This is a genomic window from Pseudomonas sp. AF32 (assembly GCF_022342325.2).
GTDB lineage: Bacteria > Pseudomonadota > Gammaproteobacteria > Pseudomonadales > Pseudomonadaceae > Aquipseudomonas > Aquipseudomonas uvaldensis.
This window is the reverse complement of the sequence record NZ_RQJK02000006.1, coordinates 114778-172448: the sequence shown is the minus strand read 5'-3', so window position 1 is coordinate 172448 and position 57671 is coordinate 114778. Positions and strand designations below refer to the sequence as shown.

51 protein-coding genes (2 of these 51 only partly in view) are annotated in these 57671 nt (G+C 59.7%); 29 read left to right on the top strand and 22 right to left on the bottom strand.

All coding sequences use genetic code 11. The features are described from left to right. A protein-coding gene (locus EGM97_RS08235) for an ABC transporter transmembrane domain-containing protein (protein ID WP_238965185.1) crosses the window boundary here: on the top strand, positions 1-990 show its 3' portion. 780 nt of this gene lie to the left of the window's left edge; the window shows 990 of its 1770 coding nt (coding positions 781-1770); its start codon lies beyond the left edge, outside the window; the stop codon is at positions 988-990. 60 nt (positions 991-1050) lie between these two features. After that, positions 1051-2079, top strand: coding sequence for a Fic family protein (locus EGM97_RS08230; RefSeq protein WP_238965184.1), 1029 nt, complete (start codon positions 1051-1053; stop codon positions 2077-2079). A 23-nt stretch (positions 2080-2102) separates the two neighbouring features. Here the strand turns inward: EGM97_RS08230 and EGM97_RS08225 are convergent, their stop codons facing one another. Beyond that, complete coding sequence (locus EGM97_RS08225) at positions 2103-4031, bottom strand: transglycosylase SLT domain-containing protein (RefSeq protein ID WP_238965183.1); 1929 nt, start codon at positions 4029-4031, stop codon at positions 2103-2105. A 224-nt stretch (positions 4032-4255) separates the two neighbouring features. On the opposite strand from EGM97_RS08225, the gene EGM97_RS08220 reads away from it, so the two are divergent. Next, positions 4256-6175 carry an ATP-binding cassette domain-containing protein gene (locus tag EGM97_RS08220; RefSeq protein WP_238965182.1) on the top strand — a complete coding sequence of 640 codons (1920 nt, stop codon included), beginning with the start codon at positions 4256-4258 and terminating at the stop codon, positions 6173-6175. Between the two features lie 146 nt (positions 6176-6321). Here EGM97_RS08220 and EGM97_RS08215 read toward each other — a convergent pair whose 3' ends face one another. Continuing rightward, the gene (locus EGM97_RS08215) at positions 6322-6762 is read right to left on the bottom strand and encodes a universal stress protein (protein WP_053158708.1); all 441 of its coding nucleotides are present in this window, start codon (positions 6760-6762) and stop codon (positions 6322-6324) included. 102 nt (positions 6763-6864) lie between these two features. Here EGM97_RS08215 and EGM97_RS08210 point away from each other — a divergent pair, with 102 nt between their 5' ends. The 7 genes from EGM97_RS08210 to EGM97_RS08180 all read left to right on the top strand — a co-directional run bounded on the left by EGM97_RS08210 (position 6865) and on the right by EGM97_RS08180 (position 15322). Continuing rightward, the gene (locus EGM97_RS08210) at positions 6865-7302 is read left to right on the top strand and encodes a hypothetical protein (RefSeq protein WP_238965181.1); all 438 of its coding nucleotides are present in this window, start codon (positions 6865-6867) and stop codon (positions 7300-7302) included. Between the two features lie 500 nt (positions 7303-7802). Further along, positions 7803-9950, top strand: a complete 2148-nt coding sequence (gene fadB, locus EGM97_RS08205) for a fatty acid oxidation complex subunit alpha FadB (RefSeq protein WP_238965180.1) — start codon at positions 7803-7805, stop codon at positions 9948-9950. Positions 9951-9980: 30 nt separating this feature from the next. Then, positions 9981-11156 (top strand): acetyl-CoA C-acyltransferase FadA, encoded by a 1176-nt coding sequence (fadA, locus tag EGM97_RS08200; RefSeq protein ID WP_238965179.1) that lies wholly within the window; start codon positions 9981-9983, stop codon positions 11154-11156. 98 nt (positions 11157-11254) lie between these two features. Beyond that, the gene (locus EGM97_RS08195) at positions 11255-11491 is read left to right on the top strand and encodes a DUF1653 domain-containing protein (RefSeq protein WP_053158697.1); all 237 of its coding nucleotides are present in this window, start codon (positions 11255-11257) and stop codon (positions 11489-11491) included. Positions 11492-11606: 115 nt separating this feature from the next. Then, a complete protein-coding gene (topA, locus tag EGM97_RS08190; RefSeq protein ID WP_053158694.1) occupies positions 11607-14216 on the top strand; it encodes a type I DNA topoisomerase in 2610 nt (869 codons plus the stop codon). Between the two features lie 241 nt (positions 14217-14457). Continuing rightward, on the top strand, positions 14458-14982 hold the full coding sequence (locus EGM97_RS08185) for a DUF6586 family protein (RefSeq protein WP_238965178.1): 525 nt from the start codon (positions 14458-14460) through the stop codon (positions 14980-14982). A gap of 106 nt (positions 14983-15088) precedes the next feature. Further along, positions 15089-15322 (top strand): hypothetical protein, encoded by a 234-nt coding sequence (locus tag EGM97_RS08180; protein ID WP_053158690.1) that lies wholly within the window; start codon positions 15089-15091, stop codon positions 15320-15322. Positions 15323-15396: 74 nt separating this feature from the next. Here EGM97_RS08180 and sulA read toward each other — a convergent pair whose 3' ends face one another. Both sulA and lexA read right to left on the bottom strand, forming a co-directional pair. Next, positions 15397-15870, bottom strand: a complete 474-nt coding sequence (gene sulA / locus EGM97_RS08175) for an SOS-induced cell division inhibitor SulA (RefSeq protein WP_238965177.1) — start codon at positions 15868-15870, stop codon at positions 15397-15399. 11 nt (positions 15871-15881) lie between these two features. Beyond that, positions 15882-16490, bottom strand: coding sequence for a transcriptional repressor LexA (gene lexA / locus EGM97_RS08170; protein ID WP_053158679.1), 609 nt, complete (start codon positions 16488-16490; stop codon positions 15882-15884). Between the two features lie 241 nt (positions 16491-16731). On the opposite strand from lexA, the gene EGM97_RS08165 reads away from it, so the two are divergent. Continuing rightward, positions 16732-17439, top strand: a complete 708-nt coding sequence (locus EGM97_RS08165) for a TetR/AcrR family transcriptional regulator (protein ID WP_053158676.1) — start codon at positions 16732-16734, stop codon at positions 17437-17439. A 160-nt stretch (positions 17440-17599) separates the two neighbouring features. Then, a complete protein-coding gene (gene nagZ / locus EGM97_RS08160; protein WP_238965241.1) occupies positions 17600-18598 on the top strand; it encodes a beta-N-acetylhexosaminidase in 999 nt (332 codons plus the stop codon). A gap of 78 nt (positions 18599-18676) precedes the next feature. Here nagZ and EGM97_RS08155 read toward each other — a convergent pair whose 3' ends face one another. The 3 genes from EGM97_RS08155 to mfd are packed head-to-tail and all read right to left on the bottom strand — an operon-like array spanning position 18677 to position 25408. Next, entirely contained in the window at positions 18677-21370 is a 2694-nt protein-coding gene (locus EGM97_RS08155) for a DEAD/DEAH box helicase (RefSeq protein ID WP_238965176.1), read from the bottom strand. An 11-nt stretch (positions 21371-21381) separates the two neighbouring features. After that, complete coding sequence (locus EGM97_RS08150; protein WP_238965175.1) at positions 21382-21948, bottom strand: CsiV family protein; 567 nt, start codon at positions 21946-21948, stop codon at positions 21382-21384. Positions 21949-21958: 10 nt separating this feature from the next. Next, the gene (gene mfd, locus EGM97_RS08145; protein ID WP_238965174.1) at positions 21959-25408 is read right to left on the bottom strand and encodes a transcription-repair coupling factor; all 3450 of its coding nucleotides are present in this window, start codon (positions 25406-25408) and stop codon (positions 21959-21961) included. A 169-nt stretch (positions 25409-25577) separates the two neighbouring features. Between mfd and EGM97_RS08140 the strand changes: the two genes are divergently transcribed. Continuing rightward, positions 25578-27041: a glyceraldehyde-3-phosphate dehydrogenase gene (locus tag EGM97_RS08140; protein WP_053158662.1), complete on the top strand. Its 1464-nt coding sequence runs from the start codon at positions 25578-25580 to the stop codon at positions 27039-27041. 105 nt (positions 27042-27146) lie between these two features. Here the strand turns inward: EGM97_RS08140 and tcuC are convergent, their stop codons facing one another. Beyond that, positions 27147-28445 (bottom strand): MFS transporter, encoded by a 1299-nt coding sequence (tcuC, locus tag EGM97_RS08135; RefSeq protein ID WP_238965173.1) that lies wholly within the window; start codon positions 28443-28445, stop codon positions 27147-27149. A gap of 230 nt (positions 28446-28675) precedes the next feature. Here tcuC and EGM97_RS08130 point away from each other — a divergent pair, with 230 nt between their 5' ends. Both EGM97_RS08130 and sthA read left to right on the top strand, forming a co-directional pair. Next, positions 28676-29662, top strand: coding sequence for an FAD:protein FMN transferase (locus tag EGM97_RS08130; protein ID WP_238965240.1), 987 nt, complete (start codon positions 28676-28678; stop codon positions 29660-29662). A gap of 211 nt (positions 29663-29873) precedes the next feature. Continuing rightward, complete coding sequence (gene sthA, locus EGM97_RS08125; RefSeq protein ID WP_238965172.1) at positions 29874-31268, top strand: Si-specific NAD(P)(+) transhydrogenase; 1395 nt, start codon at positions 29874-29876, stop codon at positions 31266-31268. A 42-nt stretch (positions 31269-31310) separates the two neighbouring features. Here sthA and EGM97_RS08120 read toward each other — a convergent pair whose 3' ends face one another. Beyond that, the gene (locus EGM97_RS08120; RefSeq protein WP_238965171.1) at positions 31311-32033 is read right to left on the bottom strand and encodes a glycerophosphodiester phosphodiesterase; all 723 of its coding nucleotides are present in this window, start codon (positions 32031-32033) and stop codon (positions 31311-31313) included. Continuing rightward, positions 32030-32626, bottom strand: coding sequence for a PilZ domain-containing protein (locus EGM97_RS08115; protein ID WP_053158647.1), 597 nt, complete (start codon positions 32624-32626; stop codon positions 32030-32032). Before EGM97_RS08115 ends, EGM97_RS08120 begins: the two co-directional genes overlap by 4 nt. A 94-nt stretch (positions 32627-32720) precedes the next feature. Here EGM97_RS08115 and EGM97_RS08110 point away from each other — a divergent pair, with 94 nt between their 5' ends. The 3 genes from EGM97_RS08110 to EGM97_RS08100 all read left to right on the top strand — a co-directional run bounded on the left by EGM97_RS08110 (position 32721) and on the right by EGM97_RS08100 (position 35968). Further along, complete coding sequence (locus EGM97_RS08110) at positions 32721-33971, top strand: lipoprotein-releasing ABC transporter permease subunit (RefSeq protein ID WP_238965170.1); 1251 nt, start codon at positions 32721-32723, stop codon at positions 33969-33971. A gap of 7 nt (positions 33972-33978) precedes the next feature. Beyond that, entirely contained in the window at positions 33979-34662 is a 684-nt protein-coding gene (gene lolD / locus EGM97_RS08105) for a lipoprotein-releasing ABC transporter ATP-binding protein LolD (protein ID WP_172679671.1), read from the top strand. 61 nt (positions 34663-34723) lie between these two features. Next, positions 34724-35968, top strand: coding sequence for a lipoprotein-releasing ABC transporter permease subunit (locus tag EGM97_RS08100; protein ID WP_238965169.1), 1245 nt, complete (start codon positions 34724-34726; stop codon positions 35966-35968). Positions 35969-36027: 59 nt separating this feature from the next. Here the strand turns inward: EGM97_RS08100 and EGM97_RS08095 are convergent, their stop codons facing one another. Further along, on the bottom strand, positions 36028-37380 hold the full coding sequence (locus tag EGM97_RS08095; protein ID WP_238965168.1) for a heavy metal sensor histidine kinase: 1353 nt from the start codon (positions 37378-37380) through the stop codon (positions 36028-36030). Then, complete coding sequence (locus tag EGM97_RS08090; protein WP_238965167.1) at positions 37377-38057, bottom strand: heavy metal response regulator transcription factor; 681 nt, start codon at positions 38055-38057, stop codon at positions 37377-37379. The genes EGM97_RS08095 and EGM97_RS08090 overlap by 4 nt, the downstream gene beginning before the upstream one ends. A 155-nt stretch (positions 38058-38212) precedes the next feature. Between EGM97_RS08090 and copI the strand changes: the two genes are divergently transcribed. Then, entirely contained in the window at positions 38213-38767 is a 555-nt protein-coding gene (gene copI, locus EGM97_RS08085) for a copper-resistant cuproprotein CopI (RefSeq protein WP_238965239.1), read from the top strand. A 61-nt stretch (positions 38768-38828) separates the two neighbouring features. Next, positions 38829-39659 carry an NADPH-dependent 7-cyano-7-deazaguanine reductase QueF gene (gene queF, locus EGM97_RS08080; protein ID WP_238965166.1) on the top strand — a complete coding sequence of 277 codons (831 nt, stop codon included), beginning with the start codon at positions 38829-38831 and terminating at the stop codon, positions 39657-39659. A 135-nt stretch (positions 39660-39794) separates the two neighbouring features. On the opposite strand, the gene EGM97_RS08075 is transcribed toward queF, so the two are convergent. Both EGM97_RS08075 and EGM97_RS08070 read right to left on the bottom strand, forming a co-directional pair. Beyond that, positions 39795-40061: a DUF4404 family protein gene (locus EGM97_RS08075; RefSeq protein WP_238965238.1), complete on the bottom strand. Its 267-nt coding sequence runs from the start codon at positions 40059-40061 to the stop codon at positions 39795-39797. A gap of 106 nt (positions 40062-40167) precedes the next feature. After that, positions 40168-40788 (bottom strand): HAD superfamily inactivated hydrolase PcrP, encoded by a 621-nt coding sequence (locus tag EGM97_RS08070; protein ID WP_238965165.1) that lies wholly within the window; start codon positions 40786-40788, stop codon positions 40168-40170. Between the two features lie 202 nt (positions 40789-40990). On the opposite strand from EGM97_RS08070, the gene EGM97_RS08065 reads away from it, so the two are divergent. The 3 genes from EGM97_RS08065 to rssC all read left to right on the top strand — a co-directional run bounded on the left by EGM97_RS08065 (position 40991) and on the right by rssC (position 43678). Then, positions 40991-41680 carry an MlaA family lipoprotein gene (locus tag EGM97_RS08065; RefSeq protein ID WP_053158619.1) on the top strand — a complete coding sequence of 230 codons (690 nt, stop codon included), beginning with the start codon at positions 40991-40993 and terminating at the stop codon, positions 41678-41680. Positions 41681-42008: 328 nt separating this feature from the next. Then, positions 42009-43190, top strand: coding sequence for a two-component system response regulator RssB (gene rssB, locus EGM97_RS08060; protein WP_238965164.1), 1182 nt, complete (start codon positions 42009-42011; stop codon positions 43188-43190). After that, on the top strand, positions 43190-43678 hold the full coding sequence (rssC, locus tag EGM97_RS08055; protein ID WP_238965163.1) for an anti-sigma factor antagonist RssC: 489 nt from the start codon (positions 43190-43192) through the stop codon (positions 43676-43678). The genes rssB and rssC overlap by 1 nt, the downstream gene beginning before the upstream one ends. A 117-nt stretch (positions 43679-43795) precedes the next feature. Here the strand turns inward: rssC and tal are convergent, their stop codons facing one another. The 4 genes from tal to dusA form a co-directional block, all read right to left on the bottom strand. Beyond that, positions 43796-44722: a transaldolase gene (gene tal / locus EGM97_RS08050; protein ID WP_238965162.1), complete on the bottom strand. Its 927-nt coding sequence runs from the start codon at positions 44720-44722 to the stop codon at positions 43796-43798. A gap of 182 nt (positions 44723-44904) precedes the next feature. Continuing rightward, positions 44905-46893: a UvrD-helicase domain-containing protein gene (locus EGM97_RS08045; RefSeq protein WP_238965161.1), complete on the bottom strand. Its 1989-nt coding sequence runs from the start codon at positions 46891-46893 to the stop codon at positions 44905-44907. Further along, positions 46890-48626: a DEAD/DEAH box helicase gene (locus EGM97_RS08040; protein ID WP_238965160.1), complete on the bottom strand. Its 1737-nt coding sequence runs from the start codon at positions 48624-48626 to the stop codon at positions 46890-46892. Before EGM97_RS08040 ends, EGM97_RS08045 begins: the two co-directional genes overlap by 4 nt. Positions 48627-48788: 162 nt before the next feature. After that, on the bottom strand, positions 48789-49781 hold the full coding sequence (dusA, locus tag EGM97_RS08035) for a tRNA dihydrouridine(20/20a) synthase DusA (RefSeq protein WP_343075409.1): 993 nt from the start codon (positions 49779-49781) through the stop codon (positions 48789-48791). Between the two features lie 602 nt (positions 49782-50383). Between dusA and EGM97_RS08030 the strand changes: the two genes are divergently transcribed. Then, positions 50384-50800 carry a VOC family protein gene (locus EGM97_RS08030; protein WP_238965158.1) on the top strand — a complete coding sequence of 139 codons (417 nt, stop codon included), beginning with the start codon at positions 50384-50386 and terminating at the stop codon, positions 50798-50800. 86 nt (positions 50801-50886) lie between these two features. Here the strand turns inward: EGM97_RS08030 and EGM97_RS08025 are convergent, their stop codons facing one another. The 3 genes from EGM97_RS08025 to EGM97_RS08015 form a co-directional block, all read right to left on the bottom strand. Then, positions 50887-51600 carry a metallophosphoesterase gene (locus EGM97_RS08025; protein ID WP_238965157.1) on the bottom strand — a complete coding sequence of 238 codons (714 nt, stop codon included), beginning with the start codon at positions 51598-51600 and terminating at the stop codon, positions 50887-50889. Positions 51601-51770: 170 nt separating this feature from the next. Beyond that, on the bottom strand, positions 51771-52367 hold the full coding sequence (locus EGM97_RS08020) for a Fic/DOC family protein (RefSeq protein ID WP_238965156.1): 597 nt from the start codon (positions 52365-52367) through the stop codon (positions 51771-51773). After that, positions 52367-52537, bottom strand: a complete 171-nt coding sequence (locus tag EGM97_RS08015) for a YhfG family protein (protein WP_232775307.1) — start codon at positions 52535-52537, stop codon at positions 52367-52369. Before EGM97_RS08015 ends, EGM97_RS08020 begins: the two co-directional genes overlap by 1 nt. Before the next feature lie 151 nt (positions 52538-52688). Between EGM97_RS08015 and EGM97_RS08010 the strand changes: the two genes are divergently transcribed. The 4 genes from EGM97_RS08010 to EGM97_RS07995 all read left to right on the top strand — a co-directional run bounded on the left by EGM97_RS08010 (position 52689) and on the right by EGM97_RS07995 (position 56463). Beyond that, positions 52689-53909, top strand: a complete 1221-nt coding sequence (locus tag EGM97_RS08010; protein WP_238965155.1) for a putative DNA modification/repair radical SAM protein — start codon at positions 52689-52691, stop codon at positions 53907-53909. Continuing rightward, on the top strand, positions 53900-54763 hold the full coding sequence (locus tag EGM97_RS08005; RefSeq protein ID WP_238965154.1) for a TIGR03915 family putative DNA repair protein: 864 nt from the start codon (positions 53900-53902) through the stop codon (positions 54761-54763). The genes EGM97_RS08010 and EGM97_RS08005 overlap by 10 nt, the downstream gene beginning before the upstream one ends. 120 nt (positions 54764-54883) lie before the next feature. Continuing rightward, entirely contained in the window at positions 54884-55570 is a 687-nt protein-coding gene (locus EGM97_RS08000) for a cysteine hydrolase family protein (RefSeq protein WP_238965153.1), read from the top strand. A gap of 5 nt (positions 55571-55575) precedes the next feature. After that, entirely contained in the window at positions 55576-56463 is an 888-nt protein-coding gene (locus EGM97_RS07995) for a LysR family transcriptional regulator (RefSeq protein ID WP_238965152.1), read from the top strand. Here EGM97_RS07995 and EGM97_RS07990 read toward each other — a convergent pair. After that, positions 56445-57383, bottom strand: a complete 939-nt coding sequence (locus EGM97_RS07990; RefSeq protein WP_238965151.1) for a LysR substrate-binding domain-containing protein — start codon at positions 57381-57383, stop codon at positions 56445-56447. The two genes, EGM97_RS07995 and EGM97_RS07990, sit on opposite strands and share 19 nt — an antisense overlap. Before the next feature lie 225 nt (positions 57384-57608). On the opposite strand from EGM97_RS07990, the gene EGM97_RS07985 reads away from it, so the two are divergent. Further along, positions 57609-57671 carry the 5' portion of a dicarboxylate/amino acid:cation symporter gene (locus tag EGM97_RS07985; protein ID WP_238965150.1) on the top strand. Its footprint extends 1233 nt past the window's final position, so only the first 63 of its 1296 coding nucleotides appear in the window; it begins with the start codon at positions 57609-57611; its stop codon lies off the right edge, out of view.

Here is a 57671-nt window from a genome sequence, read left to right as displayed (position 1 = left end):
GGGGTGATGCTCTGGGTCGGGGGCATGGACGTGATCGCCGGACGGATATCCGGCGGTGAGCTGGCGGCTTTCGTGTTCTACAGCCTGATCGTCGGGAGCGCCTTTGGCACCCTGAGTGAGGTGATCGGTGAGCTTCAACGGGCGGCTGGCGCGGCCGAGCGCATCGCCGAACTGCTGCGTTCGGAAAACATCATCCAGCCACCGACCTCTGGCCAGGTGAAGTTGCCTGCTCGGGTACGGGGCGACCTGCGCCTCGAAGGCGTGCGTTTCTCCTACCCCTCCCGACCTGAAAGCTATGCCCTCGACGGCCTGGACCTGACCGTCCAGGCCGGCGAAACCCTCGCTTTGGTCGGTCCGTCCGGGGCGGGCAAGTCGACGGTGTACGATTTGTTGCTGCGTTTCTACGATCCGGCGCAAGGGCAGATTTTTCTAGACAACGTACCGCTCACCCAGCTCGACCCACTGGACTTGCGCCGGCACTTCGCCCTGGTTTCGCAAAATCCCGCGCTGTTCTTCGGCACCGTCGAAGAGAACATCCGCTATGGCAATCCTCAAGCCACATTGGAGCAGGTGCGCGAAGCGGCGCGGATCGCCCACGCCCACGACTTCATCGAAAAGATGCCCGACGGCTACCAGACTCATCTGGGCGATGGTGGCCTGGGGCTGTCCGGCGGGCAGCGCCAGCGCCTTGCGATCGCACGGGCGTTGCTGGTGGACGCACCAATCCTGCTGCTGGACGAAGCCACCAGCGCCCTGGATGCCCAAAGCGAACACCTCATCCAGCAAGCCCTGCCCAGCCTGATGCAAAACCGCACCACCCTGGTCATTGCCCACCGCCTGGCCACGGTGAAAAACGCCGACCGTATCGCGGTGATGGACCAGGGCAGGGTGGTTGCGGTGGGCACGCATCAGGAATTGGTTGTCAGCAATGCGTTGTATGCGCGGTTGGCGGCGTTGCAGTTCAATCATCCTCGCGAGGGCAATCAATGAGTACTGCTGTCCCCGGTCTAATGGGGCATTATATCGTTCGGTTTCGTTCAGGATGACGGTATGAGCCGTTACACGCCACCACTGACCTTGACCACTCGAATGCTGGGGTTGGTCGCTGACATCAGTGAGCAGATCGGTCAGTTGTCGGCTGTCAGCGATAGCCAACAGACACCGCAACTGCGTCGAGGGAACCGGATTCGTACAATCCATGCTTCCCTGGCGATCGAAAACAACACATTGAGCGTCGAGCAGGTAACTGCGGTTCTGGCCGGACAGCGAGTATTGGGGTTGCCTCGTGAAATCCAGGAGGTACGCAATGCCTTTGCCGCCTACGAAGCCATGCCTGACTGGCAGCCTGATAGCAGGGCTGACTTGCTCAGAGCGCATGAATTATTGATGCATGGTCTGATTGATGATGCCGGGCGGTTACGCGGCGCTGGCGTGGGTATTTATCGCGGCGATCAATTAGTGCACATGGCGCCGCCAGCCAGTCGCGTGATGCATTTGATCGACGATCTCTTAGCGTGGGTCGGTTCCTGCGATTGGCACCCTTTGATCATCAGTTGTGTTTTTCACTACGAATTTGAATTCATTCATCCCTTTTCAGATGGCAACGGGCGGATGGCGCGCCTTTGGCAAACCTTGATACTCAGTCGGTGGCGGCCTGTTCTCGCCTATCTGCCGGTCGAGGCCGTCATACGTGATCAGCAGGAGGCATATTACGCGGCATTGTCCTCCGCTGATCGACTGGCTGAAGCGACACCTTTCGTTGAGTTCATGCTGCAGTCTTTGAGCGTAGCGCTTGGGGAGGCGATTCGTAATGAGTCGGCGACCGACCAAGTAACCGACCAAGTAACCGACCAAGTAGCGAGACTGCTTCAGGCATTGCAGGGTGGCGCTTCATTGAAGGTGAATCAGGTCATGGAACGGTTGGGGTTGGCACATAAAGCCACTTTCAGAGGTAATTATCTCAAGCCCGCACTGGCAGCAGGCTTGATAGAAATGACCGATCCTGAATCGCCCACCAGTCCGACACAACGGTATCGCCTTACTCTGTCGGGTGCGAAGGCACTGGCACAACTAAGATAAATCCGAACAGCAGAAAGGCTTCCCTACTGATCATCAAAATACCGTTCATGCCAGTCAACCAGCGGCTGTGGTGAGTTGAGTTTCTGGCCGTAGATCACCGAGTAGGACAGCACGTTCTGTACGTATTGACGGGTTTCGTCGAAGGGGATGCTTTCGACCCAGACATCGAAGCTCAAGTGGTCGGCGCCTTGCAGCCACTGGCGTACGCGCCCCGGACCAGCGTTGTAGGCCGCGGAGGCCAGCACGCGATTGCCGTTGAACTGGCTGTGCACCTGGCTCAGGTAGGCCGCGCCGAGTTGGATATTCTTGTCCGGGTTCAATACCTGCTGTGGCGAGGCCAGGGGGATGCTGAACTTGCGCGCGGTTTCCTTGGCGGTGCCGGGCATCAACTGCATCAGGCCGGCGGCACCGACGCTGGAGCGGGCGTCATCCATGAAGGCGCTTTCCTGGCGGGTGATCGCGAAGACCCAGCTTGAATGCAAGCCACGGACCTTGGCCTCGCGCACGAGGGTATCGCGGTGGGCCATTGGGAAGCGGATGTCCAGATCGTCCCAATACTTGGCCTGACTGATGGTGCGGATGGCCGGGAAATACCATTTGAGGTCATAGGCGAGCTTCGCCTGGGCGACCATTTCGTCGCGGTTGAAATGCCGGCTGACGTGGTACCACTCCCGGCGGCCATCGACGATTTGCCCACGGGCATGAAATTCCAGTGCCCGCCGTACCCCCGGGGTATTGCGTACTTTGTTGATCAGCGCCTGGCTCATGACCAGCGGCTTGTTGACCAGGGAGTACGGCGCCTGGGAGCGGTCGGCGGCCAGGAAGCCATAGAAGTCCCGCTCCCGCGCCAGATGCTTGTAGAGATTCTGCACTTCGGGGTTTTGCGGTTGCGCCAATTCCAGGCTGCGTGCCTGCCAGTAACGCCAGCGGTTGGTGCTGGCCAGCGATTCGGGCAGGCGGCGGGTCAACTCATAGGCCTCGTTCCAACGCCCCAGGCGCAGCAGCAGGCGTAGGCGCCATTCAGAGACGGTATCGTCGCGCAGCTCCGGGTCATATTTGGTCATAACGTCCAGTGCACGGCTGTCGAAACGCTTGGCCAGGGTCAGGCCGATTTCCCGGGCAATGGCCACCTTTTCATCCCGGGAAAAATGCATGGTGCTGGCATAGCCGTCCAGCAACGCCATGGCTTTGTCTGGATCCTGACGGGCGAGGCGGCGCAGGCCGAGGCTGACGATATCGGACATCGGTTCGTCGGCCGGGCTGAAGCGCGATGGCTGGTTGAGCAGCTCAGGTTTCTGCGCCACGTCCACCAGCAATTTGCCACGGGGGGCGAGCGTGGTCAGACCGCTGACCAGGCTGTTGGCCAGCGGATAGTTGCGGGCTTGGGCGGCCAGCTTGGCCCGCTCCCAGCGCCTCTGTTCCGTCAACTGGCCCTGGGAGGCCCAGAGGCCGAACAGCGCATCGCACGCCTGGGGCTGGGATTTGCCGGTAAGCCACAGTTTCTCGGTGTTGGCGTAGCCTTCGGCTTTCAGGCCATGGGTGAGCTGGTACTGAGCATTGAGGCAATCCAGCTCGGTGAAGTTGAGCTTGGGGTCGTAGTATTTGACGAAGGTCTGCCAGTCACCGCGTTCGCTCAGCCAACGCAACCAGCGCAACTTCATCCAGTTGGCCTGGGGCAGGTCACCGTGTTCGGCGAGGAACTTCTCGATTTCGGCGTTGCTGGCGCTCTTGAGGCGCGCGGTCAGTTCGTCATAGGCCAGGTACGGTTCCAGCGGATAATCGCGCAGAGCCTGGCTGTAGCGAAAATACGGGCCGGAGTCGCCCTTGGCCAGGGCACGCTTGGCCTCATCGTAATACTGGCGTTGAGTGGAGATATCCACCGCCTGGGCGGTTTGGACGGCAGTGGCACACACGAAAAGACAAGACAAGACACTAAAAAGGCGACTGCGCATGATACGTCCGGGCAGAAAAAACATGACAAGCCCAAGGGAAAACCCAGGGTAACTGTCTGTAGCTTAGCCTTTTGCCAGCAGGCGGCGAAAGCTTTGCAAGGTTGTCGACGCAAGTTCACGGTATTTGTTGTGCAGAACATGTAAAGAGCCTTCGGGTGACGAAATTGGCGGCCCTGCGAGGTCCCATCTCAGGTAGAATGCGCGCCCGGTTTTTGGAGAAGCTCATGACCCTGCTCAAATTCAGCGATGTGTCCCTTGCGTTCGGCGCCATGCCGTTGTTGGACAAGGTGTCCTGGCAGATCGCCCGTGGCGAGCGGGTGTGCATCATCGGCCGCAACGGCACCGGCAAGTCCAGCATGATGAAGCTGGTCAAGGGCGACCAGAAGCCCGACGACGGCTCGGTCTGGCGTGCACCCGGCCTGAAGATCGGCGAATTGCCCCAGGAGTTGCCGGTGGCCGACGAGCGGACGGTGTTCGATGTGGTTGCCGAGGGCCTGGATGGCGTCGGCGCGTTGCTGGCTGAATATCATCACCTGAGCCAGAACATCGTCACCGATGCCGACCTGGAAAAACTGATGCATGTGCAGCATGACCTGGAGGCCCGCGATGGCTGGCGCCTGCAGCAACTGGTGGACAGCACCCTGAGTCGCCTGCAATTGCCGGCCGACAAGACCCTCGCCGATTTATCCGGCGGTTGGCGTCGCCGCGTCCTGCTGGCCCAGGCCCTGGTGTCCGAACCGGACCTGCTGCTGCTCGACGAACCGACCAACCACCTGGACATCGGCGCCATCGCCTGGCTTGAAGAAGCCTTGAAGGATTTCCAGGGGGCTGTGCTGTTCATTACCCACGACCGTTCATTCCTGCAAAACCTGGCGACCCGTATCCTTGAGCTGGACCGTGGCGGCCTGATCGACTGGAACGGCGACTACGCCAGTTTCCTGGTGCACAAGGAAGCAGCGCTGGCGGCGGAAGAAACCGCCAATGCCTTGTTCGACAAGCGTCTGGCCCAGGAAGAAGTCTGGATCCGCCAGGGAATCAAAGCCCGTCGTACCCGCAACGAAGGCCGCGTACGTGCCCTCAAGGCCTTGCGTGTCGAGCGCAGCGAGCGTCGCGAGCGGACCGGCAAGGCCAACATCCAGCTGGAAACCGCCGAAAAATCCGGAAAGCAGGTGATGGTGCTGGAAAACGTCAGCTTCGCTCATCCGGATGGCCCGTTCCTGATCAAGGATTTCTCCATGGTCCTGCAGCGGGGCGACCGCATCGGCTTGCTGGGGGCAAACGGTACGGGCAAGACCACGTTGCTCAAGCTGATGCTGGGCGGCTTGACGCCGACCAGCGGCAAGGTGGAGGAAGGGACGAAAATCGATGTCGCCTACTTCGATCAGTTGCGCCATCAACTGGATCTGGAAAAGACCGTGATCGATAACGTCGCCGAAGGCCGTGATTTTATCGAGATCGACGGTCAGAGCCGTCATGTGTTGAGTTACCTGGGCGATTTCCTGTTCAGCCCCCAGCGTGCCCGGACCCCGGTCAAGGCCTTGTCCGGCGGTGAGCGTGCCCGCCTGTTGCTGGCGAAACTGTTCAGCAAGCCGGCGAACCTGCTGGTACTCGACGAGCCAACCAACGATCTGGACGTGGAAACCCTCGAGTTGTTGGAAGAGGTCCTGCTGACGTTCAGCGGCACCGTGCTGATGGTCAGCCACGACCGGGCTTTCCTCGACAACGTCGTCACCAGCACGCTGGTGTTCGAAGGTGAGGGGCGTGTACGCGAATACGTCGGTGGGTATCAGGACTGGTTGCGCCAGGGCGGTTCACCGCGTCTGCTGGGCGTGACCGAGAGCAAGTCCGGCAAAGCCGACCTGAACTCGGCCGTGGTCAAGGCCGAGCCGGCTCCGGTTGTCGCGGCAGCCGCTCCCGCACCGGCCAAGAAGAAACTCAGCTACAAGTTGCAGCGCGAGCTGGAAGCCCTGCCAGGCGATATCGATGCCAAGGAAGTGCAAATCGCTGCGGTGGAGGCCGAAATGGCCGAGGCTGGCTTCTACCAGCGTCCTCCTGCTGAAACCGCCAGGGTGATTGCCCATCTGGAGCAGTTGCAGGCTGAGCTGGATGCTCTGGTCGAGCGCTGGGCTGAGCTGGACGCGTGATCAGGTGTGGAAGATCCCAGAGCACCGGGGTCTGGATTTGAAATGCAATCCAATGTGGGAGCGGGCTTGCTCGCGAAAGCGGTGTATCAGTCGATGGGTGGTGACTGTCATGCCGCATTCGCGAGCAAGCCCGCTCCCACAGGTTTTCATGCGCGCTTGACCAGGTGGACTGCCAGCACGTCGCAAGGCGCGCCGTGCAGCACGTCATTGGCTGTGGAGCCCAACAGCAGCGCCAGGCCGTGGCGGCCATGGCTGCCGACGACGATCAGGTCGCAACCCTGTTCCTTGGCCAGGTGATGAATTTCCTGGCGCGGCTGGCCGTAGGTCAGGTGGCTGTTTTCACGTTTCAGGTCAGGGTATTTCACGATCAGGCGGTCCAGGCGCTCCTTGGCCTGATCGAACTGTTGTTGCTGCAATTGGGAAAGGTCCATCGGTACATCGCCGCCAAACGCCATGGCCATCGGCTCGACGATATGCACCAGCGACAGCTTGGTGTTTCGACCGTCGCACAGGGCGCGAGCGCGTTTGATGACGGGATCGCATTCTTCAGTGAGGTCGACGGCGACCAGGATGTGTTCGTAGTACATGAAAAGCACTCCAGAGAATTGCGATACGGTTAAGTATGGCTGGTTTCAAGCGCATTGACGGCGACATGGGTCAATGGCCCATCAGAATTCGGGAGTACAGATATGACGGTCTGGATAGTGGTGTCAATCCTGCTGGTGGTGTTGAGCCCCCTGGCATGGTTGCGACCGTCCCGTGTACAAAATGGTCGCATGGCCTTGCGCATGGAGGCGCGTCGCCTTGGCCTGGCCATGCAATTGGCCCCGCAGCAATGGCCGCACTGGCTCGATCCACAACCGCCGAACCCGTGTGCGCAGTACTATCGGCCCCGGCGTGGCAAGCAAGCGGACACCTGGAGTTACTGGCAAAGCGCACCGGGGGTCTGGGTCAACCAATGGCGGGAAGCCTGCCAGGATCAGTCGTTGCTCGTTCATCTGAACAAACTGCCGGCCAACGTCTACAAAATCGAGGCCGACGCGCAGATGATTGCCCTGTTCTGGGGTGAAAAAGGTGAGGTCACTGTATTGCAGGACATTTCCGACGTGCTCAAGGCTTGCGCCTGAATCCTGACCAGAACCATAAAAAAGCCCGACAGTCTCATCGGGCGGGTTGGCCAGGCAGGCCGGTAACCAAGAGCTATTCGGGCGTTCGTTCGTAACGCCTTTCTCGAAGATTTTTCAAAAGCACTGTCGCCAGCATAGCCGGTTGAATTCATTGCGCCCGGAATTAGGGCGACTTTTCTAATTATTGATCCTATGAATGGCCTTCCATGCGGCGCCGTGTTGCGGATCCGTGTGGTACGGAAATGACCGTAAAGTCGCGCTCAGGCCCTTGTTTAGGGCGATTGACAATTGTCGGAATTTCCGTGAAGGTGACGTACCCAAATCAAACGGGCGTATGAATTGAGCGTTTGTATTTTCCGAACGGTCCTACAGAAACCCGACTATCGCGTTGACGGGTGTGCCTGGCGGATTGGCGTAGCATCGACGGTAAACGTCAATGCCGAACCAGTGGTCAGCGTCCAACGTGTACTGTTCAGCTTCCATATCGTGGAGATCAGTTGATGATTTACGAAGGTAAAGCCATCACGGTTAAGGCTCTTGAAAGCGGCATCGTCGAACTGAAATTCGACCTCAAGGGTGAGTCCGTCAACAAGTTCAACCGTCTAACCCTGAACGAACTGCGTCAGGCCGTGGACACTATCAAGGCAGATGCTTCGATCAAGGGTGTGATCGTCAGCAGTGGCAAGGACGTGTTCATCGTCGGCGCCGACATCACCGAGTTCGTCGACAACTTCAAGCTGCCCGATGCCGAACTGATCGCTGGCAACCTCGAAGCCAACCGTATCTTCAGCGACTTCGAAGACCTCAACGTTCCGACCGTGGCGGCTATCAACGGTATCGCCCTGGGGGGCGGGCTGGAAATGTGCCTGGCGGCGGATTATCGCGTCATGTCGTCGTCGGCCAAGATTGGTCTGCCCGAAGTCAAGTTGGGGATCTACCCCGGCTTCGGCGGCACCGTGCGCCTGCCACGCTTGATCGGCGTCGACAACGCCATTGAGTGGATTGCCGCCGGCAAGGAAAACCGTGCCGAAGACGCGCTCAAAGTGGGTGCCGTGGATGCCGTGGTCGAGCCTGGCAAACTCCAGGACGCCACCCTCGAACTGATCAAGCGTGCCATCAGCGGTGAGTTCGATCACAAGGCCAAGCGCCAGCCAAAACTGGAAAAGCTCAAGCTCAACGCCATCGAACAGATGATGGCCTTCGAAACTGCCAAAGGTTTCGTGGCCGGCCAGGCGGGCCCGAACTACCCGGCGCCGGTCGAAGCGATCAAGACTATCCAGAAAGCCGCGAACTTTGGACGCGACAAGGCCCTGGAAGCCGAGGCTGCTGGCTTCGTCAAGTTGGCCAAGACCTCTGCGGCACAAAGCCTGATCGGTCTGTTCCTCAATGACCAGGAACTGAAGAAAAAGGCCAAGGCCTACGACGAAATCGCCCGTGACGTGAAGCAGGCCGCCGTGTTGGGCGCGGGCATCATGGGTGGCGGTATCGCTTATCAGTCGGCGTCCAAAGGCACGCCGATCCTGATGAAAGATATCAATGAACACGGTATCGAGCAGGGGCTGGCCGAAGCCGCCAAGCTGCTGGTGGGGCGCGTCGAGAAAGGCCGCATGACCGCCGCGAAGATGGCCGAAGTGCTCAACGGCATTCGCCCGACCCTGTCTTATGGCGACTTCGGTCATGTCGACCTGGTGGTCGAAGCGGTCGTCGAGAATCCGAAGGTCAAGCAGGCGGTATTGGCTGAAGTCGAAGACAAGGTGAAGGAAGACACCATCCTTGCCTCCAACACCTCGACCATTTCCATTTCGCTGCTGGCCAAGGCCCTCAAGCGTCCGGAAAACTTTGTCGGCATGCATTTCTTCAACCCCGTGCACATGATGCCGCTGGTGGAAGTGATCCGTGGCGAGAAGTCCAGCGAGCAGGCCATCGCTACCACCGTGGCCTACGCCAAGAAAATGGGCAAGAACCCGATCGTCGTCAACGATTGCCCGGGCTTTTTGGTCAACCGCGTGTTGTTCCCGTACTTCGGCGGTTTCGCCAAGTTGGTCAGCGCCGGCGTGGACTTCGTGCGTATCGACAAGATCATGGAGAAATTCGGTTGGCCGATGGGACCGGCCTACTTGATGGACGTGGTCGGTATCGACACCGGTCACCATGGTCGCGATGTCATGGCCGAAGGTTTCCCGGACCGCATGAAGGGCGACCGTCGCTCGGCCGTCGACGTGCTTTACGAAGCCAAGCGCCTGGGCCAGAAGAATGGCAAGGGCTTCTATGCCTACGAAACCGATAAGCGTGGCAAGCAGAAGAAAGTGGCCGACCCGTCGGTACTGGAAGTGCTCAAGCCGATCGTCTACGAGCAGCGCGAAGTCACAGACGAGGACATCATCAACTGGATGATGATCCCGCTGTGCCTGGAAACCGTGCGTTGCCTGGAAGACGGCATTGTCGAAACCGCCGCTGAAGCGGACATGGGTCTGGTCTACGGTATCGGTTTCCCTCCATTCCGTGGCGGTGCGCTGCGCTACATCGATTCGATCGGTGTTGCCCAGTTCGTTGCCCTGGCTGACCAGTACGCTGATCTGGGCGCGCTGTACCACCCGACCGCGAAGCTGCGTGAAATGGCCAAGAACGGTCAGAGCTTCTTCGGTTAAGCGCCCAACGACTAGAGCGAGAGAACATTTATGAGCTTGAATCCTAGAGACGTCGTGATCGTCGACTTCGGTCGTACGCCGATGGGCCGCTCCAAGGGCGGCATGCACCGCAACACCCGTGCCGAGGACATGTCGGCGCACCTGATCAGCAAGCTGCTGGAACGCAACGTCAAGGTCGATCCGAATGAAGTCGAGGACGTGATCTGGGGTTGTGTGAACCAGACCCTGGAGCAGGGCTGGAACATCGCCCGCATGGCTTCGCTGATGACCCAGATTCCCCACACATCGGCCGGCCAGACCGTCAGCCGCCTGTGCGGTTCGTCCATGAGCGCGCTGCACACCGCTGCCCAGGCAATCATGACCGGCAACGGCGACGTATTCGTCGTCGGCGGTGTAGAGCACATGGGCCACGTGAGCATGATGCACGGCGTCGACCCGAACCCGCACATGTCGCTGTACGCGGCAAAAGCTTCCGGCATGATGGGCCTGACCGCGGAAATGCTGGGCAAGATGCATGGCATCACCCGTGAGCAGCAGGACGCCTTTGGCGTGCGTTCCCACCAGCTCGCCCACAAGGCTACGGTGGAAGGCAAGTTCAAGGACGAGATCATCCCGATGCAGGGTTACGACGAGAACGGCTTCCTGAAGCTGTTCGACTATGACGAAACCATCCGACCGGACACCACCCTCGAAAGCCTGGCGAGCCTCAAGCCGGCCTTCAACCCCAAAGGTGGTACCGTGACGGCCGGTACTTCGTCGCAGATCACCGACGGTGCTTCGTGCATGATCGTGATGTCGGCCCAGCGTGCCCAGGACCTGGGTATCCAGCCGATGGCGGTGATCCGTTCGATGGCGGTGGCGGGTGTGGACCCGGCGATCATGGGCTATGGTCCAGTACCGGCCACGCAAAAGGCCTTGAAGCGTGCCGGCCTGAGCATGGCCGATATCGACTTCATCGAGCTCAACGAAGCGTTCGCTGCACAGGCTCTGCCCGTGCTGAAGGACTTGAAAGTGCTCGACAAGATGGACGAGAAGGTTAACCTTCACGGCGGCGCTATCGCCCTGGGTCACCCGTTCGGTTGTTCCGGTGCACGTATCTCCGGTACGTTGCTGAACGTCATGAAACAGAACGGCGGCACTTTCGGGGTGTCCACCATGTGCATTGGCCTCGGCCAAGGCATCGCCACTGTCTTCGAACGCGTCTGAGCGTTGCGGTGATGGAAGCCGGGGCCGAGTGCCCCGGTTTTTGTTTTTGCAGATTTATTTTGTTTTTATTTTGAAGCGACTTGAGTGAGGGCCGAAGCATGCCGATACAACCAGGGCTCTACCAGCATTACAAAGGTCCGCAGTACCGCGTGTTCAGCATTGCGCGGCATTCCGAGACCGAGGAAGAAGTGGTCTTTTACCAGGCCCTGTATGGCGATTACGGCTTTTGGGTGCGCCCCTTGAGCATGTTCCAGGAGTCCGTCGAGGTTGACGGCGAACGGGTGCCGCGCTTTGCTTTGGTCCAGGCCGAGGAGAGCATTTTTTCAAAGCCATGAGGCCTGTATGCAGGAAACCCTGCGCTTGACCTCACCTTGCAGCCACTATATATAGCGGTGCCGCGTCAGGCGCCTACCGCCTTTCACTTTTTAGAATTCAGGAATTTTCCGATCCATGGGCAAATCGCTGGTCATTGTGGAATCCCCGGCTAAGGCCAAGACCATCAACAAGTATCTGGGCAACCAATACGTGGTGAAGTCGAGTATCGGCCATATCCGAGACCTGCCCACCAGCGGTTCGGCCAGCGCCAGCAAAGAGCCGGCCGCCAAGCGCGGCAAGACGGCTGGTGAAGCGCCGGCGTTGTCGCCGAAGGAAAAGGCGCGCAAGCAGCTGGTCTCGCGCATGGGTGTGGATCCGGAACACGGTTGGAAAGCCAAGTACGAGATCCTTCCAGGCAAGGAAAAGGTCATCGAAGAACTGCGTCGGCTCGCCAAGGACGCCGACACCATCTATCTCGCAACGGACTTGGACCGCGAAGGGGAGGCCATTGCCTGGCACCTGCGCGAAGCCATCGGTGGCGATGACAGCCGCTACAAGCGTGTGGTGTTCAACGAAATCACCAAGAAGGCCATCCAGGAAGCGTTCTCCGAGCCGGGAGAGCTGGACATCGCCCGGGTCAACGCCCAGCAGGCGCGTCGCTTCCTCGACCGCGTGGTGGGCTACATGGTCTCGCCCCTGCTGTGGGCCAAAATCGCCCGTGGCCTGTCGGCCGGTCGTGTGCAGTCGGTCGCGGTGAAGCTGGTGGTGGAGCGCGAGCGCGAGATCCGGGCGTTCATCCCCGAGGAATACTGGGAAGTCCATGCGGACCTTGGCACTGCCAAGGGGGCGACCGTGCGTTTCGAAGTGGCTCGCGAAAAGGGCGAAGCCTTCAAACCGCTCAACGAAGCCCAGGCCATGGCCGCACTGGAGAAGCTCAAGGCTTCTTCCTACAGCATCGTCAAGCGTGAAGACAAACCGACCAGTAGCAAGCCTTCGGCGCCGTTCATTACGTCCACGCTGCAACAAGCCGCAAGCAACCGCCTGGGCTTCGGCGTGAAGAAAACCATGATGATGGCCCAGCGTCTGTACGAAGCGGGCTACATCACCTACATGCGTACCGACTCGACCAACCTTTCGGCTGATGCCGTGGCGATGGCGCGCACTTACATCGAAAGCGAATTCGGCAAGAAGTACCTGCCGGACACGCCAAATGTCTACAGCAGCAAGGAAGGCGCGCAAGAGGCTCACGAAGCGATTCGTCCGTCCGATGCCAACACCGAGCCGAGCAAGTTGTCGGGTATGGAGCGTGATGCGGAGCGTCTCTATGAGCTGATCTGGCGCCAGTTCCTGGCCTGCCAGATGCTGCCGGCGCAATACCTGTCGACTACCGTCAGTGTGGGAGCCGGGGACTTCGAGCTGCGCGCCAAGGGCCGCATCCTCAAGTTCGACGGCTACACTCGCGTCATGCCGCAAATTACCAAGCCAGGGGATGACGATGTCTTGCCGGACATGGCCCAGGGCGATGTGCTTAAGCTCATCAAGCTCGACCCGACGCAGCACTTCACCAAGCCGCCGGCCCGTTACTCGGAAGCCAGCCTGGTCAAGGAAATGGAAAAGCGCGGTATCGGTCGGCCTTCGACTTACGCGGCGATCATTTCCACCATCCAGGATCGCGGCTACGTGGCGTTGCACAACCGTCGGTTCTATTCGGAAAAAATGGGCGACATCGTGACCGAGCGTCTGTCCGAAAGCTTCTCGAACCTGATGGACTACGGCTTTACCGCCGGTATGGAAGAAAATCTCGACGATGTGGCCCAGGGCGAGCGGGACTGGAAGAGTGTGCTCGACGAGTTCTACGGCGACTTCAAGAAAAAGCTCGAGGTCGCTGAAAGCGCTGACAACGGCATGCGGGCCAACCAACCGGTCATGACTGACATTCCGTGTCAGACCTGCGGTCGTCCAATGCAGATCCGCACGGCCTCGACCGGTGTTTTCCTTGGCTGCTCGGGCTATAGCCTGCCGCCCAAGGAGCGCTGCAAGGCGACGGTCAACCTGGTGCCGGGCGATGAAATCGCGGCGGACGATGAGGGCGAGTCGGAGTCTCTGGTGCTGCGCGGCAAGCATCGCTGCCCGATCTGCAGCACTGCGATGGATGCCTACCTGCTGGACGAAAAGCGCAAGCTGCATATCTGCGGTAACAACCCGGATTGCGCGGGGTATGAGATTGAGGAGGGCACTTATCGCATCAAAGGTTATGAGGGCCCGAGCCTGGAGTGCGATAAGTGCGGTAGCGAGATGCAGCTCAAGACCGGCCGTTTCGGCAAGTTCTTCGGTTGCACCAATCCGACCTGCAAGAATACCCGCAAGCTGCTCAGGAGCGGCGACGCCGCACCACCGAAAATGGATCCGGTGAAGATGCCGGAGCTCAAGTGCGAGAAGGTCAACGACACCTATATCCTGCGTGACGGCGCATCTGGCCTGTTCCTGGCGGCCAGCCAATTCCCGAAGAATCGCGAAACCCGCGCGCCCCTGGTGATGGAACTGCTGCCCCATAAGGACGAGATCGATCCGAAGTACCATTTCCTCTGCGAAGCGCCGCAGAAGGATCCGGATGGGCGTCCGGCGGTGATTCGCTACAGCCGCAAGACCAAAGAGCAATACGTGCAGACCGAAGTCGATGGCAAGCCTACCGGTTGGAAGGCTTACTACGATGGCGGTAAGTGGACAGTGGAAGACAAGCGTTGATCTAGGGTGGCAGGGCTTGTTCAGCGCCTGTCAGCCAGATAAGGAACTGTGGGAGCGAGCCTGCTCGCGAAGCGGTGGGGCAGTCAAGCTCAATGCTGACTGTTGCACCCTTATCGCGAGCGGGCTCGCTCCCACAGCACACCGCTTGTTCCTTTGTCCGCATTTGGCTTGCAGAGGTCTTGGTTGATCCACGACACTGTCGCACTTGCGTAAAGCTTTCATGTCGTTGGGAGATGCCGTCATGGCCCACGAGCTCTACACCCGCACCAACCAGAAGATCTATTTCGCCGGCTTGTCCCTTGAAGCGCTTGCCAGGGCAGGGGATGGGCGCGCAATCAATTCCCCGGCGTTGCTTCAGGCCGGGCGCGAGTCCGCATTATTTCATCTGTATGGGGCGTTATTGGGGTTGTGCCATGAAATTGCAGGCTTCTATAGGCTGCCGCAGGCGAATGCCTCGCGGGCAGAGTCGCTGCTGACTCGGGAAGTGCTGCAAGACATTGCCATTCCTGAACTGGCCGAAATGATCGAGCTGGCTCAAAACCCGGAAACCTGGCTGGCCAAGCTGCTGGCGGCGCACGGGGCGCTGTTCCAGCCTCCACGGGCCCCGCGCAAGCCCAAGGGCGACGTGACCCAGTCGTTGATCATGGCGGTCAATCTGGACGAACAGGAGCCCGAGGAGGAGCTGAGTCGAGAGGAGCTGGAGAGTTGGCGCCAGAACCTCAAGGGCCTGGCGATTCGCTTCCGTGAAAGCTTGAACGAATGCTGAATGCCGCTTGCGGCCGTCACGTTCACCGACAGCGCTTGGTCAAGATCCCGAGCGAAGCCTGGCCGATGACTATATAATCCTCGCCTTTCGTGGAGAACAGACTTTTATGCCTACGTCCTTTCTAGAAATTGTCGAACTTCCTGATGGCCGCATCGAGCTGCGCAGGGCTGAGGACGAGGGTTCCCTGGTTACCCTGAGTTTCTCCGAAGATGCCAAGGCGTTCCTGCAAGGCCAGCATGTCGAGGTCGCCAAGGCGATGTTAAGCGTGGGTGTCCAGATGGCAGGCCGCCTGGTTGAGGGCGAATTCAACAAGGAAGAAGGACCACGGGTTCTTCATTGATCCCCGTCTGTCGGTTTTTTGAAAGATATTGCTATCGGTCGGCTTCTCATTCCTGGAGAAGCCCCGCGCATGCCTCAGCCCAAACGAATATTCAAGCTTTGTGCGTCCCCGGTGCGGGCGGCGCTGATCAGCTGTTGCCGCGCTGTCGCGCTTAACGGGTTGAGCCAGCTGACCACCGTATGGCTGCGCCCCAGGCGCAACGCTTCGCACGTTAGCTGATGAGCGCTCTGGGTGCCCCGTGGTTGCAGGAGCAGGATGCGTTCGCGATTAAGGCCTGCGTCCCGCAGCCAAGCCTGGGTAACGCTGGCCGGAGGCGCGATCAGCGTCAGCCAGCGAGCGCCCTGGTCCTGGCTCAGTTCTCGTAGGATCGGTGCCAGCAGATTCAGGCAGTTCCCGGCCGCACCACGCAGCGACAATTCACTGAATGCCTCGGGCTCGACGCCCCAGGGGGACTCGATCACGTCCTTGAGGACTGGAGCCAAAGGCTGGGCCATGAATGCCTCGAACAGCGGCAGTTGCGTGTGCTGTGGTGTGTGAGGGAAATGCATAAAGCCTCCTTTTAGCGGCGAATGACGCCGACGCTCAAGCCTTCGATGACGAGGTCCTGTTCTTTCAGGTTCACTTCGATGGGGGCGAATTCGGGGTTTTCGGCGATCAGCCAGACCTTGCTGCCATCGCGCTTGAAGCGTTTGACGGTGACTTCGTCACCGATACGCGCCACGACGATCTGGCCATTACGGGCTTCACGGGTGGTGTGCACAGCCAGCAGGTCGCCGTCGAAGATGCCGATGTCCTTCATGCTCATGCCGTGGACGCGAAGGAGGTAGTCTGCTCGTGGATGGAAAAATGAAGGATTGATGTTGCAGGATTCTTCGACGTGCTGTTGGGCAAGAATCGGCGCGCCAGCCGCCACGCGGCCGATGATCGGCAGGGTGGTTTCGTCGGCCTTGGCTTCGAAGCCTGGGATGCGAATGCCGCGGGAGGCCCCCGGCGTCATTTCGATTGCGCCCTTGCGAGCCAGTGCCTTGAGGTGTTCTTCAGCCGCGTTGGGTGACTTGAAACCCAGTTCCTGAGCGATTTCCGCGCGGGTCGGTGGATAGCCGTTGTCTTCCAGGCAGCGTTTGATGAAGGCCAGAATCTCGGCTTGGCGTGGCGTCAGCTTTAGCATATTGATCGCTCTGTCTTTTTATACAGTGACTGGGATTATATACAGTGAGCGTCGCTTGGCAATCCTCCTTTTTTCGCCGGCCGCTGGACGGTCGATCGGCCGGTTGCCTGCGGCATGGCTACAGCCCGCCGAAGGTGTGGTTAAATAGCTGACCGGTCGTTCGCAAAACGTCCCGCCAGGCTTGACAACCCCAGGGCTCGAAACGTATGTTTCAAACAAGTGTTTGTCAGGCGGAGTAGTCATGGCCCAGTCGGAAACCGTTGAACGTATTCTCGATGCTGCCGAGCAGTTGTTCGCGGAAAAAGGTTTCGCCGAAACCTCGTTGCGTCTGATTACCAGCAAGGCTGGGGTAAACCTGGCGGCGGTGAACTATCATTTCGGCTCTAAAAAAGCACTGATCCAGGCGGTTTTTTCGCGATTCCTCGGACCTTTCTGCCTCAGCCTCGACCGCGAACTGGAGCGTCGCCAGGCCAAGCCCGACGTCAAGCCTACCCTCGAGGAGCTGCTGGAGATGCTGGTCGAGCAAGCGCTTGCCGTGCAGCCTCGCAGCGGTAACGATCTTTCCATTTTCATGCGCCTGTTGGGTCTGGCTTTCAGCCAGAGCCAGGGCCACCTGCGGCGTTACCTCGAAGACATGTACGGCAAGGTATTCCGTCGCTATATGCTGCTGGTCAACGAAGCAGCGCCGCGTATCCCGCCGATCGAGCTGTTCTGGCGCGTGCACTTCATGCTCGGCGCCGCCGCGTTCAGCATGTCCGGCATCAAGGCGTTGAGGGCGATCGCTGAAACCGATTTCGGCGTAAACACCTCGATTGAACAGGTAATGCGCCTGATGGTGCCGTTCCTGGCCGCTGGCATGCGTGCCGAAAGCGGTGTCACCGACGATGCCATGGCCGCCGCACAGTTGCGTCCACGCAGCAAAACGGCCCCGGCGCTCGCCAAGGCCTGAGGGTGGGCGTGGCGGCCTACATCCGCTAAGCTAGCCGCCCATGCCCACTTTCTTCCGAATCCACTCCATCCTTCGCACGACCGCGACAGCCGTCAGTCCGGTCCGTGCAGCCGTGGTCGCGTGGGTTCATCGTTATTAAGGAAATGCTATGACTGCTGGCCTGCAAGGCTCGTTGATGGTGGACGTCGCCGGTACCTGGCTGACGGCCGAAGATCGCCACCTGTTGCGTCAGCCGGAAGTGGGCGGGCTGATCATTTTCGCTCGCAATATCGAGCATCCGCGGCAAGTGCGCGAATTGAGCGCGTCGATCCGCGCCATTCGTCCCGACCTTTTGCTGGCGGTCGACCAGGAGGGCGGACGTGTCCAGCGCCTGCGCCAGGGGTTTGTCCGCTTGCCGGCCATGCGGGCCATCGCCGACAATCCGAATGCCGAGTACCTGGCCGAGCAGTGTGGCTGGATCATGGCGACCGAGGTGCTGTCCGTTGGTCTCGACTTGAGTTTTGCTCCGGTGCTGGATCTCGATTACCAGCGCAGCGCGGTGGTGGGCAGCCGTGCCTTCGAAGGTGATCCGCAACGCGCCGCGTTGTTGGCTGGCGCGTTCATTCGCGGCATGAACGAGGCTGGCATGGCGGCGACCGGCAAGCATTTTCCTGGCCATGGCTGGGCAGAGGCCGACTCCCATGTGGCGATTCCCAATGACGAACGCAGTCTCGAACAGATTCGCGCCAAAGACCTGGTGCCCTTCGCCAGGTTGAGCAAGCAGTTGGCTGCGGTGATGCCTGCCCATGTCATTTATCCGCAGGTAGATGCGAATCCGGCGGGATTTTCCCGGCGCTGGTTGCAGGACATCCTGCGGGGCGAATTGCAATTCGACGGCGTGATCTTCAGTGACGACCTGTCGATGGCCGGTGCCCATGTGGTCGGCGATGCCGCCAGCCGTATCGAGGCCGCGTTGTCGGCCGGTTGCGACATGGGCCTGGTCTGCAACGACCGTGCTGCCGCGGAGTTGGCCTTGAGCGCTGCCCAGCGCCTGAAGGTCAAACCGTCGGCCCGGATCGCACGCATGCGCGGCCAGGCGTTCGCCACCACCGAGTACCGCCAGGATCCGCGCTGGCTGAAGGCCGTCGGTGCGTTGAAAGCTGCGCAGTTGATCGATTAGAGCGCTGTTCGATGGCTGTTGCATAAGCAGACCGCGAATAACGGGATGACTGGCGATCCAGGAAGGGCGCGGACCCTGTCAGCGCTTTTCCAGCTTGTCCGGCAGGGGCGCAAACAGTGCTTCGATATCGTCGCTCTGCAACTGCCAGTCGCCGGTCACGCGGCCGTCCAGCACGCCGGCCGCCAGGTCGGACTTTTCCTTTTGCAGCAGCTGGATCTTCTCTTCCACCGTGCCTCGGGCAATCAGTTTGTAGACGAACACCGGTTTTTCCTGGCCGATGCGATAGGCGCGGTCGGTTGCCTGGTTTTCGGTGGCGGGGTTCCACCATGGGTCGTAATGAATCACGGTGTCGGCTTCAGTCAGGTTCAACCCCACGCCCCCTGCCTTCAGACTGATCAGGAAGATCTGGCGCTTGCCATTCTGGAACTCTTTGACGGGCGTGCGGCGATCCCGGGTCTGGCCGGTCAGGATGGCGTAGTCGACACTGCGCTTTTTCAGTTCATCCTCGATCAGCGACAGCATCGAGGTGAACTGGGAAAACAGCAGGACCCTACGACCTTCTTCAAACAGTTCTTCGAGCATTTCCATCAAGCTGTCGAGTTTGCCCGAGGTGCTGCCCCGGGCAGGCAACGCAGCATCATTGATCAGGCGCAAGTCGCAACAGACCTGGCGAAGCTTGAGCAAGGCCTCCAGGATGATGATCTGGCTGCGGGCGACGCCCTTTCGGGTGATTTCGTCGCGCACTTTCTTGTCCATGGCCAGGCGCATGGTCTCGTAGACATCTCGCTGCGCATCGCTGAGTTCAACCCAGTGGACGATCTCGGTCTTGGGCGGTAATTCCGTCGCCACTTGCTCTTTCGTCCTGCGCAGCAAAAAGGGTTTTACCCGCCCATTGAGGTGCTTGAGTCTTGCATCGCTGCCGCGCTTTTCAATTGGCACACGGTAATCGCGGTTAAAGCTTTTAACGTCTCCAAGCCACCCCGGCAACAAGAAGTGAAACAACGACCACAACTCGCCCAGATGATTCTCCAGCGGCGTGCCGGACAGGCACAGACGCTGCCGGGCGTCGAGTTCCCGCGCGGCCTGGGCGGCTTTGCTGGTGGGGTTCTTGATGTACTGGGCTTCATCGAGGATCAGTACATGCAGGGGCTGGCTTTTCAGGCGCTCCACATCCTTGGGCAACAGCGCGTACGTCGTCAGTACCAGATCGTAATCGTCCAGCCGGTCAAAATACTTCTTGCGGCCGGCGCCATACAGCGCAAGCACCTTCAGTTGCGGTGTGAAGTGAGCAGCCTCGTCGAGCCAGTTGGGAATCAGGCTGGTGGGCATCACTACCATGCAAGGCCGGTCGAGGCGGCCGGCGTTTTTTTCGCTGAGAATATGCGCCAGGGTTTGTAGGGTCTTGCCCAGGCCCATGTCATCCGCAAGGATGCCGCCGACCTCCAGCTGTCGCAGCGATTGCATCCAGCTCAAGCCTTCGAGCTGGTAAGGCCGCAGTGTCGCGTTAAGGCCCTCTGGCGCGGTCGCGGTGTAGTCCTTGATGTCCCGCAGGCGTTGGGCCAGGCTGCGGATGTGCTCGCCACCTTCCCAGCGCAGAGGCAGGTCCTGCAGCGGGTTGAGGCGCAGGGCGTCCGCGGTGTTCAGGCGCAGCTTGGTGGTGCCGGGTTCCTGTAAGTAGAACTCGCCCAGGGTCGCCAGCACCGGTTTCAATCGGCCATAGGGCAGGGCCACCTGTTGCGGACCGAACTCCGAATTCGGGCGGTTCGGCAAGTTGACCAGGATGAGTTCGTCATCGCGACGCCTTGCCAGGCGTTCCGGGTTGAACAGTTCGATGTGCGAGCGCATCAGGTTCAACAGAATTGGCAGCAGGCTCAGTCGTTCGCCGTTGACGATGATTCCCAGCTCCAGGTCGAACCAGTCCCGCTCCGGTGTCTCCTCGACGGTGGCGTACCAGTCATCCACGGCGGTCAGGTCGAAGCCGAAATCCTCGTCAATCTGCAATTCCCAGCGCTGGCCGCGCAGTTTCGGCAGGTCATTGAGGGTGAAGGTCAGCCAGGCGCTGTCGTTGACCATTTCATACAGCTCGCCGGCACTTTCCGGCAGGGCCTTGCTTTGTCTGGTTGCGATCTTGAAGCCGAGAATTCTCAATTGTTCGCGGTAGGACTGTTCCACCTCGGTGTGGCGTTTTATCCGTAGCGTCTGGGTTTCCTGGCGAATCAGCACATCCGTGTTGCGCTGGCCGCTGACGTATTCGTCCAGATAGTTGAACGAAAGGGCGGCGCGGTGCTGGATGTAGCGTTGCATTTTGCCGTTGCGTGGCTCGAAGGCGCTGAACTCGATGCTGGCCAGCCACAAGCGCGGGACGGGTTGAACGTTGTCCACCAACACCTGCGGAGGAGCCTTGGGGCTGCGGTTGTCCAGCACCGCCTGGAGTTTCTCCAGCAATTGTGCGTCCTTTTCGGCAGCCGGGTAGGCCAGGGTTTCCTGGACTTGCAGCAACACCGCGGCGCAGTGCTTGCAGTTGATGCGCACCGGGCAGGAACAGGCGGCTTCAAGCAACAGAAGGGTGCCCTTGGCTGACTCTTTCAGGCGAATGGTCTGACGGTAAACGCTGCCGCCGGAGCCTTCGCAACTGGCGGTGATGATGCTTTCGCCGGTCTCGACGATCCTGACGCGGTTTTCCTGTGCGTAGCGGCGCCCACGCTCCAGGCTCTGTTCCTTGAATCGATTGACCCAGGAAGGTGCCAACGGTTTGCTCAGGGGCGAGGGCATAGGCGCGCCGATCAGTCCGGAATGACGTCAGGTGCCTGCCGTGGAGCGGGCGCGGTGAGCGAGGTGATCTTGATCAGCAAGGCAAGATGACCGTTGTCCAGGTAGTTGAGCTGGCCGTTCTTGGTGTGGCTTTTCTGTTTCAGGCGTTCGCTGGCGGTGACCAGGCCATTGCCGTCGATCTGGTTGACCCAGAAGTCGGCGTCTACATCGGTGAAGCGGCCCAGCTTCAATTCCAATGTGCCTTCGATGGGGAACTGACCGAACTGTTCGGCGCCGTCGCTGATGGCGATCTTGTTGCCCTGTTCACCGAGGGTCTGTTGCCAGGCTTTGTGCATCAACACCGTGTACTGGCCGCTGGCGTTGAGTTTTTCCACGATGTTGCCCATCGCCGGCGTGCGCTGGCTGTCAGCGGCCAGGCGTTGGGCGCCGGCATCCCAGTCTTCCGGCGCGGCGCGGCTGATAATCGCCGGCTCGGCATTCTGGCGTACCAGAATCATTTCAACCTGATACAGGTCGTCGGCAAATGCCAGGGGGGCGACCAGGGTCATCAACAAGGTCAGTGAGCGAAACAGGCGCATTGGGCGTCCTTCAAGCAGTGGTCGGAGTGAGGCGCTCGAACAGCGCTTCTACGGTATTGAAACGCTCTTCCGGGCGTTCCATCGGCACCATGAATTTGAACATCGTGGCGCCTTCGAATTTGTAGCGCTTGGGCTGGCCCTGGATCAGCTTGATCAGTACCAGCGGATCGACCGGTGTCTGGGCTTCGAATTCGATACGACCGCCGTTGGGCCCGCCGTCGACTTTCTTGATGCCCAGTTGTTCGGCCTTGAGCTTGAGCAGCGTGGTGCGCACCAGGTTCTTGGTCGGCTCCGGCAGCAGGCCGAAACGGTCGATCATCTCCACCTGCAAGTCCTTGAGGCCTTCTTCATCGGTGGCCGAAGCGATGCGTTTGTAGAGGATCAGTCGCGCGTGGACATCCGGCAGGTAATCTTCCGGAATCAATGCCGGCACCCGCAGGTTGATTTCCGGCCCGCCGCCCAGGGGCTGGTCGAGGTTCGGCTGTTCGCCCTTGCGGATTGACTTGACGGCGCGCTCGAGCATTTCCATGTACAAGGTAAAGCCGACGGCCTGGATCTGGCCGCTCTGACCATCGCCCAGCAGTTCGCCGGCGCCGCGAATTTCCAGGTCGTTGGTGGCCAGCACGAAGCCCGCACCCAGGTCCTGGGTATTGGCGATAGCTTCCAGGCGTTTTTCCGCATCCGGGGTGATCTGCTGCCGAGGTGGCGTCAGCAGGTAGGCATAGGCCTGGTGGTGGCTGCGTCCGACCCGACCGCGCAACTGGTGCAACTGGGCCAGACCGAACTTGTCGGCGCGCTCGATGATGATGGTGTTGGCGCTGGGCACGTCGATGCCGGTCTCGATGATGGTCGAGGCGATCAGCACGTTGAAGCGCTTGTGGTAGAAGTCGCTCATCACCTGTTCGAGTTCACGCTCGCGCATCTGCCCGTGGCCGATGCCGATCCGTGCTTCCGGCACCAGTTCGGCGAGGTCGGCAGCGCATTTCTCGATGGTCTTCACGTCGTTGTGCAGGTAGTAGACCTGGCCGCCACGCAGCAGCTCCCGCAGCAAGGCTTCCTTGACCGTGCTTTTGTTCTGCTCCATGACGAAGGTGCGCACCGACAGGCGACGGGCTGGCGGCGTGGCGATGATCGACAGGTCGCGCATGCCCGACACGGCCATGTTCAAGGTGCGAGGGATCGGCGTGGCGGTCAGGGTGAGGATGTCGACCTCGCTGCGCAGGGCCTTGAGCTGTTCTTTCTGGCGTACACCGAAGCGGTGCTCTTCATCGATGATCACCAGTCCGAGGTTTTTGATCTTTACATCGTCCTGCAGCAATTTATGCGTACCGATGACGATGTCGATCTTGCCTTCGGCCAGGTCCTGCACCGCAGCGTTCACTTCCTTGGCGGACTTGAAGCGGCTCATCACTTCCACGGTTACCGGCCAGTCGGCGAAGCGGTCGCGGAAGCTGTTGTAGTGTTGCTGGGCGAGCAGGGTGGTTGGCACCAGGATCGCCACCTGCTTGCCGCTGTGCACGGCAATGAACGCGGCGCGCATTGCCACTTCGGTCTTGCCGAAACCCACGTCGCCGCATACCAGTCGGTCCATTGGCTTGGGCGCGAGCATGTCGGCCCGCACGGCTTCGATGGTGGTCTGCTGGTCGACTGTTTCTTCGAACGGGAAACCGGCGCTGAAAGTTTCGTAATCGGCCTTCGGATCGGTGAAGGCAAAACCTTCGCGTGCGGCCCGGCGGGCATAGATGTCCAGCAGCTCGGCGGCGACGTCACGCACTTGTTCGGCCGCCTTGCGCTTGGCTTTCTGCCAGGTTTCCGAGCCCAGGCGGTGCAGCGGCGCCAGTGCGTCGTCACTGCCGGTGTAGCGGGCGATGAGGTGCAGGTTCGCCACCGGCACGTAGAGTTTGGCGCCTTCGGCATACTCCAGGGCCAGAAATTCGGCCGTCTGGTTGTCCACTTCCAGCGTCGCCAGGCCCAGGTAGCGGCCCACACCATGGTCGATGTGCACCACCGGGGCACCTTCGCGCAGTTCGGTGAGGTTCTTGATGACGGCTTCATTGCTGGCGTCGGCGCGTTTTTCGCGGCGACGGCGTTGCATCACGCGTTGCCCGAACAACGGGCTTTCGGCGACCAGTGCCAGCGCCGGATCGTCGAGCACCAGGCCTTCGTCCAGCGGGGCGATGGTGATCGCCAGGCGATCCTTGCCGGCGACGAAGTCCGGCCAGCTGTCCACGGTCTTCGGTCGCAGCTTCAGGCGTTCAAGCAGTTCCAGCAGCACTTCGCGACGCCCGGCGGACTCGGCGGTGAACAGCACGCGTCCGGGGAATTCGTCGAGAAAGCCCGCCAGGGCCCACAGCGGTTGCGGGGCCTTGGCTTCGATCGCCAGGTCCGGCAGGGGCTTGGCGGGGAAGCGTTCGCGGCCGACGCCGCTTTCCACGTCCTGCTGGCTCGCCACCACCCGTGGCCAGCTCTTGAGGCGGGCAAAACAGTCTTCCACTGGCAGGAACAGTTCAGCCGGTGGCAGCAGGGGGCGAGAAGGGTCGACACGTCGCTCTTCGTAGCGGTTGCGTACGTCGTTCCAGAAGTTCTCCGCGGCCTGTTCGATGCCCGGCAAGGAGAAGACCTGGGTGTCCTGGGGCAAGTAATCGAACAGGGTGGAGGTTTCTTCGAAGAACAGCGGCAGGTAATACTCGATACCGGCCGGGGTAATCCCGCTGCTCAGGTCCTGGAAGATCGGGCAACGGCGGAAATCCACGTCGAAACGCTCGCGAAAGCGTGCCTTGAATCGGGTCACCGCTTCTTTCTGCAGCGGGAACTCCTTGGCCGGCAGCAGGCGGACGGATTGTACCTTGTCGATGGAGCGCTGGTTTTCCGGGTCGAACGTGCGCAGGGTCTCGATTTCGTCATCGAACAGGTCGATGCGGTAAGGCAGCTTGCTGCCCATCGGGAACAGGTCTATCAACGCCCCGCGTACCGCAAACTCGCCGTGCTCGTACACTGTATCGACGCAACGATAACCACTGGCTTCCAGACGACTGCGCATCTGCTCGACGTCGAGCTTCTGGCCGATGTCCAGCACCAGGCTGCTGCCGAGCAGGAACTGTGTGGGTGCCAGGCGATGTAGGGCAGTGGTGATCGGCACTACCAAAACGCCATGACTGAGCTCCGGCAGTCGATACAGGCTGGCGATCCGCTGCGAAACAATGTCCTGGTGCGGGGAGAACAGGTCGTAGGGCAGGGTTTCCCAGTCCGGAAAATGCAGCACCGGCAAATCCGGGGCGAAGAAACTCAGCGCCTGTTCCAGCCGCTCGGCGCTCTGGCTGTCGGCGGTCAGCAGCAGGGTGAAGCGCTTGGCAGCGCTGGCAGCCTCGGCGATGGCCAGGCTCAGGGCGGCACCGGGCAGATTGCCCCAGTGCTGTTTACCTGCGGTGGCAGGGAGATGCGGGAGACGCAGAACGGGCACGGAAGGTTGAGCTCCAAGCGTTGCGACAAAGTCGACAATTGTAGCGGGGTAAAGGGGCGGCTGTCAGTCGCAGACTACCCTGGCGGAGGGGAAAACCACGGCGCGACAGGCGCGCATTGCTCAGCAGTGGAGTCGGCGGCATAATGTAGCCCCTTTTTTCAGCCCCTACATGTGGAAGGTTCCCGTGACTCAGAAGCCCGACCAGTGTCTTGGTGAATGGATCGATCGTGAAGCACTCGCCGAAGCGATGATCCCTCTCATCGGTCAGCTCTACCGCAATAACAACGTGGTGAGCTCGATCTATGGCCGCAGCCTGATCAACCAGTCTGTCATCGCGATTCTCAAGGCTCACCGCTTTGCTCGCCACCGTCAGTCCGACGACAGCGAATTGTCCGTGCACGAAACTTTCCCGCTGCTCAAAGCCATGAGCGAGCTCAAGCTCGGCGCCGCTTCGGTGGACCTGGGCAAGCTGGCCGTCAAGTTCAAGGCCCAGGGCAATGGTCGCACCGCCGAGCAATTCGTTCGCGAAGAGCTGGCCGATGTCGTCGGTCAACAGAACGCATCGGCCCGTAAAGGTACCGACGTGGTGCTGTACGGTTTCGGTCGGATCGGTCGCCTGCTGGCACGCATCCTGATCGAGAAGACCGGTGGCGGCGACGGCCTGCGCCTGCGGGCCATCGTCGTGCGCAAGGGCGCCGAAAACGACCTGACCAAGCGTGCCAGCCTGCTGCGCCGCGATTCGGTCCACGGTTCGTTCAACGGCACCATCATCATCGATGAAGAAAACAACACCATCTGCGCCAACGGTAACCTGATCCAGGTGATCTACGCGAAGAACCCGACCGAGGTGGACTACACCCAGTACGGTATCAAGGACGCTCTGCTGGTGGACAACACCGGCGTATGGCGTGATGCGGACGGTCTGGGCCAGCACCTGGCGTGCCCGGGTATTGACCGCGTCGTGCTGACCGCGCCCGGCAAGGGCAAGCTGAAGAACATCGTTCACGGCATCAACCACGGCGAAATCACCGCTGACGACAAGATCGTTTCCGCTGCCTCCTGCACCACCAACGCCATCGTGCCGGTGCTCAAGGCTGTGAATGACAAGTTCGGCATCGTCAACGGTCACGTTGAAACGGTTCACTCGTACACCAACGACCAGAACCTGATCGACAACTTCCACAAGGGTGACCGTCGTGGCCGCAGCGCCGCGTTGAACATGGTCATCACCGAGACCGGTGCCGCTACCGCCGCTGCCAAGGCCCTGCCTGAACTGGCCGGCAAGCTGACCGGTAACGCGATCCGTGTACCGACGCCGAACGTGTCGATGGCTATTCTCAACCTGAACCTGGAGAAAGCCACCAGCCGCGAAGAGATGAACGAGTACCTGCGCTACGTGGCGCTGCACTCAGAACTGCACAAGCAGATCGACTTCGTTAACTCGCAGGAAGTGGTGTCCACCGACTTCGTCGGCTCGCGCCATGCCGGTGTAGTCGACGCTGAAGCCACCATCTGCAACGACAACCGCGTTGTCCTGTACGTGTGGTACGACAACGAGTTCGGTTACAGCTGCCAGGTGGTTCGCGTCATGGAAGACATGGCCGGTGTGAACCCGCCAGCGTTTCCACGCTAAGCCTTAGCTGCTCATGAAAACGCCCCGACTTGTCGGGGCGTTTTCATGTCTGGATTTTATGCGGTCCAGTGTGGGGGGGGCGAGCCTGTTCGCGATCGCGATCTGTCAGGCGCCGCCGGCCACCGAAGCCTGTGCAGTGCGCAATGCATGCCGGTTACCCTTGAACAGCACCAGGGTCGCAATCAACCCCAGCACCGCTGCTCCGCTGAGCCAGATCCCCGGCGCGGCCTTGTTATCCAGCACATGGATCAGATAAGTGCAGGCCGCCGGAGTAAACCCACCGAAGGTCGCCGTCGCCAGGCTGTAGGCCAGGGAAAAGCCGGTGGTACGCACTTCGACCGGCATGATTTCCGTCAAGGCCACGACCATGGCGCCGTTGTACGATCCATACAGGAACGACAACCACAACTCCACAATCAGTAGATGACTGAAGCTGGGGTTCGTCACCAGCCACGACAGCGCTGGATACGCCGTCAGGATTGCGAGGACAGTCGCACCCAGCAGCAGGGGTTTGCGCCCGATCCTGTCGGAAAACGCGCCCATCACCGGCAGCCAGAAAAAATTCGACAGGCCAATGCACACCGTCACCAACAACGCATCCAGGTCCGACAGGTTCAGCTCGGCCTTGCCGAAGGTCGGCGTATAAGCCGTGATCAGGTAGAACGAAACGGTAGTCATCACTACCAACGCCATGCCGGCCAAGACAATGCCGAAGTTCTGACCGATGGAGCGAATGATCTCAGACAGAGTAGGGCGGTGTTTTCTTGCTTGGAACTCAGGCGTCTCCTCCAGGGAGCGACGGATCATGAAGATGGCCGGCACGATCATGCAGCCGACCAGGAAAGGCACGCGCCAGCCCCATTCGCCCATTTCCTGTGGGCTCAGCCAATGATTGAGGCCAACCCCCAGCAGCCCGGCGAATACCACGGCAGCCTGCTGGCTGGCGGACTGCCAACTGACGAAGAAGCCCTTACGGCCCGGCGTGGAAATTTCCGCCAGGTACACCGAGACGCCGCCCAGCTCGACACCGGCGGAGAAGCCTTGCAGCAAGCGACCCAGCAGCACCAGCAGTGGCGACATCACCCCCAGGGTGGCATAGCCCGGCACGCAGGCGATCAGCAGGGCGCCGGCGGCCATCATTGCCAACGTGATGATCAGGCCCTTGCGACGGCCGTGGCGGTCAATGTAAGCGCCCAGAAAGATCGCCCCCAGGGGGCGCATCAGGAACCCGGCACCAAAGGTGGCCAGGGACAGCATCAGCGAGGCGAAGGCGCTGTCGGTGGGAAAGAACGTCTTGGCGATGGCCGTCGCATAAAAGCCGTAGACCATGAAATCGAACATCTCCAGGAAGTTGCCGCTGACAACGCGAAAGATCGCCTTGCCATTGCTCGTGTTGGAGGACATCTAGGGTACTCACTCTGTAAATCTTATGTGGAAGCGCTGCACCCTGATGTGGGAGCGAGCCTGCTCGCGATGGCGGTATCTCAGCCACCATCGACGCTGATTGATCTGCCGCTATCGCGAGCAGGCTCGCTCCCACAGGTTCACGCAGGGTCGCTCTGACACCCATAATGGCCGGCGTTGTTTTGAGGGGGGATGAAGATTTGTTAACTGGACGATGGGGGCTGCTTGTGATGCTGGTCGGCGTGTTGTCCGGCTGCGGCAATGGCGACACCCTCGAACGTTTCGATGGCCCGACCATGGGCAGCCGTTATTCCATTCAGTACGTCAGGCATTCCGCCACGCCGCGTCCGAAAGCGGTACAAGCCGAGGTGGAAAACATTCTTGCCGAAGTGGACAGGCAGTTCTCGACCTATCGAAGCGATTCGGACATCGAGCGTTTCAATGCGCTGCCGGCAGGTGCATGCCAGGTTATGCCTGGCCCGGTCCTTGAACTGGTCCGGGTGGGCGAGCAATTGTCCTTGCAGAGCGATGGCGCCTTCGATCTGACGGTGAAGCCCTTGCTGAATCTGTGGGGCTTCGGTCCGCAGTCCCGGGAGGAGAACGTGCCGAGCGCAGCAGCGCTGGCGTCGGCACGGCAGCGCGTCGGCCACGCTCATTTGCGCATTGACGGCGACCGGCTGTGCAAGGACGCGGCAGTGGAAGTCGACTTCAACAGCATCGCCGCCGGCTACGCCGTCGACCGGATCGCCGCCAGGCTCCAGGCGTTGGGCATCGACAGTTACCTGGCTGAGGCCACTGGCGAGCTGAAGGCCGTCGGACGCAAGCCTGACGGCTCAGCCTGGCGAGTGGCCCTGGAAGAACCCCGTGATGACCGACAAGTGGCAGAGCGTGTGATAGCGGTGGATGGCTACGGGGTTTCAACTTCCGGCGACTACCGCCGATACTTCGAGCGGGACGGAGTGCGGTACTCCCACACCTTCGATGCGCGTACCGGTGCTCCGGTCCTGCATAAGCTGGCGTCAGTCACGGTGATTCATCCTTCGGCGTTGATGGCCGATGGACTATCGACGCTGTTGCTTGTTCTCGGTCCCGAACGGGGTTGGGACTATGCCCAGAAGCATGGCATCGGGGTATTTTTCGTGATGCGTGACGGCGAGCGTTTTGTCACGCGCACCAATGATGCGTTTGAACGGATCAGCAGCGGAAAACCCCAATGATGACAGCTTGGCGAAAGGGTAGGTGTGGCGAAATAGCGCAGGCAAAACTAGCCTACGACGCGACCAAGGGGTAATGTGCGCGGCGTTGAAGCTTCTATAGACTGCGGCCGGATCCGTGAACCGGCTCAAAATTGTTCCTTCATGTCGCAACCCGACGTGATTTAGCCGTCGGTACCATACCGGGTACCGCGGCCTGTTCTGAGGAGTACGCATGGCTGTCTACAACTACGACGTGGTGGTACTGGGTTCCGGCCCGGCGGGAGAAGGCGCGGCAATGAACGCCGCCAAGGCAGGACGCAAGGTGGCAATGGTCGACAGCCGTCGCCAGGTCGGCGGCAACTGCACCCACCTGGGTACCATCCCGTCCAAGGCCTTGCGTCACTCGGTCCGGCAGATCATGCAGTTCAACACCAACCCGATGTTCCGGGCCATTGGCGAACCGCGCTGGTTCTCTTTCCCGGACGTGCTCAAGAGCGCCGAGAAAGTCATCTCCAAGCAGGTGGCTTCGCGTACGGGCTACTACGCCCGCAACCGCGTGGACGTGTTCTTCGGCACCGGCAGCTTCGCTGACGAGCAGACCGTTGAAGTAGTATGCGGCAACGGCGTCGTGGAAAAACTGGTGGCCAAGCACATCATCATCGCCACCGGCTCGCGCCCGTATCGCCCGGCCGATATCGACTTCAACCATGCGCGTATCTACGACAGCGACACCATCCTGAGCCTGGGCCATACCCCGCGTAAACTGATTGTCTACGGTGCCGGCGTGATCGGATGCGAATATGCCTCGATCTTCAGCGGCCTGGGTGTGCTGGTGGAACTGGTGGACAACCGCGGCCAGTTGCTCAGCTTCCTGGATTCGGAGATCTCCCAGGCCCTGAGCTATCACTTCAGCAACAACAACATCACCGTGCGCCACAACGAAGAGTACGACCGCGTCGAGGGCGTGGACAACGGCGTGATCCTGCACCTCAAGTCCGGCAAGAAGATCAAGGCCGACGCCTTGCTCTGGTGCAACGGTCGTACCGGCAATACCGACGCCCTGGGCCTGGAAAACATCGGCGTGAAGGTCAACAGCCGCGGCCAGATCGAAGTAGACGAGAACTATCGCACCTGCGTGCCGAACATTTACGGCGCCGGTGACGTGATCGGCTGGCCGAGCCTGGCTAGCGCCGCTCACGACCAGGGTCGCTCCGCTGCCGGCAGCATCGTCGACAACGGCAGCTGGCGCTTTGTGAACGACGTGCCGACCGGGATCTACACCATTCCCGAGATCAGCTCGATCGGCAAGAACGAGCAGGAACTGACCCAGGCCAAGGTGCCGTATGAAGTGGGCAAGGCGTTCTTCAAGAGCATGGCGCGGGCGCAGATTGCCGGTGAGCCCCAAGGCATGCTGAAGATTCTGTTCCACCGCGAGACGCTGGAAGTGCTGGGTGTGCACTGCTTCGGCTACCAGGCTTCGGAGATCGTCCACATTGGCCAGGCCATCATGAACCAGCCGGGCGAGATGAACACGCTGAAGTACTTCGTCAACACCACGTTCAACTACCCGACCATGGCCGAAGCCTATCGGGTAGCGGCCTACGACGGGCTCAACCGGCTTTTTTGAGCGGCTCCGGCCGGTGGCCTGAGCCGGCCGGGGAGACCGATTTCAGCAATTCTCGAGCGTGGCAGTGGCCAAACCGGGAAAGTCTGTAATCAGGCTGTCAGCGCCAAAGTCGGCGAGCCTGCGCATGAGCGCGGGCTCGTTGACGGTCCACACCGAGACATGCAGGCCTTGACGCTGCGCCTTGATCAGGCGTTCCGGCGTACATAGCGTCCAGTTCAGCGCCAGAATCTCACAGCCATAGCTCTGCGCGACTTTCAGTGGGTCGAGCCAGGCGTATTCCGCCACCAGGCCACGGGAAATGTCCGGTGTCAGCTCCAGGGCGGCCTTGAGCACCTCGCGGGAGCTGGAGGTGATGGTGATCTTGTCCAGTAGCCCGAACTGCTGCGCCATTTCACGAATACCCAGCACCGTGGCTGCCGCACGGGTGCGTGATGCGCTTTTGACCTCCAGTTGCCAATGCTCGAAATCACATTTCTCGAACAGCTCTTCCAGGCGCGGGATCGTGCAGGGTGTGATCCAGCCAGGGCCGCCTTTGCGCGCATCGTAGGTCACCAGCTCGGCGGCGGTATGTTCGACCACCTTGCCTCGGCGATCCGTGGTGCGCTTGAGGGTCGGGTCATGAATGACCATCAACTCGCCATCCATGGACAGATGCAGGTCCAGTTCGCAACGGCGCACGCCGTGCTTGAGACATTCCTGAAAACCGGTCAGGGTATTTTCCGGCGCTTCGCCCTTGGCGCCGCGGTGGCCATAAATGAGGGTCACGGTTGTTCCTTATTGGTACCTGATTCGTTCAGTTCCCGCGCCAGGCGACGTTCTTGTGCCTGTTTCTGCAGGATGTAGCGGGCCAGCAACTGGCGTTGGGCATCGGTGGGGCGCTCGAATTCGGTGCCGACGTCGTACCCACCACCCTTGGGATCGCAATGGGTGACCCGCGCCCGCAGCAACAGGCCCAGGGCCTGGGGCATCAGCACCATTTTGATCGACAGGTGCGCGCCGATGGCAATGGGGGTGGGGTGCTGGAAGTCGATGCCGCCTTCGGAAATGATCACCGGCTGCGGTTCGCCGATTTCCCCCAGTACTGTCAGGGCAATGACCTGGCTGAGAAGATCGATGCGCTTGTTCATCACCTTGAGGTAAGCCGCGATGCTGCGTTCACGCTCGCTGATCTGGCGTAGCAGATGTTGCGACTCGAATTCGCTCAGGTGCAGTTCGCTGAGCAGGTTGAATAATGGAGACGCATCCTGCAACACATCCAGGCCGGCGGCTTCTGGAATGGACAGGGGCCGAATTTCCAGTGCGATCGTGTCCTCGATACGGTAGTATTCGCGGCGATCTTCTTCATCTAATGTCGACATGGCGAACCCATGGTAGCGGCGGTGGTCTGAGTGTAAAGCTGGTTTGTGACCCCCGCCACAAGGACGTTTCTTTTCCCTCCGAACAAGCCCCGACATGTTCAGACCTCTCTTCGTATTTATCGGCACGCGTTATACCCGTGCAAAACGTCGCAATCATTTCGTATCGTTCATTTCCCTGACGTCCATCATCGGGCTGGCCCTTGGCGTGGTCGTGATGATCGTCGTGCTGTCGGTGATGAACGGCTTCGACCATGAGATGCGCACCCGCGTGCTCGGCATGGTGCCCCACGCGACGCTCGAATCCGGCGAAGCCATCAGCGACTGGCCGACCCTGGCCGACAAGGTCAAGCGGAACCCGCAGGTGTTGGCCGTGGCGCCGTTCACCCAGATGCAGGGGCTGCTGACCAACGACGGTAAGGTGTCCAAGGTCTTGCTCAACGGCATCGACCCCGGGCTCGAACGGAATGTGTCGATCATCGACAACTTCATGAAACAGGGGAAGCTCGATGACCTGGCGCCCGGCGGCTTCGGTATCGTCATCGGCGACAAGGCCGCGGCCAAGCTCGGCGTAGCCATTGGCGACAAGCTGACCTTTGTCGCACCGGAAGTCACCGTGACCCCGGGCGGCATGTTCCCGCGCATGAAGCGCTTTACCGTGGTCGGCATTTTCCATGTCGGCGCCGGTGAACTGGACGGCTACCTGGGCGTTACCAACCTTCAGGACCTGGCGCGTCTGCATCGCTGGAAGCCGGATCAGGTCCAGGGCCTGCGATTGAAGTTCGACGACCTGTTCCAGGCGCCGCGTGTCGCGTGGACCATCGCCCAGCAACTCGGCGAAGACCGCTACTACGCCCGTGACTGGACCCGTACCCACGGCAACCTGTACCAGGCGATCCGCATGGAAAAGGCCATGATCGGGCTGCTGTTGCTGCTGATCGTTGCCGTTGCGGCGTTCAACATCATTTCCACCCTGGTGATGGTGGTGAACGACAAGAAGGGCGACATCGCCATCCTGCGCACATTGGGCGCCACGCCGGGGCAGATCATGCGGATCTTCATGGTCCAGGGCACGATCATCGGCGTGATCGGTACGCTCGTCGGTGCCCTGGTTGGCATGTTCGCGGCATTGAATGTCAGCGCCGCGATTGCTGCCCTCGAAAGTCTGATCGGGCACAAATTTCTCAACGCCGACGTCTATTTCATTGACTACCTGCCTTCGCAATTGCAGGCCGATGATGTGTTGATGGTGTGCGGCGCCGCGTTGGTCCTGAGTTTCCTCGCCACCCTGTATCCAGCCTGGCGTGCCGCGCGCACCCAGCCGGCGGAGGCGTTACGTTATGAGTGAGTCGGGCATGAGTGAAAAAGCAATCTTGAGCTGCCGCAACCTGAGCAAATCCTACGAGGAAGGGCCGGAGTCGGTGGTGGTGTTGTCGGGCCTGCAACTGGAGCTGCATCCCGGCGAGCGCGTGGCGATTGTCGGTACTTCCGGGTCGGGCAAGAGTACCTTGCTCAACTTGCTGGGGGGGCTCGACACGCCGACCGCCGGCAGCGTCTGGCTGGCGGGCGAGGAGCTTTCCGCGTTGAACGAGAAGGGCCGTGGCTTGCTGCGAAACCGCTCCCTGGGCTTCGTCTACCAGTTCCACCACTTGCTGCCTGAATTCACCGCGCTGGAAAACGTCTGCATGCCGCTGTTGATCGGTCGCACCGCGATCCCCGAGGCCCGTCAGCGCGCCACCGCGTTGCTGGAGCGGGTCGGCCTCGGACATCGCCTGGAACACAAGCCGGCCGAACTGTCCGGCGGCGAGCGCCAGCGGGTGGCGATTGCCCGGGCCCTGGTCAACAAGCCAGGGCTGGTGATGCTCGACGAGCCGACCGGCAACCTCGACTCCCACACCGCCCAAGGCATTCAGGATCTGATGCTGGAGCTCAGTACCTCGTTGCGCACCGCCTTCCTGGTGGTCACCCACGACATGAACCTGGCCCGGCAGATGGATCGTGTCCTGCATCTGCAGGAAGGTTGCCTGACGCCTATCTGACCGACCGGAACCCGGCGCTGGATGCATGCACCGGGTCATTCATTCTTTTACGGTGCCCCGAATGTTCAGACCGTTATCGATCTTTATCGGCACGCGCTATACCCGTGCCAAGCGCCGCAATCGCTTCGTTTCGTTCATCTCCATGACGTCGATGATCGGCCTCGCCCTGGGTGTGCTGGCGATGATCGTGGTGCTCTCGGTGATGAACGGCTTTCAGCGTGAAATGAGCTCGCGCATTCTGGGCATGGTGCCCCACGCCACCATCGTCGGCGTCAATCCCATTGACGATTGGCAGCCGGTGGCCGCCGCGGCGTTGAAAAATCCCGAGGTAACGGCCGCGGTGCCGTTCACCGAGATGGAGGGCATGTTGAGTCATAAAGGTTCGATGCAGCCGATCCAGATCAGTGGTATCGACCCTGCGCAGGAAGGCAAGGTGTCCATCGTGGCCCAGCATATCGTCCAGGGGCGTCTCGATGCTCTGAAGCCGGGTGAGTATGGCGTGGTGATCGGTGAGATCACCGCCCGACGCTTCCGCCTGAACGTCGGCGACAAACTGACCCTGATCGTGCCGGAAGTCAGCACCGCCCCGGGCGGGATCACCCCGCGCATGCAGCGACTGAACGTGGTGGGGGTGTTCAAGGTCGGCGCCGAGCTGGATGGCTCCATGGCGCTGATTCACCTGGCCGACGCCGCGCAGATGCAGCACTGGCAGCCGGACCAGGTGCAGAGCGTGCGCCTGGCGGTGAAGGATCTGTACGCGGCGCCGAAGGTTTCCGGTGACATCGCCGCGAGTCTGGGCGCCGGGTTCAAGGCCGACGACTGGACCCACACCCAGGGCAGCCTGTTCAGCGCAATGAAAATGGAAAAGACCATGATCGGACTGCTGTTGCTGATGATCGTCGCGGTAGCGGCGTTCAACATCATCGCGACCCTGATCATGGTGGTGAACGAAAAGGGCGCGGACATCGCGATCCTGCGAACCATCGGTGCCACGCCACGACAGATCATGGCGATCTTCATGGTCCAGGGCACGGTGATCGGTATCGTCGGCACGGTGATCGGCGGCGTACTGGGGGTGATCGCGGCGTTGAATGTCAGTGAGCTGGTGGGTTGGCTGGAGCGCGTCAGTGGTCAGCACATCTTCAGTTCCGACGTTTACTTCGTCAGCAACCTGCCGTCGGAGCTTCAGCGTGGCGACGTGGTGTTGATCTGTGCGGCAGGTTTCATCTTGAGTTTCCTGGCCACGATTTACCCGGCCTGGCGTGCGGCGAAGACCGAGCCGGCGCAGGCGTTGCGATATTCCTGACGCCGACGAAGCCCTCTGTGGCGAAGGAATGAATCCCCTCGCCACAGCTTCGTAGGGGCTCAGTCAGCCTTTGGCAATTCAATCATGAACCGCGTCCAGCCATCGACCGATTCACAATGGATGTCCCCGCCATGGGCACGAATGATCGAGCGGGTAATGGCCAGGCCCAGTCCAGCGTGTTCACTGCTGCCTTCCCGGCGGGCCGGGTCGGCGCGGTAGAAACGATCGAACAGGCGCGGCAGCAAGTCCGCTGGGATGCCGTCGCCGCTGTTCTCCACATGGATCTTCAGGACATGCGGGCTGTCGATGATCCGTATCCGCACTTCGCCATCGGCGGGGGTGAAGCGCAAGGCATTATCCAGGAGGTTGGAAAAGGCCCGGCGCAGCATGCTGCGGTCTCCCTCGACACGGCCATCGCCTGCTCGGTTCAACCGGACATCGACGTCCTCGGCCAAGGGCGCGAAGAATTCCAGCAGCACATCGATTTCCTCTGCCAGGGCCAATCGCTCGCGGTGGGGCGCCAGCAGGCCGTGGTCGGCCTTGGCCAGGAATAGCATGTCGTTGACCATTTGCGCCATCCATTGCAATTCTTCAAGGTTGCTGTGCAGCGCCTCGCGGTAATCCTCCAGGGAGCGTTCGCGGGTGAGGGTGACCTGGGTATGGGTCAGCAGGTTCGACAGCGGCGTGCGCAGTTCATGGGCGATGTCGGCGGAGAATGCCGAGAGCCGCTGAAAGGCGTCGTCGAGGCGTGCAAGCATGGCGTTGATGCTGTGGGCCAGTTCGGCCAGTTCGGCAGGCATTTGTTCCTGGGGCAGGCGGGCGTTGAGGGAGCGGGCCGAGACATTACCGGCGATTGCCCCCATGCGGCGTAAAGGTCGCAGGGCGCGTCGTGCGGCCCAGGCTCCGAGCAGGGCGGTGGCCAGGGCGGAAAGTCCGACAGTCAGCCAGATCATGCGCTGCATGCGCTGCAGGAAGTGCTGATGATGCGTGATGTCCAGCAGCAGCGTCAGTTGCGGCGAGCCTGGACGACCGGGATCGAGCGGTGCAGTGAGTACCCGATAATCGCTGTCTGCGTCGCTGAGGGTCGACAGGCCGGGGCTTTCCGGTAGTTGCGCCGGAATCCGGATCGAACTGTCATACCAGCGTACGCCGTTGCTGTCCTTGATACGCAACGCCAGATCGGACTGGCGACTCAGTTCATCCTCCAGGCGCCTGCGCAGCTGATCGGCGTCGAGGCCTTGTACGGCTCGGCGCAGACCGATCAGCCTGCTTTCCAGCAGCTGTTGATCCAGCTCGATGAAGTGCGCCTCGCTGCCGCGGCTGAACAGCACTCCGGCAAACAACGAGACCACGGCGGTACACGCGGCAAACAACAGCGCCAGGCGACTGCTCAGTGACCACCGGGTTTTCACAGGCTGCGCTCTTCAAGGACATAGCCCATGCCGCGCACGGTGTGAATGAGCTTGCTGGGAAAATCGTCGTCAATCTTGATCCTCAGTCGCCGGATCGCGACCTCGATGACGTTGGTATCACTGTCGAAGTTCATGTCCCAGACCTGGGAAGCGATCAGCGACTTGGGCAGCACTTCGCCCTGTCGACGCAGGAGCATTTCCAGCAAGGCGAACTCCTTGGCGGTAAGGTCGATGCGCCGGCCACTGCGTTCGACGCGGCGACGAATCAGGTCCAGACGCAGATCCGCCAGTTGCAGGCTGGTTTCCAGAGGCGTCGAACTGCCCCGGCGCAACAGGCTTCGCACGCGCGCCAGCAATTCGGAAAAAGCGAAGGGCTTGACCAGGTAGTCGTCGGCGCCCAGTTCCAGGCCATGCACCCGGTCCTGAACCGCGTCCCGTGCCGTGAGAAACAGCACGGGGGTATCCAGCCCGGCGCCGCGGACCGCCTGCAAAATCTGCCAGCCGTCGCGGCCGGGCAGCATCACATCGAGAATCAACAGGGCGTAATCGCCGCTCAGGGCCAGTTGCTGGCCCGTGATGCCATCGGCCACCAGGTCAGCATTGAACCCGGCTTCGCTCAGGCCCTGGCGCAGGTATTGACCGGTTTTCGTTTGGTCTTCGACGATCAGCAGTTTCATGCACAGCCCCGGGCATTGTTGGACGCAGCTTTATACCGCAGCAGGTACCGTCGCGACGCAAGCTGACAAAGTTGTAATCGAGCTGTCAGCCGACTGGCAGCGCTGTAAGGATAGAGTTTCCCACAGGCTGAACCTTATCCGATTGGAGTATGGACATGTTGATGGGGAAACGTTTGATCCTGGCTGCTTGTGCGCTGGCCTTCAGTGCGTCGTCGTGGGCGTCGCCGGGCCGACATTTTGAGTTTGGCCGGCCGGCATCGGCTGCCGAGGCGAGCCGCAGCATCGAGGTGGTCATGGGGGACATGACCTTCAACCCCCGCGAACTCGACATCAAGGCTGGCGAAACCGTGCGGTTCGTCCTGATCAATAAAGGACAGTTGTTGCATGAATTCAATCTGGGCGATGCGGCGATGCACGCCGAGCACCAGCAAGAAATGCTGAAGATGCAACAAAGCGGGCAATTGACGCCCACTGCGATGGCGCCGGCCATGGATCACAGCTCAATGAATCCCGGCTCAATGAGTCACGGCTCGATGGGACACGATCAGGCCGGTATGCGCCACGATGACCCCAACAGCGTGTTGGTGGAGCCGGGCAAGACGGCTGAGCTGACATGGACGTTCAGCCAGGCCACCCGCCTGGAGTTTGCCTGCAATATCCCCGGCCATTACCAGGCTGGAATGAAAGGGGACCTGACTGTCAGACAGTAAGCACTCAAAGGCTGCGGTAAAGGCTGATAGAATCCGCTGATTCTTCAGTCAGGTTTCCGTCATGCATCCCGCAGCCGAACACTCGCCGCTGGGCAAGTCCAGCGAATACATCGCCACGTACACGCCGTCACTGTTGTTCCCGATTCCACGCACCGCGAAATGGGCAGAGCTGGGCCTGACCGCCGAAACCCTGCCGTACAAGGGCGTGGATTTCTGGAACTGTTTCGAACTGTCGTGGTTATTGCCCTCCGGCAAGCCGGTGGTGGCGATCGGTGAGTTCGCGATCCCGGCGGACTCTCCCAACATCATCGAGTCCAAGTCCTTCAAGCTGTACCTCAATTCCTTGAACCAGACTCCGTTCGCCGATAACGCGAGCCTGGAAGCGACCTTGCGCCAGGACCTGTCGGCGGCGGCCGGCAAGCCGGTGGGGGTGCGAATTCGCAGCCTCAAGGACGTGGAAAGCGAAGGTGTCGTGGCACTGCCCGGCACGTGCATCGATGACCTGGACATCAGCGTCGATTCTTACGCGCATCCACGTCCGGAATTGCTGCGTTGCGACGCGTCGCGCATCGTCGAGGAAAGCCTGCACAGCCACTTGCTCAAATCCAACTGCCCAGTCACCCGTCAGCCGGATTGGGGCAGTGTGGCGGTGGAATATCGCGGCGCGGCCCTGGATCACGCCAGCTTGTTGGCCTACATCGTCAGCTTCCGCCAACATTCGGATTTCCATGAGCAATGCGTTGAGCGGATCTTTCTCGACCTGCAGCGCTTGCTCAAGCCGGAGAAATTGACGGTGTATGCGCGGTATGTACGCCGGGGTGGGCTGGACATCAATCCATATCGCAGCACAGAAACGGTGCAGTTGCCGAACCATCGCCTGGTTCGTCAATAAGCATTCTGTGGGAGCGAGCCTGCTCGCGAAAGCGCCGCGTCAGCTTGCCTCGATGTTGAATGTGAGGCCGCAATCGCGAGCAGGCTCGCTCCCACAAGAGGTCACCGCAGGTTCGTGTCCCGCTGGCGAAACTGATCAGATTCCCATATTGCCCAGCGTCAACATGATATTGCGCAGCGTCCCGGCAACGGCAGGGTGACTGATTTCGAATCGTTCCACGGCCAGATTCACGCCGTCGACCAGGCTGGTGTCCTGAAGGGTGTTTTCCAGCGCAATTTCGGCCTCGATCTGGCTCATCAGCTGTTGCAGGTGCTCGCGGTCCGGTTCAGAAAGCGGCGGGTCCTGATCCAATTGAACGCGCAGTTTGTTGAGCTTTTCTTGCAAGTCTTCGCGGCCAGGCATGGCGTACTCCTTATTGATCGGCACAGCCATGGACCGCGACGGTGCGTCAAAAGTCCGTGGCTTGCCTTAAGAGTAATCCACCCTCACGCCTGCTGCATGATCCGGGTCAGGGCTTCTCGCCTTTGAGTCGACGCTGGCAGATATCGGCCAGGCAGGTGTCGAGTTCTCCCAGATGGTCGATCACCGAATGCACACCCAGGCTGAACATCTGAACCGTTGCCTTGGCTCGCCTGGCTTCCCGTTGTTGCTCGCTCAGGGCCTGCCATTCGCCGGGCGCCAGGCCGCACAGCGAGCCGCAGGAGGCGAGTCCGATGGTCCACAAGCCGGCGTTGAGCCCCGACTGCAATAATCTGGGTTCACCGCTGACCAGTACGCATCCGTCCAATTGCTGGACATTCAGTGCCATCAATGCTTGCCAGCAGGCGTGAGGGGCTGGCCACGGATTATTTGTTGCAGGAAGTTGCGGAGGCTTGATCCATGCCGGCAACGAAGCCGCCAGGCCATGACTGACGGTGGGGGGCAGTTCATCGAGCCAGGCGCAGGGGATCCCCTGGAGCTGCAAGCGATGCAGGCTTTCGAGCGCACCGGGTGTCGGTTGCGCGTGCTCGGCCGGCGTTGCTCCTGCCTGACGAGCGCGTGCCCCGAAATCCACCAGACACCCGCTCAGGCCAAACAATACGGCGGTGAGGTCGAGGACGGGGAGGGGCAGAGCTTCGGCGCGAGGCATGGGAACGTCCTTGAAATAACCGGAAGCCTACCGGGCCTCCATGACAGTCCGGTGACAGTGAAATGAACGGGTTTGATGAAGGGAATGTCCTACGGGCAAGTTCTTTTTCCTATGCTGCCTATCGGCACGTTCCGCTTTATACTAGCGGCCTCACCGCCTGGGCTTGGCGCCCTAGCCTGAATCATCCAAGGAGTTTTCCCCTATGCGCTGGAGCCATCGCCTAGCTCAGCTGTGTCTTTCCGCGAGTGTCCTGCTGGTACCGTTCGCCTCCCAGGCCGCTACGGAAGACGACCCTTGGGAAAGCATCAACCGTCCGATCTTCACCTTCAACGACACCGTCGACACCTATGCGCTCAAGCCGCTGGCGCAGGGGTATCAATACGTGACGCCGCAATTCCTGGAAGATGGCATCCATAACATGTTCCGCAACATCGGTGACGTGGGCAACCTGGCCAACGATGTGCTGCAAGGCAAGCCGGCCGCCGCCGGAGTCGACACTGCCCGATTGATCTTCAACACCACCTTCGGCCTGTTGGGCTTCTTCGACGTGGGCACCAAGATGGGCCTGCAGCGCAATGACGAAGACTTCGGCCAGACCCTGGGCTACTGGGGCGTTGGCAGCGGTCCATACGTGATGCTGCCGCTGCTGGGCCCCAGCACCTTGCGTGATGCGCCGGCCAGGTTCGTGGACAGCTACACCACCCCGTATCCCTATATCGATAACGTATCGGTGCGTAATTCGATTTTCGGCCTGAACATTGTCGACACCCGCGCGAGCCTGTTGTCGGCCGAAAAACTGGTGAGCGGCGACAAATACGTGTTCATCCGCAACGCTTTCCTGCAAAACCGCGAATTCAAGGTCAAGGACGGCCAGGTCGAAGACGATTTCTGATCTTCGATGCTGTTGGAGGGGCGGCTTGACGGGTCGCCCTCCGTGTTTTCGGGGATTTGTCCTTCCATTGAGTTACGCTTCGCTCGGTTCTTATAACTCTCTGTACTTTGACAAATAAAGAGGGCGAGCGGCGATCTGCATGAGCTTGAAACGCCCCGCGGATGGGAGTACCGTCTGCGCCTTAGAAGGGCACCTCTGATGTAATGGTGTGTAGGGCGAAGGCCTGAAACCTGTACGACGGAGAGGCTAGAAAGCGAATCCAGTAGTGTGTGCCCGGCCCGACAGCCCAGCCTGCTACGCCAACCCAATTCTGGCGCCGTTTGCCCACATGCCAAAAACCAGTGCCACGCTGCTGATAATCGATGATGACGAAGTGGTGCGAGCCAGCCTCGCTGCCTACTTGGAAGACAGTGGTTTCAGCGTCCTGCAGGCCAGTAACGGCCAACAGGGTCTCCAGGTGTTCGAGCAAGACAAGCCCGACCTGGTCATCTGCGATCTACGCATGCCGCAGATGGGCGGACTCGAACTCATTCGTCAGGTTACCGAGATTTCCTCGCAGACACCGGTCATCGTGGTCTCGGGTGCGGGCGTGATGAACGACGCGGTCGAGGCCTTGCGCCTGGGCGCGGCGGATTACCTGATCAAGCCCCTCGAAGACCTGGCTGTGCTCGAACATTCCGTGCGCCGGGCCCTGGACCGTTCGCGCCTGTTGGTGGAAAACCAGCGCTACCGCGAGAAACTGGAAACCGCCAACCGTGAGCTGGAAGCCAGCCTGAACCTGCTGCAGGAGGACCAGAACGCCGGGCGGCAGGTGCAGATGAACATGTTGCCGGTCAGTCCCTGGGCCGTGGACGACTTCCGTTTCGCCCATCAAATCATCCCGTCGTTATACCTGTCGGGCGATTTCGTGGATTATTTCCGCGTCGATGAGCGACGAGTGGCGTTCTACCTGGCGGATGTCTCCGGCCATGGCGCCTCGTCGGCGTTCGTGACGGTGCTGTTGAAGTTCATGACCACGCGCCTGCTGTTCGAGTCCAAGCGCAATGGCACGCTGCCGGAGTTCAAGCCGTCGGAGGTCCTGGGGCATATCAACCGGGGCCTGATCAGCTGTAAGCTGGGTAAACATGTCACCATGGTCGGTGGAGTCATCGACGAGGAAACGGGTTTGTTGACTTATAGCATCGGCGGCCATCTGCCGTTGCCTGTGTTGTACACCCCCGACAGTGTTCGTTATCTGGAAGGGCGTGGTTTGCCGGTAGGCCTGTTCAACGAGGCGACCTACGAGGATCACGTACTGGAGTTGCCACCTGTATTCAGCTTGACGCTGATGTCTGATGGCATTCTGGACCTTTTGTCTGAGCCTACACTCAAAGAGAAAGAAGCAGCCTTGCCCGAGCGGGTAAGTGCTGCGGGCGGCAGCCTGGAAGGTCTGCGGCAAGTGTTTGGATTAGCTACGCTAGGGGAGATGCCGGATGATATCGCCCTGTTAGTGTTGAGCAGGAACCTTTGATGAGTACCGGTAGAATCCAGTTCGCCGAGCAGGACGGCACATTTGTCCTGAAGTTCGTCGGTGAAGTGCGCCTGACCCTGTGTTCGGCGCTGGATGCGACTATTGAGCGGATCTTCACTGCATTGAACTTCAATGCCATCGTGATCGACCTGACCGAAACCCGCAGTATCGACAGCACCACCCTCGGCCTGCTGGCGAAATTGTCGATCCTGTCGCGGCAAAAGGTCGGCCTGCTGCCGACCGTCGTCACCACCCACAGCGACATTACCCGCCTGCTGCAGTCGATGGGCTTCGATCAGGTGTTCAACATCGTCGGCGACCCAATACCATGCCCCGAGTGCCTGGACGATCTGCCAGATCAGGACCAATCCGAGGAAGAGGTGCGGATCAAGGTGCTCGAAGCCCACAAGATCCTGATGGGGCTGAACGAGTCCAATCGTGAAGCTTTCCATGATCTGGTGAATGCGCTGGAGCGACCTGGAGGCTGACGATCCTCAATCGTCAATGTTGGAGTGCTGGCCTTTTCGCGGGCAGGCCCGCTCCAACAAAAAGCAAAAGGGGCGAATCCCTCAGGATTCGCCCCTTTTGCATACCGCCGGATCAGCTCAAAGCTTGGCTTGCAGCAACGCCTCCAGCTTCTCCTGGTCCCGGGCAAACTGGCGGATGCCTTCAGCCAGTTTCTCGGTCGCCATGGCGTCTTCGTTGGACAGCCAACGGAACTGCGCTTCGTTGAGGCTCAAGCGCGCTTCGCCGGTTTGTCCTGGCGCCAGTTTGCGCTCCAGCTTGCCCTCGTCGGCGGCCAGCTTCTCCAGCAATTCCGGGCTGACGGTCAAGCGATCGCAACCGGCCAGCTGCTCGATCTGGTTGAGGTTGCGGAAGCTGGCGCCCATGACCACGGTCTTGTAGTCATTGGCTTTGTAGTAGTTGTAGATGCGGGTTACCGACTGCACGCCAGGGTCATCGGCGCCGGTGTAGTCGTTGCCATTGGCCTTCTTGTACCAGTCGTAGATGCGACCCACGAACGGCGAAATCAGGAACACCCCGGCATCGGCGCAGGCAGCGGCCTGGGCGAAGGAAAACAGCAGGGTCAGGTTGCACTGGATGCCTTCCCGCTCCAGCTGTTCGGCCGCGCGGATGCCTTCCCAGGTGGAGGCGATCTTGATCAGCACGCGATCACGGCCAACGCCGGCCTTTTCATACAGATCGACCAACCGATGGGCGCGTTTCAACATGGCATCGGTATCGAACGACAGGCGTGCATCCACCTCAGTGGAAATACGTCCAGGAATCACTTTCAGGATCTCTTTGCCAACCGCCACGCCAAAACGATCGCTGGCCAGGCCGACATCACCCTTGCAGTCCGCCACACAGGCGTTCAATAGCTCGGCATAACCGTGCATCGCCGAAGCCTTGAGCAGAAGGGAAGGGTTGGTGGTGGCGTCCACGGGCTTGATACGTGCAATAGCTTCGAAATCGCCGGTATCGGCCACGACGGTAGTGAATTGCTTGAGTTGTTCCAGCTTGGAAGTCATGAGCGTGCTCTGTCCTATGGGTCTGTTGACATTACCCGAGGGCCGGCAGCCACTCAAGGGCATGAAGGAGTATCGAAAGCCCCGGTGGCAACAACCTGAAAACGGCTGTTTGAAAGGGCGGGGCAAGTACCGGTAGATACGATGCCAAAACCGTCTGCAGGTTCAACACGATCGCCTGACGGTCATGCTTGTTGTGTGTTCTGGAACAGGCTGGCGATGCTTTTTGGCAGCCGCGTCGTCGAGATCAGGATCAATCGCTGACCCGCTCTTGTCATTGCCATATAGAGTTTGCGTGAGTTCTGTTCGCGCTCCTGGGCAGACAGCAAGCCCGCCTGGGCCGTCTCTTTAATCAGCTTCTCCAGGCCCAACAGCAACACCACGCTGGCTTCAAGCCCGGTAGCGGTGTCCAGGGTGGAAACTCGCAGATTATCTGCGTCCACATGGACAGACTCCATACTGTTGAGATCCCAGACTTTACGCGGGCCGAATCGATCGCTCAGCGCTTTGAACAGCAGCTTCTTATTGGTATCCCGGCCATACAGAACAAGCATGTTCGAAAGATTGATCTGCTCAGTTTGCAAGTAGTCCGTTATTTCGTTACAGGCCTGTATAACTGCATCCTGGGGTGTGTCTGATTGGATCAACAACGGGGCGATGCCTTCGTCCATGCCATTGAAGTCTGGCTGCAGATAGTCGTCCGGGTCGGTTTGGGTAAATTCGGCCAGAACAAGACCTGCTGCCCGCAATATGGCCTGGGTAGTTCGGTAGGAATGATGAAGCTTTTTGGTTTTACCCGCCACATCCAGGCCTACACGCTTCCAACTGAGGCGGCTTTTCAAAAAGCCCTGGTTGGGATCGGCACATAAAAACAGGCTGCCCTCGGAGTCGAGCAAGGTGCTTTTGACCAGTTGGAACCAGGTCGGCGCGAAGAATTGAGCTTCGTCTATGAGGATGTGCTGATATTTATCGAGTTTGTCGAGCTTCGTCAGACACAAATCCCGAGACAATGAACTCCATAGGCGAGAGCCTTGCTTGCGCAGCGCATCCGTAACCTGCGTGTAGAGCGCCCACACCTGGACCCGTTCTTCCTTGCGCAAGGCAAACCCTTGACCGGCGCGTTCGGCATCCAGATAACCTTGCTCGTCGCAAATCAGCGACTCATTGATGAAATCGAACTCGTCCAGCAGTTGCTCATCTGCGGATCTCAAGTTCGGAAAAGATGTTCGATAATGGGTAATTTGGCCGATAACTGTTTTAGGGAATGCCATCTCTGGTTGCGCTTCGAAATGGTTTACCCATTGCTGCCGTATCCAGGCCAAGGCGGTCATGATGGTCAGGTTGCGTGGCAAACCCTCCGGGCTCGCCTTTTTCAAGCGGTGTTTGAGGTCTTTGACCACCGGCACGTTGTGGATCAGCATCAGTATCTTCTGATCTGGAAATTTCTTCGCCAGGATCAACGCCCGGTTAGCGGCAATCAGCGTCTTGCCGCTTCCCGCAACGCCGTTGACCAGCCGCACCGAGAAATCATTCAAGGTCTGCGTTTGCTCCTCAGGCAGTTCCAGATCCAACTTACTGGCCCATTCTTGTTGATTGTCGAGGAAATAACGTGTGGTCTTCGCTGAGTTATCTCGCAAGCGATGCCGGCGAGTTGTGCAGATCCCGGCTATTTCGGCTTCAGGAAAGTAATGTCCCATGAGCGTATCGCTGGCTTCGTGGCTCAGCGAGCCGAATAACTTGACCAGTTGTTCATGCCCACACTCAAGAAAGGTGCTTTTGGACATGAGCCGCGGGAGACCAGGCCTTGAGTATTGTTCCCATAGGCGCTTGGTCTGTTCGGGCGTGCAGTTCCACATGATGATCAGTTTGCCGATTCGCTGCCCGGTCGGCATCTCGTTGGGCTCAGTCGCTTCGAGGCGCGAAACCAGCTCTGCAAAAGACTGCTGTCCGGTAGTAGTGAACAGTTGATCGGGGTCCAGTGCTTCAAAGGAGATTTCACACAACACAATGGCCAGCCATTGATGTTGCGCGTGCTGGAGGAAGAGGTCGGGTGCCCAGGCTTCTCGAGCGAGGCACTGGCGTACAACGTGGTTATCGTCCAGTTTGCGCAACGTACGTTTTACGTGAACATAGGCGCCAGTGCTGCGCTGCCATTCAGGGATAAAAAGAGTCATAGGGGTAGTACCACCTTGCGGCATCGACTAATCAGATCCAAATACTCATCGGCCCACCGCTGCGTGATGCTGTTACTGCATTCAATTCCCTGAGCCAGCTCGGGCCCGATAATGATCAGTTTGGTCATGGCCCGGGTGATGGACACATTCAGGCGCTCAGGCTGGAAGAAAAACTCTGCGACAGCACCCAGGAATGCCTCGTCGCCGGTGGCCAATGACACGATGATTAGTTCGCGTTCCTGCCCCTGCATGCGTTCAACGGTATCGGCGACAATGGTACGGGCGAGTTCGCGTCCGAAATGACCAGTCAACAACGTTCGAATCGCCCGGCCCTGAGCCCGGTAAGGTGTGACGATGCCAATATCCGACAGCTCGACGCCCATGGCATGGGCGGTTTTGCAGAGTTCAAGTACCTGCTGGGCGTCCCGATAATTGCGGGTTTTTGCCGTTCTGTCTGTGGTGGGAATAAATACGGCGCTTGCGTCTGGATCAAATATGCGATCCATCGGAGAAGCGATATCGCCACAGTTGAAGCGTCGCTCTTTATTAGGGCCTGCTGCACGTAACTTGCCTTTGTAGTAACTGTGGCTCGGCCATTCGGTCAGCCACTGGTTCATCCGATAGGTCTCTTCCAGCATGACCGTATGGTCGGCTGTCTGCGAAGTGAGGCGGCCGAAGATCGACATCGATTCGCCCGAGAGGATCGACTGGGACAACAGCACCGGTGGCAGTTGTTTCTGGTCTCCAATGAAGATAAACCGTCTGCCTTTGCGCATGGCCATCAGCGCGAGGGGAAGGGTGATTTGACTGGCTTCGTCAAAGATCACGGTATCGAATTTGAAATGTTCGAGCTGACTGTAAGTGGCGAACGGTGTTGCGCCGATCACATAGCCGCTTCCGTCCACGGGAAGCTTTTCCCAGTCGGCGGGTGTTCTTGCCCAATCAACGTTTTTGCTTACATCCTCAGGACGGCCGCCAATCTTTACTGTCGGTATCTTGCGCTCGGCAATCTTTGCCAGGGCATTGTTGATGGCCATGTGCGTATGAGAGGTGACGAATACCCGCTCCTGACGCTCGACCAGTAGTTGGGCAATCAGAGCGAGCGCCCGTGTCTTGCCTGTGCCCGGCGGGCCTTGAATGCAAGCAATTTGCTCGGTGGCAAACGCCATGGCAACCGCCCGGACTTGAAGCTCGTTACACTTGTTTTTGATGGCGAAATCTTCGGCGTAATCCAGATCCGAGTCGTTGAAGGTGATGACTGGCGCATCGCCGAGCAGCGGGATAATCAGATTGTCGGTATCGATTGAATCGGCGATATCTTCCAGGGCCTTCTCGTAGCGAGGCGTCAGGTCCAGCGCGTCCATATCGGCATAGCAAGGTCCGTCCTGGTAGGTATCCCATACCGTATTAGCCCGTTTCTCGCTCAGTAACCATCGACCCTCTTCTTCGCGCTCAAAGGTCATCCGGGCGCATAACAACCCGGTAGACGGATCACCCAGGTGCAAGCGCAGCATATCCCCTTCACGAAAGCGTGATTCGCTCTTATCCAGGTAAGCCCAAAGACAGGTGGATTTGTCGGCTTGTTCAAGACGCGTGAAGCCTTGGGTCAAACCTTTTCCAAGCTTCTCATGTAACGGGCGCTGCCAGGTTTGCAAGAGTTGCTGAAGGTTCGCATCGCGCTCGGCATGGACAAATTCAAAAAGCTTTTCAATAAGCGGATGCTGCCCTTGCATGGTGATATTCGTCCTTGAACGGTGATGGCACAATAGTTTTACATACTGTCGAAGCCAGGCGCGAGCAAATGGATCCAATATCTTGCGGCAAGCGTTGAGCCGGGTGATTGATGCAACTGCAACTCAGGGAATTTTCGGGACGATTTTCCTCAGATGCTCGTATTAACGGCCTTCCAGCAACTGCCCCGCCTGATCCAGCAACGCCAGCGGATCCTTGGTCTTATGGATATCCACCGACAGCAGCTGCCGGAAGCGCCGTGCGCCCGGAAAACCGGTGCCCAGACCCAGTACATGGCGGGTGATGTGATGCATCGCCCCCCCGCAGGACAAGTGATTGGCGATATAGGGCCGCAACTGCGCCAACGCCTCGGCGCGGCTGATGATCGGCGCGGTGCTGCCGAACAGCTGGCTGTCCACCTCAGCCAGCAAATAAGGGTTGTGATACGCCTCGCGCCCCAGCATCACACCGTCGAAGGTCTGCAAATGCTCATGACACGCCTCCAGCGTTTTGATGCCGCCATTGAGCACAATCTCCAACTCTGGAAAGTCCGCCTTCAGTCGCGCCACCACGTCGTACCGCAAAGGCGGGATGTCGCGGTTCTCCTTCGGTGAAAGCCCCTCCAGAATCGCGATCCGGGCATGCACCGTAAAGCTCGTGCAGCCGGCGTCGCGCACCGTTGCCACGAACTCGCACAACTGCTCATAGCTGTCACGCCCATTGATCCCGATCCGATGCTTGACCGTCACCGGAATCGACACCGCATCGCGCATCGCCTTCACGCAATCGGCCACCAACCCCGGATGTCCCATCAGGCACGCGCCGATCATGTTGTTCTGCACCCGGTCGCTGGGGCAGCCGACGTTGAGGTTCACTTCGTCATAGCCGTGGTCCTGGGCCATGCGTGCGCAGGCCGCCAGATCGGCGGGGACACTGCCACCCAACTGAAGCGCTAACGGGTGCTCGGATTCATGGTGACGCAGAAAACGCTCGTGATCGCCGTTAAGCAGCGCACCGGTGGTAACCATTTCGGTGTAGAGCAGGGCGTTTTTGGACAGGATGCGTAGGAAGAAGCGACAGTGGGCGTCGGTCCAATCCATCATCGGGGCCACACTGAAGCGGCGAGATAGTTCAGAACGGGATGGACTAATGTTCACGGGCTTTACTGGGTTTACGGACGGGAAGACAGTTTATCAGGAAAGCCAGCCCTTCGACCGTGAGCTGGCATGGAGCAGACACCGGGGACGGCCTCAGTAATGGGCACCAGGGGGGGCGCTGCTGCACCGCATGGATGGACGAAACTGTTGGAGAACTCGAATATGAAAGTTAAAGGTCTATTTGCTGCTGCCCTTGCGGTCTACCTCAGTCAGCCCACCCGATTCTCGCAACGTCGTATGGACGCGCACTTACCGAGCAAGAAAAGAAAAACTGATTCAAGTGTATCAGCTGACGATGTCGCAGTTGCTCGAACGAGTCAGCCTCGCAGGTCGTAAGTGGTGGCCAGCCGACAGAGGAAACGGGCATCGGCCCTTATCCCAAAGTCTATGATATGAAGGCACTGGACTTCGTAACCCGCAAAGCTGTCTTGAAGTAGTACGGTCGCTCGGCTGATGACGGTGCTGACATCGACGAGGTGATGACCGTGGTTTCCGGTGGGCCGTCACTATGAAGGACGGGGCGCTCGCCCGCTTCCGAGTCGAGCGACTGAACCTGAGGCTTGGCCTCTCGGAGGGCCAACGCTCCAAAGGAGGGTGGGACTATGCTTCCGTTTGAAATAAAGCATTTGGATCATATCGTCTTGCGTGTCCAGGACATGCAAGCGAGCCTGAACTTTTATATCCAAATGTTGGGGTGCCAGATTAAAAAGCGTCGGGACGACCTCGGCATGATCCATCTGGGCGCTGGCGCATCGATGATTGATTTGGTAGATGCACGAGGCGTGCTGGGCCTTCAAGGTGGCGGTCTTGCAGACCCCCAACACCGGAACGTTGATCACTTCTGTCTGCGAATTGCCCCGTTCGATGAAGACCGCATTCTCGGTTTCTTGCATGCGGCTGGAATCAAGGCTGATAAGGCGGTCACTCGATACGGCGCTGAGGGTAATGGACCATCAATTTATTGCTTCGACCCCGATGGCAATCAGGTCGAGCTAAAAGGCCCACCCCTCCCAGGCTGATTTTTGGCCATTGAGGCATGCATGCCTGGACTGAATGGCCTCAACAAAGCATTTGCGTAGCCATTTTAGGGCTGGGTCCTCTTCCTTTATTCCTGCCTCATAGATATCTGGGTTACGGTTTCGGCGTTAACTTCTATGAGACTTAATGCGCCATCGTGAAAGGAGCAACCGGTGTCTGTATATACGACGTTGCCCAGACGGGTAACGTTCGATACCGTTGAATGCCCTACGTATAGCTGGTTAATCCCCCTGATCGGATCATGATTTTGCTGCTCGATTCTCCCACGGGCATACAAGGCTGTTTTCAAAGCCTGTCGGCGACGGTCATCTCCAAAGTGTCCGGATAGAGCGTCTTTGGCCGTTTGCCAGTTGTCATCGGCAGCTTCGGCGTGCACAAGGCCAATTTTCCTTCCGTCCAATAAATCGACTTCAATAATCAGCGGAAGCGCTTGGAGAATTTTGGATAGTTCATATTGGACCGCAGTTGTCTGCTGATAGAGCCAAGCGCCACCATTTCGGGTATGCCTGGCGATGTCTCCGTTTCCCGACACGCAGTCAATGAGCATCTGTTCATGATTGCCGCGTACGGCGTAAAACCAAGGTTGGGAGAGCCAACTGATCGCCTCCAGAGAGTCAGGGCCACGATCAATCAGGTCGCCGACTGAGAAAATTCGGTCCAGTTCAACGTCGAACTTTGAATGCTCCAAAAGCGATCTTAGAAGTTTGAAGTGTCCGTGAATGTCACCCACCACGAAGTCCCGACCTTTTTTGTTGGGTGAGAATGCTCTTATCGTATTCATGCCGGTGTTCTAACGGGTAAGGTTGAGGGGGGGCGATGCGGCGTAGCGTGCGCCAATCTGGATCCAAAATCATTATTTTTTCAACGAGTCATTCCGGCTCCGCACGCAGGGGGGCCAATGGCTCTGTTCTGCGTTGAGAGAGCTGCTGAAGGGGGGCAGGTGATTGCGATTCATACGATTTCATGACCGATGCACTTTTTGAATACCTTTTCCATCGGCTCGAGCACGCAGTTGTAGGCTGCGATATTTGCAATGAGCCATTCGTCCTTCCCAATGTTCCACCAACTGATTTCAAATCCGGCGTTCATGATCAGGTGTTCAAAGAGGATGCGCTGGCTGCGACCGTTGCCTTCGCGGAAGGGGTGGATAACATTGATATCGGAATAGGCATCGGCGACGGCGACGATCAGATCCGCCCGGTTCATGCCTTCGAACCAATTTGCCGTGGCCATTCTCTTGAATATCTTGCTGGCCTCCTGCTCCATGAAGGCAGGTTGATAGGAGCGCGTGTCCTGCTTGGCCATCCCAACGGTCCGTAACTCCCCGGCCCATTCGTACAAGTCCGCGAACAGCCGTCGATGGATGTTTTGAAGATAAGCGAGATCGTAAGGGGGCGGGTTGAATTCGACATTGTCCGCGGCGATGGCCGTGAGTTGTTGTTCGGCTTCGCTCAGGGTGGTTTCGTCGCGGATCTCGAGTTTGTTGCGCAGGACAGTGGAGCCGGGGTAGCAGTAGGCGTCTTCGCCGACTCCATATTTGTCAGGCATCAGGTGCGGGTTTTGGTGAAGGTCTTCAGGACTTCTTCACGGGTTGGCATCTTGTACTCGCCTTCGGTGAAGGTCACTTTGAAGCCTTCCAGGCGCAGGCTGGCCGCGTAGTTGGACCTGCGGGTTCTGGCCGCGTAGGCCTTCTTGGTTTCAAGGCTGATATCGCCCATGGGGCTGGACCTCAAATCGCATGGATGAGCGGATTATAACCCATCCGGAAGCAGGGCCCAAAAACCCACCAGAGCGCTGAGTTGACCGATGGCGCTTGCATTGCGGAGCGGTGCTCAATACTGTGTTTATATCCAGTATCGAGGTTTCCCCATGCAACTGATCGCCAAGCTCGGCATTCTGGCTGATGCTGCCAAATATGATGCCTCCTGCGCCAGCAGCGGTGCCCCCAAGCGCAGTTCGCGAGGCCGGGCTGGGCTGGGCGCTACGGACGGGATGGGCATTTGTCACAGCTACACGCCCGATGGGCGCTGCGTCTCCTTGCTGAAAGTGCTGCTGACCAATTTCTGCCTGTACGACTGCCAGTATTGCGTCAACCGCCGTTCCAGCAATGTGCCCAGGGCGCGATTTTCGCCAGAGGAGGTGGTGCGTCTGACCCTGGACTTCTACCGGCGCAACTGTATCAGTGGCCTGTTCCTGAGTTCCGGCATCATCCGTTCGGCCGACTACACCATGGAGCAGTTGGTGCGTGTGGCGCGCTTGTTGCGTGAAGAGCACCAGTTTCGAGGTTATATCCATCTCAAGACCATCCCCGACGCCGATCCGCTGTTGATCGAAGAGGCGGGGCGGCTGGCCGATCGCTTGAGCGTGAACATCGAATTGTCGTCCGAGGTGAGTCTCAAGCGCCTGGCGCCTGAAAAGCAATCGAAGACGATCCGGCAGGCCATGGGCATCATCCATTTGGGACATCAGGTCGTAGCCGACGAGCCACGGGCGCCCCGATTTGCCCCGGCCGGGCAGAGTACTCAAGTGATTGTCGGAGCCGATGCCATTGACGACCGCGCCATCCTGAGCGATGCCGAGTCGCTCTACCAGAGCTACGGCTTGCGTCGGGTCTACTATTCGGCGTTCAGCCCGATCCCCGACAGCCCGACGAGTGTGCCTCTGGCCGCACCTCCGTTGCTGCGTGAACATAGGCTTTATCAGGCTGATTTCCTGATGCGCGGTTATGGCTACAAGGCCGGCGAACTGCTGAGGGATGCCGGCAATCTGGACCTGGACATCGACCCCAAGCTGGCCTGGGCGCTGGCCAACCGCGAGGTCTTCCCGCTGGACGTCAATCGTGCCGAGCCAGCCCTGTTGGCGCGAATTCCGGGTATCGGCCTGCGCAGTGTGCAACGATTGGTGGCCCTTCGCCGAGAAAGACGGGTCCGCTATGACGACTTGGTTCAACTGCGTTGCGTACTGGAAAAGGCGCGGCCGTTCATTGTCACCAGCGACTACCGGCCCGCCGAAGCAAGCATGCGCAGCGGCCTGCTGCGAGCGCGTTTGCGTGAGCCGCAGCGACCGGTGCAGATGGGGTTGTGGGCATGATCGCGCTGGATTGCGATGACAATTTCTGCACCTGGCGCGACCAGGCGCGGACGCTGCTCGGCCATGGGATCGATCCCGCTGAAGTAAGCTGGGCACAAGGCTCCATCACCGATCTGCTGGCCGTGCCGACGCCGCTGCCTTCGAGCCCCGGACCGTTGCGCACGCGAGTGCCTGCGGCCTTGTTGAGCCAGCTCGAACAGGCCGGTCGTTACCGGGGCGAGCAACGCTGGAATTTGCTGTACGAAGTGCTTTGGCGTGTCGCCCATGGCGACCGCACGGCCATGCTCGCCGGCGACCGCCTGGGCAGCGAACTGCAAAGGCGGATCAGGCAGGTCAGTCGCGAGGCTCATCACCTGCATGCCTTCGTACGCTTCATACCCTTGCCGCAGGACGTGGCTGAGCAATTGCAGCTGGACCTGGTGTCCTTTCATGAGCCGGCCCATGACATCCTCGAAAGCGCGAGCGGCCATTTTGCCGAGCGACTGGGCAAGCAGCGCTGGCTGATCGCAACGCCACGCGATGGCATCCGCTTCGACGGCCAGACGCTGGACTACCGGCGCCGTTGTCCTGAGCAGTGGCAACAATGGGCGCGCCACGCCGAAGACCCGGGCGCCGAGTTGTGGCGCACCTATTATCGGCACACCTTCAACCCGGCGAGGCTCAATCCCCAGGCGCTGCGCCAGCACATGCCCGGACGCTTCTGGCAGCACCTGCCGGAGGGGGATTTGATTCCTCGGCTGGTGGGCTTGGCGCGGCAGGGAAAGCAGCGGGATGGGCAGGCGTTGGAGGTGGCGGAGAGGGTTGGTAAACGGGTGGTCGTTGGTGGACGGGCAATCAAGCCGCAGACTTATTGAAGACTTTTGACCCTATTTGTTTGTGCGAATATCAAACAAGTTATGTTCCTTCCACGCTGTGTTCACCCACAAACCAACTCCCTAGCATTCCTTCACTCACCTATTCAGAAGGAATTCCCCATGCAACGTTTCACCCGCCGTCTCCTCTGCGCCTGTGTATTTTCCGGGATTATCGCCAGCGCCGGTGCGCTGGCTGAAGTCCACCCCACCCTCCGAGCCATGTCGGGTGCGGCGCCGGTCAGCCAGTTGCCCGCCGGTAAAACCGCGTTACTGGTCATCGATTTTCAGAACGAATACTTCACCGGTAAGATGCCGATTCCTGATGGCGCCGCGGCGCTGGGCAAGGCCCGTGAGCTGATCGAATTCGCCGATGAACACAAAATGCCGGTCTATCACATCCAGCACATCGCGCCCGCAGGTTCGGCGGTGTTTGCCGTGGACGGCGAAACCGTGAAGTTCCACCCGGACATGCAACCCCGAGCCAAGGATGGGGTGTTGCAGAAAACCACTGTCAGCGTCTTTGGCAGCACCGATCTGGACAAGCGTTTGAAGCACGCCGGCATTAGAAACCTGATCATCTCGGGCCTCATGACCCACGCCTGTGTAGCGGGGGCCGCTCGCGATGCGGCGCCTCAGGATTTCAACGTGCTGGTCGCTTCCGATGCATCGGCCACCCGCGCCATTACCCGGGCCAATGGCGATGTCATTGACAAGGATGCCTTGCACAAGGCCGCACTGGCTGAAGTCGAAGACACATTCGGTGATGTCATGACCACCGCTCAGATCCTCCAGCTCCCGGTGCGCTGAAAACCATGAACCAGATGCTCGCCATGCGTGTTTTCCGCTGCATTGTGGAGGCCCAGGGGTTTTCCGCGGCGGCCCAGCGGTTGGACACCACGCATTCCTCGGTGTCGCGCCAGTTGCAGCAATTGGAATCCGCGCTGGGCGTGCGTCTGATCAACCGCAATACCCGGCGCATGAGTCTTACCGCTGCCGGGGAACGGTACTACACCGCATGCGTGGATATCCTGGACCGGGTCGAGGCCGCGTCCCGCGCTGCCATACAGGAGCAGGAGCGTCCTTCAGGACTGCTTCGCATCAGCGCTCCGCTGGTGATCGGCACGCTGGAGCTGGCCCGCTGGTTGCCGGCTTTCCAGCAGCGTTATCCGGACATCCAGGTTGACCTGTCCTGCTCGGACCCGCTTGTAGACCTGGTGGCGGAGGGGGTTGATGTGGCTCTACGGATCTGCGGGCCGTTGGCCGACAGCAGCCTGGTGGCCCGTTTGCTCAGTGTGTCACCGATGGTGTTGGTCGCTGCACCGGCCTATGTGCTCAAACACGGTCTGCCTCGAAAGATCGCTGAACTCAACGAGCATCGGCTCCTGACTTACGCATCGGCCACCCAGTGGACGATGGTCAGTGAGGAAGGAGAGTCGATGGCCTGGGATTGCGCCAGTTCATTCAACACCGACACCATCACGGCCTTGCACGCCTGCGCTTTGGCGGGCGGGGGCATTGCCGCGTTTACCCTGGCGACGGTGCAGGATGACCTGTTGGTGGGAAGACTCGTCCGGATCCTGCCCGACTACACCCTGGGGTCGAGGCATTACTATGCGCTGTATCCTCATGCCCGGAACCTGCCGGCCAAGGTTCGCGTGTTCGTGGACTATATGGCGGAGTATTACCGCGACAAGTCCTGAAGATGGCCTGGCGCACTCAACGAAGCCCCCTCCAACGTCTTCCACAACTTACGCATTGTCGGATTGCGATTGGCTATCGCGCAGTACGAACGTATCTCCAGTCGCGTACTCCATTCCTCGCCCCCAGCCCTGACCAGCAGCCCGCGTGTCAGTTCGTCCATCACAGCGCTTTGCGGCAACCACGCCACGCCGTAGCCCTCGATGGCCATGCGCATCAGCAGCATGGCCATGTCCGCTTCATAGCAGCGTTCCAGCGCGGCCGGGGTCGAGCCGTTCCTGATCACGATGTCGGCGACGCGACCGAGAAACGTCGTAGCGGTGTAGGCCAGGTACGGGACGGGTTTACCGGAGCGGCCGGCCAGGCGGAACAGCGGCTCGCCCTTGGCGTTGGGGGCGCACAAGGGAATGAACGCGTCGTAGCCGAGGGTCAGGCTGCCGAATCGGTCGGCGTCCAGCAGGATAGGCGCGAGCGGATGATGGTAGACCATCATCAGGTCGCAACTGCCTTCTTCCAGGGCAATCACGGCATCGTGGATATTGGCCGCGACCACCCTGGCGTTGAATTGCTCGCTGTGTTGCTGGAACTGGGAGAGCCATTTCGGCAGGAAGGTCATCGACAGGCTGTGGCCCGCGGTGATCTGAATCGAGCGTCCCGGCATCCGCTCAACGTCGCGTAGCGTCGAGCGCACTCTCAGTAATCCTGCCAGCGCGTCCCGACTTTCATTGCAAAAGGTAATGCCCGCCGCCGTGAGCTGGACGGGGTAGGTACCGCGATCCACCAGCTTGACCCCCACCCATTCCTCGAGGGAGCGGATACGCCGTGACAGGGCCGATTGGGTCACGCAACGGACTTCGGCCGCCCGGGAGAAGTTTTTCCATTCGGCGATCGCCAGAAGATCATCCAGCCATTTGAGTTGCATGTCGGATCTCCTGTTGTGAATGCGCCATCTTAGGCCGTAATGGCCTGTTCCATGGCGGTTTTCCCGAAATTATTCCAAAAGTGCATGGCGCTGGACGGATTACTCATCATGCCGCTGCGAGGCGCTCCTTAAAATCATTTCGTAGTACCGACGCTGATCGAGGCCGGTCACTGCACTTGACTCCTGCCAAGTAAAAAAATCCAAGAACTACTTGAGGACTGCACCGTGAAAAAGAACAAGCTCCCGCGTCGTATTGCAATGGGCATCGCTTTGGGCGTGCTCGTGGGT

Bases quoted from the DNA above. Each gene is read 5' to 3' on its own strand.
- EGM97_RS08230 (WP_238965184.1), top strand. From the start codon at position 1,051: ATGAGCCGTTACACGCCACCACTGACCTTGACCACTCGAATGCTGGGG.
- EGM97_RS08225 (WP_238965183.1), bottom strand. From the start codon at position 4,031: ATGCGCAGTCGCCTTTTTAGTGTCTTGTCTTGTCTTTTCGTGTGTGCC.
- EGM97_RS08220 (WP_238965182.1), top strand. From the start codon at position 4,256: ATGACCCTGCTCAAATTCAGCGATGTGTCCCTTGCGTTCGGCGCCATG.
- EGM97_RS08215 (WP_053158708.1), bottom strand. From the start codon at position 6,762: ATGTACTACGAACACATCCTGGTCGCCGTCGACCTCACTGAAGAATGC.
- EGM97_RS08210 (WP_238965181.1), top strand. From the start codon at position 6,865: ATGACGGTCTGGATAGTGGTGTCAATCCTGCTGGTGGTGTTGAGCCCC.
- fadB (WP_238965180.1), top strand. From the start codon at position 7,803: ATGATTTACGAAGGTAAAGCCATCACGGTTAAGGCTCTTGAAAGCGGC.
- fadA (WP_238965179.1), top strand. From the start codon at position 9,981: ATGAGCTTGAATCCTAGAGACGTCGTGATCGTCGACTTCGGTCGTACG.
- EGM97_RS08195 (WP_053158697.1), top strand. From the start codon at position 11,255: ATGCCGATACAACCAGGGCTCTACCAGCATTACAAAGGTCCGCAGTAC.
- topA (WP_053158694.1), top strand. From the start codon at position 11,607: ATGGGCAAATCGCTGGTCATTGTGGAATCCCCGGCTAAGGCCAAGACC.
- EGM97_RS08185 (WP_238965178.1), top strand. From the start codon at position 14,458: ATGGCCCACGAGCTCTACACCCGCACCAACCAGAAGATCTATTTCGCC.
- EGM97_RS08180 (WP_053158690.1), top strand. From the start codon at position 15,089: ATGCCTACGTCCTTTCTAGAAATTGTCGAACTTCCTGATGGCCGCATC.
- sulA (WP_238965177.1), bottom strand. From the start codon at position 15,870: ATGCATTTCCCTCACACACCACAGCACACGCAACTGCCGCTGTTCGAG.
- lexA (WP_053158679.1), bottom strand. From the start codon at position 16,490: ATGCTAAAGCTGACGCCACGCCAAGCCGAGATTCTGGCCTTCATCAAA.
- EGM97_RS08165 (WP_053158676.1), top strand. From the start codon at position 16,732: ATGGCCCAGTCGGAAACCGTTGAACGTATTCTCGATGCTGCCGAGCAG.
- EGM97_RS08155 (WP_238965176.1), bottom strand. From the start codon at position 21,370: ATGCCCTCGCCCCTGAGCAAACCGTTGGCACCTTCCTGGGTCAATCGA.
- EGM97_RS08150 (WP_238965175.1), bottom strand. From the start codon at position 21,948: ATGCGCCTGTTTCGCTCACTGACCTTGTTGATGACCCTGGTCGCCCCC.
- EGM97_RS08140 (WP_053158662.1), top strand. From the start codon at position 25,578: ATGTGGAAGGTTCCCGTGACTCAGAAGCCCGACCAGTGTCTTGGTGAA.
- tcuC (WP_238965173.1), bottom strand. From the start codon at position 28,445: ATGTCCTCCAACACGAGCAATGGCAAGGCGATCTTTCGCGTTGTCAGC.
- EGM97_RS08130 (WP_238965240.1), top strand. From the start codon at position 28,676: ATGCTGGTCGGCGTGTTGTCCGGCTGCGGCAATGGCGACACCCTCGAA.
- sthA (WP_238965172.1), top strand. From the start codon at position 29,874: ATGGCTGTCTACAACTACGACGTGGTGGTACTGGGTTCCGGCCCGGCG.
- EGM97_RS08115 (WP_053158647.1), bottom strand. From the start codon at position 32,626: ATGTCGACATTAGATGAAGAAGATCGCCGCGAATACTACCGTATCGAG.
- EGM97_RS08110 (WP_238965170.1), top strand. From the start codon at position 32,721: ATGTTCAGACCTCTCTTCGTATTTATCGGCACGCGTTATACCCGTGCA.
- lolD (WP_172679671.1), top strand. From the start codon at position 33,979: ATGAGTGAAAAAGCAATCTTGAGCTGCCGCAACCTGAGCAAATCCTAC.
- EGM97_RS08100 (WP_238965169.1), top strand. From the start codon at position 34,724: ATGTTCAGACCGTTATCGATCTTTATCGGCACGCGCTATACCCGTGCC.
- EGM97_RS08090 (WP_238965167.1), bottom strand. From the start codon at position 38,057: ATGAAACTGCTGATCGTCGAAGACCAAACGAAAACCGGTCAATACCTG.
- copI (WP_238965239.1), top strand. From the start codon at position 38,213: ATGTTGATGGGGAAACGTTTGATCCTGGCTGCTTGTGCGCTGGCCTTC.
- queF (WP_238965166.1), top strand. From the start codon at position 38,829: ATGCATCCCGCAGCCGAACACTCGCCGCTGGGCAAGTCCAGCGAATAC.
- EGM97_RS08075 (WP_238965238.1), bottom strand. From the start codon at position 40,061: ATGCCTGGCCGCGAAGACTTGCAAGAAAAGCTCAACAAACTGCGCGTT.
- EGM97_RS08070 (WP_238965165.1), bottom strand. From the start codon at position 40,788: ATGCCTCGCGCCGAAGCTCTGCCCCTCCCCGTCCTCGACCTCACCGCC.
- EGM97_RS08065 (WP_053158619.1), top strand. From the start codon at position 40,991: ATGCGCTGGAGCCATCGCCTAGCTCAGCTGTGTCTTTCCGCGAGTGTC.
- rssB (WP_238965164.1), top strand. From the start codon at position 42,009: ATGCCAAAAACCAGTGCCACGCTGCTGATAATCGATGATGACGAAGTG.
- rssC (WP_238965163.1), top strand. From the start codon at position 43,190: ATGAGTACCGGTAGAATCCAGTTCGCCGAGCAGGACGGCACATTTGTC.
- tal (WP_238965162.1), bottom strand. From the start codon at position 44,722: ATGACTTCCAAGCTGGAACAACTCAAGCAATTCACTACCGTCGTGGCC.
- EGM97_RS08045 (WP_238965161.1), bottom strand. From the start codon at position 46,893: ATGACTCTTTTTATCCCTGAATGGCAGCGCAGCACTGGCGCCTATGTT.
- EGM97_RS08040 (WP_238965160.1), bottom strand. From the start codon at position 48,626: ATGCAAGGGCAGCATCCGCTTATTGAAAAGCTTTTTGAATTTGTCCAT.
- EGM97_RS08030 (WP_238965158.1), top strand. From the start codon at position 50,384: ATGCTTCCGTTTGAAATAAAGCATTTGGATCATATCGTCTTGCGTGTC.
- EGM97_RS08025 (WP_238965157.1), bottom strand. From the start codon at position 51,600: ATGAATACGATAAGAGCATTCTCACCCAACAAAAAAGGTCGGGACTTC.
- EGM97_RS08020 (WP_238965156.1), bottom strand. From the start codon at position 52,367: ATGCCTGACAAATATGGAGTCGGCGAAGACGCCTACTGCTACCCCGGC.
- EGM97_RS08015 (WP_232775307.1), bottom strand. From the start codon at position 52,537: ATGGGCGATATCAGCCTTGAAACCAAGAAGGCCTACGCGGCCAGAACC.
- EGM97_RS08010 (WP_238965155.1), top strand. From the start codon at position 52,689: ATGCAACTGATCGCCAAGCTCGGCATTCTGGCTGATGCTGCCAAATAT.
- EGM97_RS08000 (WP_238965153.1), top strand. From the start codon at position 54,884: ATGCAACGTTTCACCCGCCGTCTCCTCTGCGCCTGTGTATTTTCCGGG.
- EGM97_RS07995 (WP_238965152.1), top strand. From the start codon at position 55,576: ATGAACCAGATGCTCGCCATGCGTGTTTTCCGCTGCATTGTGGAGGCC.
- EGM97_RS07990 (WP_238965151.1), bottom strand. From the start codon at position 57,383: ATGCAACTCAAATGGCTGGATGATCTTCTGGCGATCGCCGAATGGAAA.